Annotated in this window: 59 protein-coding genes and 1 pseudogene (1 of these 60 only partly in view); 30 read left to right on the top strand and 30 right to left on the bottom strand. The window is 68.9% G+C overall.

Annotated elements, in window-relative coordinates; genetic code table 11:
• The 4 genes from ACWCRB_RS22870 to ACWCRB_RS22855 all read right to left on the bottom strand — a co-directional run.
• On the bottom strand, positions 1 to 1,361 hold the 5' portion of the coding sequence (locus ACWCRB_RS22870; protein ID WP_450997799.1) for an aldehyde dehydrogenase family protein. The gene continues 91 nt to the left of window position 1, outside the view; only the first 1,361 of its 1,452 coding nucleotides appear in the window; it begins with the start codon at positions 1,359 to 1,361; the stop codon falls past the left edge of the window.
• Complete coding sequence (locus ACWCRB_RS22865) at positions 1,358 to 3,088, bottom strand: N-acyl-D-amino-acid deacylase family protein (RefSeq protein WP_450997798.1); 1,731 nt, start codon at positions 3,086 to 3,088, stop codon at positions 1,358 to 1,360. The genes ACWCRB_RS22870 and ACWCRB_RS22865 overlap by 4 nt, the downstream gene beginning before the upstream one ends.
• A gap of 97 nt (positions 3,089 to 3,185) precedes the next feature.
• Positions 3,186 to 4,304, bottom strand: coding sequence for an LLM class flavin-dependent oxidoreductase (locus tag ACWCRB_RS22860; protein ID WP_450997797.1), 1,119 nt, complete (start codon positions 4,302 to 4,304; stop codon positions 3,186 to 3,188).
• A 108-nt stretch (positions 4,305 to 4,412) separates the two neighbouring features.
• Positions 4,413 to 5,189 carry an SDR family NAD(P)-dependent oxidoreductase gene (locus ACWCRB_RS22855; protein ID WP_450997796.1) on the bottom strand — a complete coding sequence of 259 codons (777 nt, stop codon included), beginning with the start codon at positions 5,187 to 5,189 and terminating at the stop codon, positions 4,413 to 4,415.
• A 239-nt stretch (positions 5,190 to 5,428) separates the two neighbouring features.
• Here ACWCRB_RS22855 and ACWCRB_RS22850 point away from each other — a divergent pair, with 239 nt between their 5' ends.
• Both ACWCRB_RS22850 and ACWCRB_RS22845 read left to right on the top strand, forming a co-directional pair.
• Positions 5,429 to 6,163, top strand: coding sequence for a hypothetical protein (locus tag ACWCRB_RS22850; protein WP_369032268.1), 735 nt, complete (start codon positions 5,429 to 5,431; stop codon positions 6,161 to 6,163).
• Between the two features lie 122 nt (positions 6,164 to 6,285).
• Positions 6,286 to 7,077, top strand: a complete 792-nt coding sequence (locus ACWCRB_RS22845; RefSeq protein WP_450997795.1) for a hypothetical protein — start codon at positions 6,286 to 6,288, stop codon at positions 7,075 to 7,077.
• Positions 7,078 to 7,126: 49 nt separating this feature from the next.
• Here ACWCRB_RS22845 and ACWCRB_RS22840 read toward each other — a convergent pair whose 3' ends face one another.
• Together ACWCRB_RS22840 and ACWCRB_RS22835 are read right to left on the bottom strand one after the other, a co-directional pair.
• Positions 7,127 to 7,708, bottom strand: a complete 582-nt coding sequence (locus ACWCRB_RS22840) for a response regulator transcription factor (RefSeq protein ID WP_450997807.1) — start codon at positions 7,706 to 7,708, stop codon at positions 7,127 to 7,129.
• Positions 7,709 to 7,948: 240 nt separating this feature from the next.
• A complete protein-coding gene (locus ACWCRB_RS22835; RefSeq protein ID WP_450997794.1) occupies positions 7,949 to 8,899 on the bottom strand; it encodes an LLM class F420-dependent oxidoreductase in 951 nt (316 codons plus the stop codon).
• Between the two features lie 382 nt (positions 8,900 to 9,281).
• Between ACWCRB_RS22835 and ACWCRB_RS22830 the strand changes: the two are divergent.
• A pseudogene (locus ACWCRB_RS22830) lies at positions 9,282 to 9,720 on the top strand (transposase).
• A gap of 136 nt (positions 9,721 to 9,856) precedes the next feature.
• Here the strand turns inward: ACWCRB_RS22830 and ACWCRB_RS22825 are convergent.
• Positions 9,857 to 11,044, bottom strand: coding sequence for a helix-turn-helix domain-containing protein (locus ACWCRB_RS22825; protein ID WP_450997793.1), 1,188 nt, complete (start codon positions 11,042 to 11,044; stop codon positions 9,857 to 9,859).
• Positions 11,045 to 11,185: 141 nt separating this feature from the next.
• On the opposite strand from ACWCRB_RS22825, the gene ACWCRB_RS22820 reads away from it, so the two are divergent.
• The 4 genes from ACWCRB_RS22820 to ACWCRB_RS22805 all read left to right on the top strand — a co-directional run bounded on the left by ACWCRB_RS22820 (position 11,186) and on the right by ACWCRB_RS22805 (position 12,510).
• Positions 11,186 to 11,629, top strand: a complete 444-nt coding sequence (locus ACWCRB_RS22820) for a hypothetical protein (protein ID WP_450997792.1) — start codon at positions 11,186 to 11,188, stop codon at positions 11,627 to 11,629.
• Complete coding sequence (locus ACWCRB_RS22815; RefSeq protein ID WP_450997791.1) at positions 11,626 to 11,820, top strand: hypothetical protein; 195 nt, start codon at positions 11,626 to 11,628, stop codon at positions 11,818 to 11,820. The genes ACWCRB_RS22820 and ACWCRB_RS22815 overlap by 4 nt, the downstream gene beginning before the upstream one ends.
• Positions 11,817 to 12,020 (top strand): hypothetical protein, encoded by a 204-nt coding sequence (locus ACWCRB_RS22810; RefSeq protein ID WP_450997790.1) that lies wholly within the window; start codon positions 11,817 to 11,819, stop codon positions 12,018 to 12,020. Before ACWCRB_RS22815 ends, ACWCRB_RS22810 begins: the two co-directional genes overlap by 4 nt.
• A 184-nt stretch (positions 12,021 to 12,204) precedes the next feature.
• Entirely contained in the window at positions 12,205 to 12,510 is a 306-nt protein-coding gene (locus ACWCRB_RS22805; RefSeq protein WP_450997789.1) for a hypothetical protein, read from the top strand.
• 202 nt (positions 12,511 to 12,712) lie between these two features.
• Here ACWCRB_RS22805 and ACWCRB_RS22800 read toward each other — a convergent pair whose 3' ends face one another.
• From ACWCRB_RS22800 to ACWCRB_RS22790, 3 genes are all read right to left on the bottom strand, one after another.
• Positions 12,713 to 12,976, bottom strand: a complete 264-nt coding sequence (locus tag ACWCRB_RS22800; RefSeq protein ID WP_450997788.1) for a hypothetical protein — start codon at positions 12,974 to 12,976, stop codon at positions 12,713 to 12,715.
• Between the two features lie 249 nt (positions 12,977 to 13,225).
• Positions 13,226 to 13,627, bottom strand: coding sequence for a hypothetical protein (locus ACWCRB_RS22795; RefSeq protein WP_450997787.1), 402 nt, complete (start codon positions 13,625 to 13,627; stop codon positions 13,226 to 13,228).
• 616 nt (positions 13,628 to 14,243) lie between these two features.
• Positions 14,244 to 16,499, bottom strand: coding sequence for a hypothetical protein (locus ACWCRB_RS22790; RefSeq protein WP_450997786.1), 2,256 nt, complete (start codon positions 16,497 to 16,499; stop codon positions 14,244 to 14,246).
• Between the two features lie 156 nt (positions 16,500 to 16,655).
• Here ACWCRB_RS22790 and tnpA point away from each other — a divergent pair, with 156 nt between their 5' ends.
• On the top strand, positions 16,656 to 17,078 hold the full coding sequence (gene tnpA, locus ACWCRB_RS22785; protein WP_450997806.1) for an IS200/IS605 family transposase: 423 nt from the start codon (positions 16,656 to 16,658) through the stop codon (positions 17,076 to 17,078).
• A complete protein-coding gene (locus tag ACWCRB_RS22780) occupies positions 17,075 to 18,283 on the top strand; it encodes an RNA-guided endonuclease InsQ/TnpB family protein (RefSeq protein WP_450997785.1) in 1,209 nt (402 codons plus the stop codon). The genes tnpA and ACWCRB_RS22780 overlap by 4 nt, the downstream gene beginning before the upstream one ends.
• Before the next feature lie 45 nt (positions 18,284 to 18,328).
• Here the strand turns inward: ACWCRB_RS22780 and ACWCRB_RS22775 are convergent, their stop codons facing one another.
• The 3 genes from ACWCRB_RS22775 to ACWCRB_RS22765 form a co-directional block, all read right to left on the bottom strand.
• Positions 18,329 to 19,195 carry a hypothetical protein gene (locus tag ACWCRB_RS22775; RefSeq protein ID WP_450997784.1) on the bottom strand — a complete coding sequence of 289 codons (867 nt, stop codon included), beginning with the start codon at positions 19,193 to 19,195 and terminating at the stop codon, positions 18,329 to 18,331.
• 2 nt (positions 19,196 to 19,197) lie between these two features.
• Positions 19,198 to 20,040: a vWA domain-containing protein gene (locus ACWCRB_RS22770; RefSeq protein ID WP_450997783.1), complete on the bottom strand. Its 843-nt coding sequence runs from the start codon at positions 20,038 to 20,040 to the stop codon at positions 19,198 to 19,200.
• A 191-nt stretch (positions 20,041 to 20,231) separates the two neighbouring features.
• Positions 20,232 to 21,473, bottom strand: a complete 1,242-nt coding sequence (locus tag ACWCRB_RS22765) for an amidohydrolase family protein (protein ID WP_450997782.1) — start codon at positions 21,471 to 21,473, stop codon at positions 20,232 to 20,234.
• A gap of 200 nt (positions 21,474 to 21,673) precedes the next feature.
• On the opposite strand from ACWCRB_RS22765, the gene ACWCRB_RS22760 reads away from it, so the two are divergent.
• The 5 genes from ACWCRB_RS22760 (at position 21,674) to ACWCRB_RS22740 (ending at position 26,290) form a co-directional block, all read left to right on the top strand.
• The gene (locus ACWCRB_RS22760; RefSeq protein ID WP_450997781.1) at positions 21,674 to 24,685 is read left to right on the top strand and encodes an AfsR/SARP family transcriptional regulator; all 3,012 of its coding nucleotides are present in this window, start codon (positions 21,674 to 21,676) and stop codon (positions 24,683 to 24,685) included.
• A 221-nt stretch (positions 24,686 to 24,906) separates the two neighbouring features.
• Complete coding sequence (locus tag ACWCRB_RS22755; RefSeq protein ID WP_450997780.1) at positions 24,907 to 25,104, top strand: hypothetical protein; 198 nt, start codon at positions 24,907 to 24,909, stop codon at positions 25,102 to 25,104.
• A 154-nt stretch (positions 25,105 to 25,258) separates the two neighbouring features.
• The gene (locus ACWCRB_RS22750) at positions 25,259 to 25,486 is read left to right on the top strand and encodes a Scr1 family TA system antitoxin-like transcriptional regulator (protein WP_450997779.1); all 228 of its coding nucleotides are present in this window, start codon (positions 25,259 to 25,261) and stop codon (positions 25,484 to 25,486) included.
• A gap of 27 nt (positions 25,487 to 25,513) precedes the next feature.
• Complete coding sequence (locus tag ACWCRB_RS22745) at positions 25,514 to 25,675, top strand: DUF397 domain-containing protein (protein ID WP_450997778.1); 162 nt, start codon at positions 25,514 to 25,516, stop codon at positions 25,673 to 25,675.
• Positions 25,676 to 25,783: 108 nt separating this feature from the next.
• Complete coding sequence (locus ACWCRB_RS22740) at positions 25,784 to 26,290, top strand: DUF6584 family protein (protein ID WP_450997777.1); 507 nt, start codon at positions 25,784 to 25,786, stop codon at positions 26,288 to 26,290.
• Positions 26,291 to 26,334: 44 nt separating this feature from the next.
• On the opposite strand, the gene ACWCRB_RS22735 is transcribed toward ACWCRB_RS22740, so the two are convergent.
• The 3 genes from ACWCRB_RS22735 to ACWCRB_RS22725 all read right to left on the bottom strand — a co-directional run bounded on the left by ACWCRB_RS22735 (position 26,335) and on the right by ACWCRB_RS22725 (position 27,771).
• Positions 26,335 to 26,718 (bottom strand): hypothetical protein, encoded by a 384-nt coding sequence (locus ACWCRB_RS22735; RefSeq protein WP_450997776.1) that lies wholly within the window; start codon positions 26,716 to 26,718, stop codon positions 26,335 to 26,337.
• 125 nt (positions 26,719 to 26,843) lie between these two features.
• Positions 26,844 to 27,377: a hypothetical protein gene (locus ACWCRB_RS22730; RefSeq protein WP_450997775.1), complete on the bottom strand. Its 534-nt coding sequence runs from the start codon at positions 27,375 to 27,377 to the stop codon at positions 26,844 to 26,846.
• A gap of 13 nt (positions 27,378 to 27,390) precedes the next feature.
• Positions 27,391 to 27,771, bottom strand: a complete 381-nt coding sequence (locus tag ACWCRB_RS22725; protein WP_450997774.1) for a hypothetical protein — start codon at positions 27,769 to 27,771, stop codon at positions 27,391 to 27,393.
• 191 nt (positions 27,772 to 27,962) lie between these two features.
• Here ACWCRB_RS22725 and ACWCRB_RS22720 point away from each other — a divergent pair, with 191 nt between their 5' ends.
• Positions 27,963 to 28,133, top strand: coding sequence for a hypothetical protein (locus ACWCRB_RS22720; RefSeq protein ID WP_450997773.1), 171 nt, complete (start codon positions 27,963 to 27,965; stop codon positions 28,131 to 28,133).
• Between the two features lie 97 nt (positions 28,134 to 28,230).
• Here the strand turns inward: ACWCRB_RS22720 and ACWCRB_RS22715 are convergent, their stop codons facing one another.
• Genes ACWCRB_RS22715 through ACWCRB_RS22705 form a run of 3 tightly spaced genes read right to left on the bottom strand, consistent with a single transcriptional unit; the run spans position 28,231 to position 29,575 of the window.
• Positions 28,231 to 28,602 (bottom strand): fic family toxin-antitoxin system, toxin component, encoded by a 372-nt coding sequence (locus ACWCRB_RS22715; protein WP_450997772.1) that lies wholly within the window; start codon positions 28,600 to 28,602, stop codon positions 28,231 to 28,233.
• On the bottom strand, positions 28,599 to 28,826 hold the full coding sequence (locus ACWCRB_RS22710) for a hypothetical protein (protein WP_450997771.1): 228 nt from the start codon (positions 28,824 to 28,826) through the stop codon (positions 28,599 to 28,601). The genes ACWCRB_RS22715 and ACWCRB_RS22710 overlap by 4 nt, the downstream gene beginning before the upstream one ends.
• Positions 28,827 to 28,873: 47 nt before the next feature.
• Entirely contained in the window at positions 28,874 to 29,575 is a 702-nt protein-coding gene (locus tag ACWCRB_RS22705) for a 2-phosphosulfolactate phosphatase (protein WP_450997805.1), read from the bottom strand.
• A gap of 188 nt (positions 29,576 to 29,763) precedes the next feature.
• On the opposite strand from ACWCRB_RS22705, the gene ACWCRB_RS22700 reads away from it, so the two are divergent.
• The gene (locus ACWCRB_RS22700; protein ID WP_450997770.1) at positions 29,764 to 31,446 is read left to right on the top strand and encodes a hypothetical protein; all 1,683 of its coding nucleotides are present in this window, start codon (positions 29,764 to 29,766) and stop codon (positions 31,444 to 31,446) included.
• A gap of 20 nt (positions 31,447 to 31,466) precedes the next feature.
• Here the strand turns inward: ACWCRB_RS22700 and ACWCRB_RS22695 are convergent, their stop codons facing one another.
• A complete protein-coding gene (locus tag ACWCRB_RS22695; RefSeq protein ID WP_450997769.1) occupies positions 31,467 to 33,050 on the bottom strand; it encodes a FadD3 family acyl-CoA ligase in 1,584 nt (527 codons plus the stop codon).
• Positions 33,051 to 33,165: 115 nt separating this feature from the next.
• Between ACWCRB_RS22695 and ACWCRB_RS22690 the strand changes: the two genes are divergently transcribed.
• The 10 genes from ACWCRB_RS22690 to ACWCRB_RS22645 all read left to right on the top strand — a co-directional run bounded on the left by ACWCRB_RS22690 (position 33,166) and on the right by ACWCRB_RS22645 (position 40,539).
• The gene (locus ACWCRB_RS22690) at positions 33,166 to 34,323 is read left to right on the top strand and encodes a lipid-transfer protein (protein ID WP_450997768.1); all 1,158 of its coding nucleotides are present in this window, start codon (positions 33,166 to 33,168) and stop codon (positions 34,321 to 34,323) included.
• A gap of 23 nt (positions 34,324 to 34,346) precedes the next feature.
• Complete coding sequence (locus tag ACWCRB_RS22685) at positions 34,347 to 34,763, top strand: Zn-ribbon domain-containing OB-fold protein (protein ID WP_450997767.1); 417 nt, start codon at positions 34,347 to 34,349, stop codon at positions 34,761 to 34,763.
• Positions 34,760 to 35,533 (top strand): enoyl-CoA hydratase/isomerase family protein, encoded by a 774-nt coding sequence (locus ACWCRB_RS22680; protein WP_450997766.1) that lies wholly within the window; start codon positions 34,760 to 34,762, stop codon positions 35,531 to 35,533. The genes ACWCRB_RS22685 and ACWCRB_RS22680 overlap by 4 nt, the downstream gene beginning before the upstream one ends.
• Before the next feature lie 53 nt (positions 35,534 to 35,586).
• Positions 35,587 to 36,546: an alpha/beta fold hydrolase gene (locus ACWCRB_RS22675; RefSeq protein ID WP_450997804.1), complete on the top strand. Its 960-nt coding sequence runs from the start codon at positions 35,587 to 35,589 to the stop codon at positions 36,544 to 36,546.
• Positions 36,547 to 36,664: 118 nt separating this feature from the next.
• The gene (locus ACWCRB_RS22670) at positions 36,665 to 37,048 is read left to right on the top strand and encodes a sortase-dependent protein (protein ID WP_450997803.1); all 384 of its coding nucleotides are present in this window, start codon (positions 36,665 to 36,667) and stop codon (positions 37,046 to 37,048) included.
• Positions 37,045 to 37,689, top strand: a complete 645-nt coding sequence (locus tag ACWCRB_RS22665) for a class F sortase (RefSeq protein ID WP_450997765.1) — start codon at positions 37,045 to 37,047, stop codon at positions 37,687 to 37,689. Before ACWCRB_RS22670 ends, ACWCRB_RS22665 begins: the two co-directional genes overlap by 4 nt.
• 152 nt (positions 37,690 to 37,841) lie before the next feature.
• A complete protein-coding gene (locus ACWCRB_RS22660) occupies positions 37,842 to 38,333 on the top strand; it encodes an RNA polymerase sigma factor (protein WP_450997764.1) in 492 nt (163 codons plus the stop codon).
• Positions 38,317 to 38,883: a hypothetical protein gene (locus ACWCRB_RS22655; protein ID WP_450997763.1), complete on the top strand. Its 567-nt coding sequence runs from the start codon at positions 38,317 to 38,319 to the stop codon at positions 38,881 to 38,883. Before ACWCRB_RS22660 ends, ACWCRB_RS22655 begins: the two co-directional genes overlap by 17 nt.
• 85 nt (positions 38,884 to 38,968) lie before the next feature.
• Complete coding sequence (locus ACWCRB_RS22650) at positions 38,969 to 39,973, top strand: AraC-like ligand-binding domain-containing protein (protein WP_450997762.1); 1,005 nt, start codon at positions 38,969 to 38,971, stop codon at positions 39,971 to 39,973.
• Positions 39,970 to 40,539, top strand: coding sequence for a hypothetical protein (locus tag ACWCRB_RS22645; protein WP_450997761.1), 570 nt, complete (start codon positions 39,970 to 39,972; stop codon positions 40,537 to 40,539). The genes ACWCRB_RS22650 and ACWCRB_RS22645 overlap by 4 nt, the downstream gene beginning before the upstream one ends.
• Positions 40,540 to 40,781: 242 nt before the next feature.
• On the opposite strand, the gene ACWCRB_RS22640 is transcribed toward ACWCRB_RS22645, so the two are convergent.
• The 5 genes from ACWCRB_RS22640 to ACWCRB_RS22620 all read right to left on the bottom strand — a co-directional run bounded on the left by ACWCRB_RS22640 (position 40,782) and on the right by ACWCRB_RS22620 (position 43,623).
• Positions 40,782 to 41,912, bottom strand: coding sequence for an NADAR family protein (locus tag ACWCRB_RS22640; protein WP_450997760.1), 1,131 nt, complete (start codon positions 41,910 to 41,912; stop codon positions 40,782 to 40,784).
• Between the two features lie 33 nt (positions 41,913 to 41,945).
• A complete protein-coding gene (locus ACWCRB_RS22635) occupies positions 41,946 to 42,479 on the bottom strand; it encodes an AAA family ATPase (protein WP_450997759.1) in 534 nt (177 codons plus the stop codon).
• A gap of 40 nt (positions 42,480 to 42,519) precedes the next feature.
• A complete protein-coding gene (locus ACWCRB_RS22630; RefSeq protein ID WP_450997758.1) occupies positions 42,520 to 42,771 on the bottom strand; it encodes a hypothetical protein in 252 nt (83 codons plus the stop codon).
• The gene (locus tag ACWCRB_RS22625; protein WP_450997757.1) at positions 42,764 to 43,117 is read right to left on the bottom strand and encodes a hypothetical protein; all 354 of its coding nucleotides are present in this window, start codon (positions 43,115 to 43,117) and stop codon (positions 42,764 to 42,766) included. Before ACWCRB_RS22625 ends, ACWCRB_RS22630 begins: the two co-directional genes overlap by 8 nt.
• Positions 43,118 to 43,179: 62 nt before the next feature.
• On the bottom strand, positions 43,180 to 43,623 hold the full coding sequence (locus ACWCRB_RS22620) for an ATP-binding protein (RefSeq protein WP_450997756.1): 444 nt from the start codon (positions 43,621 to 43,623) through the stop codon (positions 43,180 to 43,182).
• A 134-nt stretch (positions 43,624 to 43,757) separates the two neighbouring features.
• Here ACWCRB_RS22620 and ACWCRB_RS22615 point away from each other — a divergent pair, with 134 nt between their 5' ends.
• A complete protein-coding gene (locus tag ACWCRB_RS22615) occupies positions 43,758 to 44,642 on the top strand; it encodes a helix-turn-helix domain-containing protein (protein WP_450997755.1) in 885 nt (294 codons plus the stop codon).
• Positions 44,643 to 44,645: 3 nt separating this feature from the next.
• On the top strand, positions 44,646 to 44,819 hold the full coding sequence (locus tag ACWCRB_RS22610) for a DUF397 domain-containing protein (protein WP_450997754.1): 174 nt from the start codon (positions 44,646 to 44,648) through the stop codon (positions 44,817 to 44,819).
• Here the strand turns inward: ACWCRB_RS22610 and ACWCRB_RS22605 are convergent.
• Complete coding sequence (locus tag ACWCRB_RS22605) at positions 44,803 to 45,480, bottom strand: TetR/AcrR family transcriptional regulator (protein ID WP_450997753.1); 678 nt, start codon at positions 45,478 to 45,480, stop codon at positions 44,803 to 44,805. The genes ACWCRB_RS22610 and ACWCRB_RS22605 overlap by 17 nt on opposite strands.
• A 129-nt stretch (positions 45,481 to 45,609) precedes the next feature.
• On the opposite strand from ACWCRB_RS22605, the gene ACWCRB_RS22600 reads away from it, so the two are divergent.
• The gene (locus ACWCRB_RS22600; protein WP_450997752.1) at positions 45,610 to 46,752 is read left to right on the top strand and encodes an FAD-dependent oxidoreductase; all 1,143 of its coding nucleotides are present in this window, start codon (positions 45,610 to 45,612) and stop codon (positions 46,750 to 46,752) included.
• A gap of 34 nt (positions 46,753 to 46,786) precedes the next feature.
• Here the strand turns inward: ACWCRB_RS22600 and ACWCRB_RS22595 are convergent, their stop codons facing one another.
• Together ACWCRB_RS22595 and ACWCRB_RS22590 are read right to left on the bottom strand one after the other, a co-directional pair.
• Positions 46,787 to 47,635: a PIG-L family deacetylase gene (locus tag ACWCRB_RS22595; RefSeq protein ID WP_450997751.1), complete on the bottom strand. Its 849-nt coding sequence runs from the start codon at positions 47,633 to 47,635 to the stop codon at positions 46,787 to 46,789.
• Between the two features lie 428 nt (positions 47,636 to 48,063).
• Complete coding sequence (locus tag ACWCRB_RS22590) at positions 48,064 to 49,260, bottom strand: RNA-guided endonuclease InsQ/TnpB family protein (RefSeq protein WP_450997750.1); 1,197 nt, start codon at positions 49,258 to 49,260, stop codon at positions 48,064 to 48,066.
• Positions 49,261 to 49,412: 152 nt separating this feature from the next.
• On the opposite strand from ACWCRB_RS22590, the gene ACWCRB_RS22585 reads away from it, so the two are divergent.
• On the top strand, positions 49,413 to 52,541 hold the full coding sequence (locus ACWCRB_RS22585) for an ATP-binding protein (RefSeq protein ID WP_450997749.1): 3,129 nt from the start codon (positions 49,413 to 49,415) through the stop codon (positions 52,539 to 52,541).
• On the opposite strand, the gene ACWCRB_RS22580 is transcribed toward ACWCRB_RS22585, so the two are convergent.
• Together ACWCRB_RS22580 and ACWCRB_RS22575 are read right to left on the bottom strand one after the other, a co-directional pair.
• Positions 52,522 to 53,316, bottom strand: coding sequence for an ABC transporter permease (locus ACWCRB_RS22580; RefSeq protein ID WP_450997748.1), 795 nt, complete (start codon positions 53,314 to 53,316; stop codon positions 52,522 to 52,524). The two genes, ACWCRB_RS22585 and ACWCRB_RS22580, sit on opposite strands and share 20 nt — an antisense overlap.
• Positions 53,313 to 54,278, bottom strand: coding sequence for an ATP-binding cassette domain-containing protein (locus tag ACWCRB_RS22575; protein ID WP_450997747.1), 966 nt, complete (start codon positions 54,276 to 54,278; stop codon positions 53,313 to 53,315). Before ACWCRB_RS22575 ends, ACWCRB_RS22580 begins: the two co-directional genes overlap by 4 nt.
• Positions 54,279 to 54,468 lie beyond the last annotated feature (190 nt).

Raw genomic sequence — 54,468 nt, 5'->3', positions numbered from 1 at the left:
CCGAACGGCGCCTCCATGTTCCGCCCGACGGTGTTCACGCCCACGCCCCCGGCCCGCAGCCGCCGGGCGACCCGGAAGGCCCGGGCCACATCCCCCGACCAGACGTAGTCGATGAGCCCGTAGTCGCTGTCGTTCGCCAGCGCGACGCCCTCCTCCTCGTCGTCGAAGGGGATGACGGTCACCACCGGCCCGAAGATCTCCTCCCGGGCCACCCGCATGTCGTTCGTGCAGTCGGCCAGCAGCGTCGGGGCGACATAGAACCCCCGGTCGTACGGCGGCCGTTCACCGCCCGCGACGACCACCGCGCCCTCTTTCCGCCCGAGTTCGACGTACGCCTCGACCCGGTCCCGATGCGCCGCCGAGATCACCGGCCCGACCACCGTGCCCGCCGCACGCGGGTCACCCACCTTCAACTGACCGGCGTATGCCGCCAGTTGTTCCACCACCTGCCCGTACACGCCCCGCTGCGCCAGCACCCGTGTCGGCGCCGTGCAGATCTGGCCGCTGTAGAACGAGAACGTCGTGCCGATGCCCGAGACCGCCGAGCGCAGATCCGCGTCGTCGAAGACGAGTGCCGCGCCCTTCCCGCCCAGTTCCATCAACTGGCGTTTCATGCCCCGGCCGCACACCTCGGCGATCCGCTGCCCGACGGCCGTCGACCCGGTGAAGCTGACCATGTCGACGTCCGGCGAGTCCACGACCGCCTCGCCGACCCCAGGGCCCCGCCCGCTGACGACGTTCACGACACCCCGCGGCGCGCCCGCCGCCTCCAGCGCCTCGGCCATCCGGTACACCGACAGCGGGTCCTGCGGCGCGGGCTTCACGACCACCGTGTTGCCCATCGCCAGCGCGGGCGCGATCTTCCCGGCCGGGTTGGCCCAGGGGTTGTTGTACGAGGTGATGCAGGCGACCACGCCCACCGGCTGGCGTACGGCCAGCGCGCCCATCACCGCCGCCTTCCCGAACGGTCCCCCCTCGTTGACCTGCGGCGGAATCGCCCACTCGGCCGGCTCCACCTTCGCGTACCGGCGGAACCGGGCCGCGCCCACGCCCACCTGCATCCCGCGCGCGGTCGCGGTCGTGGCGCCGGTCTCCGCCTGGGCGAGGGCGGCGTACGGCGCCAGGTGGCTCTGGATGATGTCCGCGGCGCGCGCCAGGACAGCGGCACGCTCCTCCGCCGGCATCCGGGACCACGGCTCGAAGGCCTCGCGAGCCGCCGCGGCGGCGGCGTGCGCCTGATCCCGCGAGGCCTCCGGCGCCAACCCGACGACTTCCTCCGTCGCCGGGTCGATCACCTCGTAGTGCCCGTCGGCCGGTTCCACCCACGAGCCGCCGACGAACAGCCGCTGTCCGTCGGTCACTTGGTACTCACCGTGGCCGTGTCCCGCCCGGAGCGGAGCACCTTGCCCGGCACCGCACCCGTGACCGCGTCCCCGCGGATCGCCTCAACTCCGTTGACCCACACCGCGGTTATCCCGATCGCCTTCGAGTCGAGACGCGGACTGTCGCCCGGCAGGTCGTGCACCAGGGTGGCCTTGCCGGCGTCGACGCGCTCCGGGTCGAAGAGGACCAGGTCCGCATGGAAGCCCTCCTCGATACGTCCCCTCTCGCGCAGGCCGAACAGCCGCGCCGGATCGTCGGTCAGCATCTGCACCGCCCGCTCCAGCGGCACGAGTTGGCGTCCCCGCAGACAGTCGCCGAGGAACCGGGTCGTGTACGGGGCCCCGCACATGCGGTCCAGGTGCGCGCCGGCGTCGGAGCCGCCGAGGAGCACGTCCTCGTGCCGCCAGGTCTCGGCGCGCAGCGCCCAGGACGCCGGGTCGTTGTCGGTCGGCATGGGCCACAGGACCGTACGGAGTCCGTCGGCCACACAGATCTCGACGAGGCAGGAGAAGGGGTCCAGGCCGCGTTCGGCGGCGATGTCCTGCACGACCCGGCCGGTCAGGCCCTCGTTCGCCGCGCTGTAGGTGTCCCCGATGACATACCGCCCGAAGTCCGTCAGCCGCCGGAAGACACCGGCCTCCTCGCTCTGCGCCCGCCGGACCATCTCCGCCCGTACGGCGGGATCGCCGAGCCGGGTGATCCGCTCGGGAACCGGGAGCCCCAGCACCGGTCCCCACCCGGGGATCAGGTTCAGCGCGCAGAAGGTGCCGAGGGACATGTTCATCGGCGTGAGGATGGGCATCGTGAGGGCCACGACCCGGCCACCCGCCTTACGGGCACGCTCACTTGCCTCCAGCTGGCGGGGCACGCGGGCCGGTACGGCCGAGTCGATCGTGAGCACGTTCCAGTTCAGCGGACGTCCCGCGACCGCGCTCATCTCGACGAACAGATCGATCTCGTCGTCACTGAACTGGTCGAGGCATCCGGCGACGATCGCCTCGATCTGCGTACCCTCGTGCTCACCAACCGCCCTGGACAGTGCGATGAGTTCGGCGGGCAGCGCATGCCGGGACGCCACCGGCTTGCCGTCCCCGTCGGAGTGCGTGGACGACTGCGTGGTGGAGAACCCCCAGGCCCCGGCATCCATGGCCTCATGGAACAGCCGCACCATATCGGCGAGTTGAGCCTCGGTCGGCTGCCCACCCACGGCATCCGGCCCCATCACATACCGCCGCAGCGCACAATGCCCCACCATGAACCCGGCGTTGACCGCGATCCGCCCTTCGAGAGCATCCAGATACTCCCCGAAACCGCTCCAGCTCCAGGGCGCCCCCTCCTCCAACGCCACCAACGACATCCCCTCGACCTTGGACAACATCCGCCGCGTGTAGTCGGCGTCGTCGGGGCGGCCGGGGTTCAACGGGGCAAGGGTGAAACCACAGTTACCGGCGGCAACGGTCGTGACCCCATGGTTGAGGGAGGGCGTGGCATACGGATCCCAGAAGAGCTGAGCGTCGTAGTGCGTATGCGGATCGACGAACCCGGGAGCAAGGACCAACCCGGATGCGTCCTCAGTAGTCCGGGCGTCCTCGCCCACGGCACCAATGACAGCGATACGCCCATCCCGCAGCCCCACATCAGCGACGTAGGCAGGGCGACCGGTCCCGTCAACGACGGTAACCCCTCGGATCAGATGATCAAGCAAGGCTGCACTCCTCTCTTACCTGCGCTGGACGCGCCCGATAGGGGCGCGGGGAACTGCGCGAACAACCCCCACGCACCCGCACCCGCCAACGAGCCCCTCAAGCCACCCCTCGGAACCGCGAAGTCCGATGCACAGGATCCGTATCAATCTTCGGAATCACGTGCTCCCCGACCAACCGAATCGTCTGCAACGTGTCCTCCTTCGAGATCCCGATAGGCATCCCAAAGCTCAACTGATCCGCCCCCGCCTGCTCCCACCGCTTGCACTGCGTCAGCACCTCATCCGGATCCCCACAGATCAACAACTCCTCGGCGATGAGCAGTTCGATGATCTCCTCGTTGAACTCCGGCAAGGTCTCCGGCCACACAGGGAACCCCTCAGGACGAGGAAACGTGTCGTGGTACCGGAACAGCAGCGACTGCAGATAATGCAGCCCACCCCCAGCCGCGATCCGCACAGCCTCCGCATGCGTGGGCGCACACACCGCCGTGGACGTCACCATCACGTTGTCGTTGACGAACTCCCCGACCGGCTCGGCGTCCACGATCGCCGTCTTGTACTGGTCCAGCACCCACTCCATGTCGGAGACCTTCTGCACGCTGAAGCCGAGCACGCCCAGCCCCTTCCGCGCGGCCATGCCGTACGAGGGCGGCGAGCCGGCGGCGTACCACATCGCGGGGTGCGAGGGCCCGTACGGCTTGGGGAGGATCTTGCGCGGTGGCAGCGCCCAGTGTTTGCCCTGGAAGCCGACGTACTCGTCCTGCATCCACATCTTGGGGAACTCGGCGATCGTCTCCTCCCAGAGTTCCTTCGTGTGGTTCATGTCCGTGATGCCGGGCATGAAGCCGAGGATCTCGTGGGAACCGGCGCCCCGGCCGGTGCCGAACTCGAAGCGGTTGCCGGTGAGATGGTCGAGCATGGCGACCTTCTCGGCCACCTTCACCGGGTGGTTGACCGGGGCGAGCGGGTTGAAGATGCCGGAGCCGAGGTGGATGCGCTCGGTGGCGTGGGCGAGGTAGCCAAGGTAGACGTCGCTGGCGGAGAGGTGCGAGTACTCCTCCAGGAAGTGGTGTTCGGTCACCCAGGCGTACTTGAAGCCCGACTTGTCGGCCTCGATGACGTACTCGGTCTCCTCCAGCAGCGCCTTGTGCTCCGCGAGCGGATCGGTCTCGGCCCGCTTGCCCACGTATCCCTGTACAAAGAGCCCGAATTCCAAGGAGGTTCACCGTCCCCAGTAACCGTTCCTGACGTATCTGACGTAGCGTCAGATTTGTTAGGACGACTGTTCCACCGGCCCCTGTGACCGTCAATAGCTGACGGCCAGTCAGACAACCGAGACGCCCGCAAGCCACCCCCCGTCGATCACGAACGGCTGCCCGGTGATGTACGAGGAGTCCTCCGAGGTGAGGAACAGCGCGAGCCGCGCGACCTCCTCGGGCCGCCCGATCCGCCCCAGCGGCACGAGCTTGCGGTACAGCTTGCCCAGGCCCCGCGAGGCACCCTCGGCGTCCGCAGCCGGGTCCAGTACGGCCGGGTTGGACATCGCGGTGTCGATCGCGCCCGGGCACATGGCGTTGACCCGTATCCTCCGGCGCGCCAGCTCCAGCGCGGCGACCCGGGTGAGCCCGACGATGGCGTGCTTGCTCGCCGCGTACGCCCCGACCGCCGCCATCCCGGTCACTCCGGTGTACGAGGCGGTGTTGACGATCGTGCCGCCGCCGGCGTCGGCGATGTGCGGCGCGACCGTCTTCACGCCGAGGAAGCAGCCGACCTGGTTGACCTGCACGACCTGCATGAACTCGTCGAGGGGGGTGTCGAGAAGGGTGTTGAAGCGGAGGATGCCTGCGTTGTTGACCAGCCCGTCGATCCGGCCGTACGCCTTCTCGGCGGCGGCGACCGCGGCCTGCCAGCCCGCCTCCTCGCGCACGTCGAGATGGACGTACAGCGCGCCCAACTCCTTGGCCAGCGCCTCCCCTTGATCGTCGAGCACGTCCGCCACGACCACCCGCGCGCCCTCCGCGACGAAGAGCCGCGCCTCCTGCTCCCCCTGGCCGCGTGCCGCGCCGGTGACGAGAACGACCCGTCCGTCGAGCTTGCCCATGCGGAACCCCTTCGCAGCGTTCACATCGGTGGAGGTCAGCATCGTACCGCCGGATCTGACGATGCGTCAGACCTGATGAACGCATGGGCCGTGTGTGCCGTGTGTGCGGGAGCACACACCAAGTAACTGGGGAGTAGGGATATTTGACCCTGTCGCGGACTCACAGGTCACGCCAATAATCCTTCACGACCAGGTAAAGCGATCACCAAGTACCTCAAGTAACCCCAGGACGGAGCGGCATGGCCAAGAGGCGACTGAAGAACAAGAAGGTGCGGCTCGTGGCGATCGGGTCGGCGCTCGCGACCGGTGGCGTGATCATCACCCTCCTTCCGTCGGCGAACGCGGCCGAGGAGAAGACTCCCGAGCAGATCATCACGATGTGTGAACGGTCCGCGGTGCTCAACGGCGAACAGCGGTCGGTGGAGGATTTCGGAGGGGCCTTCGCGGACGGTTTCCAGGCCGACAACTGCAATTACGTCGAGACGAACTTCGAGTCGTTCGACGGCCCCACGGAGAAGGCCTCGATCGACTTCCCGAACTGCGAACCGAACGCCACCGAACCGGCCAAGGTCTCCATCACCTGGAAAGCCACCGTGGCCCAGGGCTCGGGCAAGTACACCGCGACCCAACAGGGCGCCGGCGGCGGGCTCTTCGGATTTCTGAGCGGGGCCTGGCTCAAGCACAAGGGGACGACCGACATGACCGTGAAGTCGGTGACCGCCGGCGACACGGAGAACCGGGAGGTTCCGGTCGGCAAGGTCATGCACCTGGAGTTCACGCCGAAAATGCAGCGCATGACCGGCGAATGGCGGGTACGGATCGACGCCGACCCCGGAAGCTTCGCCGTGAACCCCTCCCCGGAGCAGAACTTCGTCGCGTCGGAACTCGTCGAAGGGCCCGTGATCCTGCCGGGCGCCGCCGGGGCGGCGGGCATCGCGGACGGCGTGATCAAGCCGGTCCTGACCGACTGCTGACGACTCCTTCCCATGTCCCGCGCCTCCCCCCACAGCTCCCCCCACCTCACCCGACCCCCCCGACCCCTCCTCCCACCTGCACCGACACCCTCAAATCCCCCTTCCCCGCAAGGAGACGCACGATGACACGCACCGGCCGCAAGGGACATCACCGGAGCAAGAAGAAGCGCATCGTCATGGCCATGGCCCCGCTGGTGGCCGTCGCGGTGGCCGTTCCGCTGATGAACCAGGCGGGTGCCGCCACCCCCTCCGAGGTGACCAAGGACTGCGCGGAGAACTCCAACAAGCTGGACAACTGTGAGTTCGTCGACGTCCAGTTCAAGAACAACAGCCTGGGCCCGAACCTGCGCGTTTCCACGCCCACCGACAACTGCGGTTCCACGAGCGCCCTCTCGAAGAGTTTCAGTGTGTCCGCGTCGGTGACGAGGTCCATCACGCTGGAGGACGGGTTCACCGCTTCCGCCGATTCGAAGCTGGGGAACTCCTTCTTCGAGATCGGTGCCAAGTTCAACACGACGGAACTCACCCTCAAGCGGGACGACACCGGAACCGGATTCGACTTCTCCCGGACCGACACCGTGAAGCCCAACCACATCGGTTTCTTCATGTGGTCGGAGAAACGAACCGACGTGAGCGGATTCCTCAGGGCCACGTACAAGGAGGAGCAGGACGGCCAGAAGGTGTTCTTCTCGCCGAGCGAGGGCGGCACGAGCGTGCACGTCTTCTATCCGCAACTCCTGAAGAACGGCACCCCGGACGGCCGCCTCTGGCTGCGCAACGTCGAGTGCGGAACTCCCCAGGCGAACGGAATCCTGAACTCGGAGAACAGCGTCAGGGCGGAGCCCGGATTCGGCGAGGGCGGCGAGAACGTCACGGACGTCGAAATACCGCTGTCGGAGATTCCGGCGCCGTAGCGGAATTCGCGAGGGAATCGGCCAGTCAGCGGGGCGACCCCGGTTGTTCTCACATGCGAACAGCCGGGGTCGCCCCCAGCCACCTCAGCACCGCGTCCGTACTCCCCCGGGCGTCCAGCTTGGCGTAGATGTTGCTGAGGTTGTTGCGGACGGTCTTCTCGCTCAGCCGTAACCGCAGCCCGATCTCCTGGGCGCCCAGGCCCGTCGACAGCAGCTCCATGATCTGCCGCTCGCGGGGCGAGAGCAGGTTCCGCAGCCGTTCCATCGCGTCCCCGGCGACGGCCGCGACACCGGTCCCGGAGGCCTTCTGGACCCCCTCCCGCAGGGCCGCGCACGCGACCGGCGAGAGGTAGGTGTGTCCGACCGTGGCCGCCATGACCGCCGAGGCGAGCATGCAGGTGCAGTAGTCGCCCTCGACCAGATAACCGGCCCCGCCCCGGAACACCTCGATCACGGTCTCGGTGTCCCGCCGGGGACTGACGACGATCACCGGAACGCTCACGGCCCCCATGGCGCCGAGCAGCACCGGGAACGCGCTCGCCGGCTCCTCGCAGCGCAGGACGACGACGTCCACGGCGCCCGCCTCCCGCAGCTCGCGATAGGGCGGCGACACGTGCAACGCCCGTCCCACGTGCGGGTCTTCGGGGTCCGGCCAGCCCTGGTGCGGCCACTCCCCCTCGGCGCAGGCGAGGGCGACGGACAGCCTGGACGGGGACGAGGGTGATGAGAGCGATGACGGTGACGGGTGGTCGACGAACCGGGAAGTGCGCACCGTGCATGTCCTTCCGCCGGAACCATGACGTACGTACGTGCGTGCGTTCATACGTACGCGGCCCAGCATGGACATGTTCAAAGATTCAAAGAAAACCGGTCAGGCTGTCAGACAGGTGGTCGTCTTCTGGCCACCCACCAGCAGCGGAGCGACCTCGGCCCCGAACTCGCCCATCTGGTCGGTGAGTTCGGCGAGACTCCGACTCCGGAACCGCACCTGGATCTGATGGACGCCCATCGCTCCGTACGCCCGCAGCGACTCGGCGAGTGCCTCCGGCGTCCCGCTGATCGTCCGCCGCCCGACATCCCACCCGGGCTCACCGACGTACAGCGGCTCGGTGATGGCCCCGATGACGAACGGCCCATTGACGCCGGCCTCTTCGCGCATCCGCCGAATCCGGCCGATCTGCTCCCGGAGCCGGTCGCGCGGATCGCCCTGCGGCAGCCAGCCGTCGCCCTTGAGCGCGGCACGCCGTACGGCGGCGGGCGACGACCCGCCGACCCACAGAGGCACGCGCTCCTGAGCCGGCCGCGGCCGCTGCCCGAGCCCCTCGAAGTCGAACAACTTCCCATGATGCTCGGGGTATTCATCCGCCCCCAGCGCGGCCCGCAAGGCATCGATCGTCTCGTCGAGCACGGCACCCCGCCGATCGAAGTCGACCCCCAGCACCTCGAACTCCTCCTGTACGTGGCCTGCCCCGACCCCGAGGATCAGACGCCCGCCGGAGAGGTGGTCGAGGGTGGCGTACTGCTTGGCGGTGAGGAGGGGATGCCGCAGCCCCACGACGGCCACATGACTCAGCAGCCGGACGCGCTCGGTGACGGCGGCGAGGTGGGCGAGGGTGGCGACGGGGTCGTACCAGACGGTGCTCATCGCGGGGGCGAGCCGGCGAGGAATGGCGACGTGGTCACAACTGGCGAGGTAGGCGAAGCCGGAGCTGTCGGCAGTACGGGCGATGTCGAGCAGCTCGGCGGAGCCGGCCGAGGCCTCCCAGGGTTCGGTGTAGAGGGTGGACTGGGACTGGATGGGGAGTTGCATGCCGTAGATCATGGGCGGGCCCCTCTGGCAGAACCTGACGAGTCGTCACATTGCCTTGCTGCGCCCATGGTTACCGCAGACGCCCCACCGGGCAAGGGTTTTCGCCCCCGTTCCCATCCTTCTGGGGGCTGCACCCCCAGACCCCCTTTCGGCCTGAACGGCCTTGTCCTCAATCGCCGGACGGGCTGGAAATACGGGCCGGTGCTGAAGGTGCGGTGCGGGCGTTCCGTGCCAGGAAAGTAGTGCGGCATGATCAGCCCCATGCCAGCGAAAAGACCCACCACCGCACAGGTATACAAAGAGCTCGTAACAGGATCTTGATTGAAGTGCCCTGATCGGACGTGACTGTTGTGACGATCCGACGGTTTGACAGGGTGTGACGACTCGGCCGTGGATCGTGGACGACGACTTGTGGGCGCTGATCGAGCCGCTGCTGCCGCCGTGGCCCGAGCGGTCGCCGGGGCCGAAACCGGTAGCAGACCGGCTGTGTCTGCAGGGCGTCCTGTACGTCCTGCACCAGGACATCGCCTGGCAACTCCTGCCCCTGGAGCTGGGGTTCGGCTCCGGACAGACCTGCGGCCGGCGAGCTGGATTGGTCGCGCGCCTGTGTGGACGGCTCTCACGTCCGCGCGAAAAAGGCCTCTTGTAAGGGCGTTCTGAATATCAAGGGTCTGGGTGGGCTCCGCTACGTAGTTGAGTGGATCTTCGGCCTGCTTCGGAAGTTCAAGGGCCTGGCCGTCTGCAGAGAGAGGCGCTTCGAACTCCACGAAGCCTTGCTCTCGTTGAGCTGCAACCTCATCTGCTGGAGGTGCCTCAAAAAGGCCGGATCGTGATCGCGTTACGAGCTCTAAGCAGGGCGGCATCTTGCTGTCGCCAAAGCGTTGTTGCGCGGACTTCCGGCGAAGCTACAGGGAACGCAGACTTGAATTGAACCGCGATCGGTCTGTGGACTGTCTTGCTGTCGTATCGTCAGATCTCGTATGGATCTTCGTGTATCTCGGCTTCAATGCGGTGTAGCGCGTCCTTCAGGTTCCTCGGGGCGTCAGACATGGCCTTTCCCTTGCCTGCCACCGTCGCCAACAGGTTAAGGCTGATTACAGAAGACATCTCACTGACAACGGGACTCAGCTTCGCTGTCTCCTCTTCTGCCTCTCGCCATGCTCCGACTTCGAGTAGACAGGCCAACAAGCGGACGGCAGCAATGTTTCGGTATCCAACCTGCGTCCCAGCTTCCGGCTGCATCGCGCGTTGAAGTACCGGGATCGCTTCGCGCCATTGGCCGATTTCCTGTAGAGCCCGGCCGTGTTGTCTATCGATTTCTCGTTCAGTCACCCACCACGCCCATGCAGGTTCGTTGTCGGGCACGCTGTCTTGCAGCAACGAGCGGGCACGGTCGAAGATCCGCGCAGCGTCAGAGCTATTCACGCCCCCTGCCAGTGCCAGCCCCTGGGCTTCGCGCCCCCTGAACATGGCTTCAGCGCGCGGTGTCAGGCGCCCCGAGTCAATGACTGATCGCGCGATGGCCAACTCTTCGCGTGGTCTGCCGTTCCATCCGGCGAGAAGCCCCATGTTTTGAAGTGTGATCAGCTCGGTTGACCTGTCGCCCGACAACTTCGCCAGGTACAGCGCTTCCTGGCTGTATCTCCTGGACGCGCTGAACTTGGCTTCGTTGCACAGTGCCCAACCGGCGATCTCGGCCAACTCGGCTGCCGCTGCTTGAATGTCGCGCTCATAGCGGGGGTCGTAGTCACCTTCACCCAGGCGACGGTGAACCTTCTTGAAAGAGTGCGCGGCTGCATCTGCAATGGGCAGGCCGTGCATCTCGTTGTCAAGGGCCACAAGTCGCATTGACGTTTGCCGAATGGTGAGCACGTAGTCGTCTTTCCGCTGTCCGTTCAACGTGGGCAGCGACAGGGGCGAACCAGCGAGACTCTGAGGCGTCTTGAGTTCGCCCACGGTCACGCCCAACGACTCAGCGATAAGCGGCAGCCACTCACGGGGAGTGCGCTTGCCCGTCTCGTACCGGCTGATCTCCTGCCGCCCGATCGGGTCTCCGTTGATCCCCGCCAACCGGCACACTTCGCGCGCTAGCCGTGCCTGACTCCACCCTTGCTCTTCGCGTAGGCGCTTGATGTTGGCCCCGATGACGCTGGTCATACGTCCATTGTGGCCGACAGCGGGCCGACAGTTGGCCGCTATGCCTCTGATCTCCGAGGCGGAAGCGTAGGCAGACGCAAAGACCCCCGCGCCGTGCGACCGGCCGGGGGCATGGCCCACCACTTCAAGGGAGTGATGAACATGGCCGAGCGTAGCGCGGCTGCGCTGCACTGGCTTTGGGTGACCCTGGCTATCTGGGGCCTCACCCGGCTGTTCCCGCCGACCGGTTCCCGCCGGAAGGTGTCGACGGCAATTCGAACCACCGTGACCAGTAAGAACGTAAAGGATCACGCACGCCTGGTACTACGGGTGCCTGCTCAGCGCCGGTCGCCTTACAGCGCCGACCGAGCGGCCTTGGACGGCTCGGCATCCCGCCTGTCACGGCCCTACCTCCCCGCCATCGCCGACATGGTGTCCGGGGCAGCCGTGATTCCGCGTGCGGCCCGTGTGCGCCCGTACCTCACGGCGCGCGAGCGGGTCACGCGGTGGGGCAGGCGTACGACGATGTTGCTGGCCGCGGACTTCGGGGTCGACCTGGACACCCGCAACATTCACGCCGTGCTGGACGGGGTGAGGTCCCGATGACCGACGCGAGGGTCAGAGCATTCGTGAGGCCGGCCGAGGACGCCATGCTGCGCGCCTACCGGCTGTGGCACGAGCACACCCGCACATGCGCCGATGGCTGCAAGGACGCACGCAAGGCACTGGACGGTTGCGAGAGCGGGCGCGAACTGTGGGCGGCCTACCGCCGTGCGTACGCAGGGGGGTCCCGATGACCACTCCACCGCCGACGGACACGGACCGGTGCGGGAAGGCGCGCGCATCTCTCTTCTACGGCGCTCCGATCCTCGGAGAGTTGGGCGCCTGCGTCCTCCCCCACGGGCACGACGGGGACCATCGTGACCCCTGGGGCCGCACGTGGAACGTGATCCCGCTCTACCCCAGGACCAACACCGGCAAGGGGGTGGGCGAGTGAGCAACGCCCTGGATCCGGCTTGGACGCCGGAACCCCCGTACGTGTCCGGACGCTGCGTCATCGGCACCCATGACCGGTGCCGGGACGCGGAGCCCCGCGACAGCGGTGTTCCCGGACTGCGCTACCTGGTCTGCACGTGCTGCTGCCATCGGCTCTCCCTCGCCCTGGCAGAGGGGGCCCGATCATGACCGACACCCCCACAGGGAAAGCGACTTGGTACCGGATCTGCTGGGAGATCACCCGCGACGGACGCGCCTGGGAACTGGGCACGCTCACCGGACGGGACGTACCGAGCATGCTCGTGAGTCTCCGCGACTGCGTTCCTGTGGCCGTCACGGACCCCGAAGCGGTACGTGCTGCGGCCGACACCGACGAGGGGTGGTCGTACGAATCGGACGCGATGAGCGTGCACACGCACCAGACCTCGTCCGAGGGTTCGTGGCTGCCCAGCTTCGGATGCCCGAACCGACGGCAGGGAGAGACGCCGTGATGGCCCACCGCGCCCCCAGGAAGAGACTGGAATCGTGCGGCTGGACTCTCGCCGGGATGGTCGTCTCCGGAGACTGCCTACTCCTTCTGCTGGAGGCCAGCAGATAGCGGACAACGCCTCCGAGCAACCTCTCGTCCGGCCCCCTGCGTAAGGCATCGAGCAGGGGGCCGACTCATACTTGGAAGCCGTCGGGGGCGCTGGGCTACTCGCTCGCGTCCGTCTTGGCCGTCTTGTCGGCAACCCAATTGCGGTATGCCGCGCTGCCGTTCTTCCCAGGGGACAGCTTCAAGATCGCCTTGTCCTGGCTGCTGCCGCTGAGGAACGCCTCAGCGAGGACGTAAGGGGCTCCGTCAACCCGGAAGCGGATCGAGCCGTCTTCGTAGGCCATGACCCGAATCCTTCGGCCGTCGGGCAGAGCGACCCACTCGGAGAACACGTTGTCGGGTGAGTCCGGACTCTTGACCATGCGGTCCCTCCTGTACGCCTTATGCGTTGTCGCATAACGGTAGGAACCTACTGCCGCCTGGCAGTACGCAGGGGACAGGGGCCGTTTCATCTCAAGCCCTGGCCGTCCCACATGCTGGGAACATCCTTGAAGTGCAGCGTTTGCGAAACGGCGAGATGCTACTTCTCTCGGGCCAGTTTCCTCCACGCCAACTCCTCCTTCATTGCGTCCATGTGAGACGGCGTCCACTCGGGTTGGGTGCAGGCGCAGTCACATGCCCGCATGCCTGAGAAAGGTCACCAGGTCCGCGTCGGAGACTCCGCCAACCCCTTGGGGCCGCTGGTTGCTGAGGGCAGATAGCGGGACGGGATCGAGGTTCAGTGCACGCGTCGCTTCGAGGTTCAGTGCGGCGGGAAACTCCCACAGAAACCCGTCAGGGTCGTCCTGGATCTCGTACGGTTCGTCCTCCACTTCGGCCATGGCAGCGACGATGCCAAGGGGCAGCTTGAAGTACACCCAGAGGCGGTCACCGAGCTGGATGTGACGCTTCGCCGTCAGTCCCCAGAACTGCGTGCGCCCCGCCTCAGCGAACTTCAGGTAGCGGTCCGGCCTGGGCGGTTTCCCGTCCCTGTCCGCCGTCTTCGGGTCCACTGGGTACAGCCATTCCCGCATTGTGCCGCCGTCCTCTCCCCGCTTGGTTCTCTGCGCTCATTGAACCGTGCTTGCGGCATGAGAACGCCCCCGACTGCGCGCCTTGCCCACACGGTTGGGGGTTCCGTACTCGTCCCGGACGGGGCGGCCTCACTCTCCGGGGAAGTCCGGATCGTCCTCTGCCGACGGCAGGTCGTTGGTTCCCTGCGACCAGTGGTTCACCCACCCGCAGAGGCCGCAGGCGTACCGGCCGTTCAGGCCCGACACTTCAGCTCCACAGTTGGGACAGGGTGTAGTCGTGATCTCCGCTCTCGCCAAATGGGAGTCGGCGATTACGGGATCAAGCTCTTGGGCCCAACGCCCACTCATGCCGGGGAACGTACCCGCGGGCCGGCACATTCACCGGCTACGGGCGAACCCGAGCGGCGACGGGGCATAGCCGGACTGCCATGCCAGTGGCGGTACGTCCGCCGGTTTCACAGTGTGCCCTGCGCGTACAAGGCTTCAGGCACCTGTATGCAGAGGACGAGCGCGCTCATGAAAGCGCAAGGCTGACCAGCACCTAGAAAAATGAACCGGGCGCAGCTCCCAGGGATGGGACGGGTAGGGGCGGCGGGGGCGAAGAAAAACCGCCCACTCACCGCCCCGTCACCAGGAACCGCACATACCTCCCCGCCCCCAACACCCCCCGAGCCTCCTTCCGAGCCACCGCCAACTCACCCACCACCCGCGCCCATTCCACCTCCGACCCCGCCAACTGCTTCTGGCGTTGCAGGAGTTCCGCCCGCTTGCGCTGCGTGTCCATGGCGCGCTGCTGACGTTGGGCGGTGAGGCGGGCTCGTTCGTCGGTGATGCGGCGTTGCAACGCGGACTTTTTCTGCTGGGACTCCGCCTCGGCCTGTTTGATCTCCGCCTTGTGGGTCCGTCGGAGTGTGGCGATGTCCGACTTGATCTGGGCCTTCGTCGTCGCGGGGACCGTCGTCGGCGCGGTCGCCCGTGCCCGGCGTTCCAGGCCCTGACGCCAGTCGCTCAGCGCCGTGGCCCGGGCCTCGCCGATGCCGGGCACCCGTACCCGCTGGCCACCGGGACGCACCAGGAACACCACGGACGGGTTGTGCGAGAAGTCCACGCCGATGAAGTCGGCGGCGGACCGGATACCCGCGTCCTGGAGCGCCCGGACCATCTTGGCGCCCATGTTGCTGAGCGACAGCGCCTCCTGGATCGGCGTCCGACGCAGCCTGTCCTGGATGTGCGCCCTGATCGCGGGCTCCAGCGCCTTGTCGAGCAGCCGCCGCTCCTTCGCCGCCAGCCCGGCCAGCTGCTGCTGCGCCTGGTCCGTACGCCGGTTCAGGTCCATGGTGATACGGGACTGGCCGTCGCGCAGCTCGATCTGCAGGGCCTGGATGCGCTGGTCGGAGGCCGTGTTGTCCTTGGCGAGGGCCTCGTCGAGGACCCGGATCTCCTTCTCCAGGCGCTCGTACGCGCTCGCCGGGTCGGCCAGCTCACGGGAGCGCCGCTTCAGCTCGCGCACGCGCTTCCGCGCAGCCCGGTATTCGGGGCGCCGGCGTCGGCCGAGCCCCACCATCGCGGCGGAGGTGAGCAGGGCCACGCCCTGTGCCGCGGGCAGGACGTCCACGGGCTGGGCGGCGGCGAGGACCAGCGCACCCGGGGTGGAGGTGCTGAGCAGCGCGCCGACGGCCGCGAACAGGTCACCGGCGCCGCGCCCGGCGAAGCCGGCCCGTCCCCCGGCTCCGGCGGCGGGCTGCTGGGCCGGCGCCTGCGCAGCAGGCACGCGGCCCACCATCCACGCCGGTACCCCGGAAGCGGGCGTCGGCGTCGCGGACGCAGGCGGCGTCCAGGACGTGACCGTGGGGCGGCCGACGCTCAGCCCGGCCCCGTAGCCGTTCGCACTCGCCCCCGACCCCTTCCGCTGGCCCGGTATCCGCACCGCGTCCGGCGTCAGCGGGGGCAGGGCCGACGCCGACCTGCCGAGGAAGCTCTTCACCCGGCTCGCCATGTCCCGTACCCGCTTGTCCGGGTGGGTCAGCAGGACCGGCCAGGCCAGCGACGTCGCCGGTTCCTTGAAGTCCGCCTCGGAGAGGATCAGGAACTCGCCGTGTCTGTCGTGGAGTTGGGTCCACAGGCCGGGGTCGGTGGCCACGGCGAGCAGGGCCAGTTCGATGGTCCAGGCGGAGAAGCGGTCCATGGCGGGGCCGAAGTCGGCGGCCGTACGGGTGGGTGACTGGTAGTTGCGGTGGCCGTTCTCGGTCGCCTGTTCGCCGCGCAGGGCGGGGACGTACATGCCGTCGTAGTCGACGAGGCGGAAGCTGCCGTCGGCGGCCACGAGGAGGTTGCCGTGCTGGAGGTCGCCATGGGCGATGCCGTGCTTCTCGAGGTCGGCGGTCATGGCGAGGAAGTTGTCGGCGAGTGTGTGCAGGGCAGCCGGGTCGCCGAGGTTGCGTTCGATCCAGGTGATCAGGCCGGTGCCCTGTATCCAGGTCATCTTGACCGCCGGGTACCACTCCCGCCCGACCAGGACGCCCTGTTCGAGGAAGTCGAAGCCGACCGGCCACGGCTGGGACAGACCGCCCGCGCCGAGTCCGCCGAGCGCCGCGCTGATGGCGGCGTAGCGCTTGCCGAGCGTCGGGCTGTCCCGGGTGAAGCACTTGAGCGCGTACCGCTGTCCGTTCCTCGCGGTGACGGAGAAGACGCTGGCGAAGTTCCCGGAGATCGCCTTCGGGCCCAGTACCGGGCTCTGTTGGACCGTGCCGTGCTTCAAGTCCGGGTCACTGAAGCACAGTTCGGGGTGTTGCAGGGCCTCCGCGTAGTTCGCCCCCGTCGGGAACTTCCTGACCGCGCCGGGACCGGAGTCGCCACCGAGGGACACCCCCATCAGGACCCAGCCAGGGGGCGCCCCGCTTTGGCGGGGTGGGGAATGGCTTCTCTGGGCTGTTCTGACCTCAACTGTGTGCACGGATCTGCACTGTTCACCCGAACACACCTTTCTGGTGCACTAGACATGCGGCGCTTGTATAGTGATCGTGTGACTGTGACCAGGAAGGTTCGCCGGTTCTCCGGCGGCGTGTATGACCTCGGGCTCAACGTGGTGTGGTGCCCGAAGTACCGCCGTCCGGTCCTCGGCGGCAGGGTCGCGGAACGCCTGGACGAACTGATCCGGCAGAAGGCGGAGGAACGCGGCTGGGAGATCATCTCCCTTGAGGTGATGCCCGACCACGTCCGCCTCTTTGTGAAGCACGACCCGAAGTCGTCGGCCTCGTACGTGGCCAACCAGTTCAAGGGTTTCACCTCACACGTCCTGCGCGAGGAGTTCCCGCACCTGAAGTCGCGGATGCCCACGCTGTGGTCGTCGTCGTACTTCGCGGCATCGGTCGGTGCGGTATCGGCGGCGACGGTCGAGAAGTACATCAACACCCAGTGGGAACGCCCGGGGAAGAAGGGGGACGGCTCGTGATCCGCGCGTACAAGTTCCTCCTGCGCCCCACGGCCCGTCAGACGACCGCACTGGGCGAGATGCTGCGGGACCACTGCTCGCTGTACAACGGCGCCCTCGAGGAACGCCGCGACGCCTACCGGCACACCTCGAAGACGAGCATCAGGTACGGGGAGCAGTCCGCGCAGCTCAAGGAGATCCGCGCGTTCGATCCCGAGCGTCAGGGACGCTGGTCGTTCTCCTCCCAGCAGGCCACCCTGCGCCGCCTCGACAAGGCATTCCAGGCGTTCTTCCGCCGCGTCAAGGCCGGACAGACGCCGGGCTACCCCAGGTTCAAGGGCGTCGGTCACTTCGACACCGTCACCTTCCCGAAGGACGGTGACGGCTGCCGATGGGATTCCACCCCCCACGACCCCGTGACCCGCGTCCGCCTCCAGGGCGTCGGGCATGTCCGCGTGCACCAGCACCGGCCTGTCCAGGGCCGTGTCAAGACGATCAGCGTGAAGCGTGAAGGCAGCCGCTGGTACGTCGTCCTGACCTGCGACGAGGTGCCCGCCGAGCCGCTGCCGTCCACCGGGACGGTCGTCGGTATCGACATGGGCGTCGCCCACTTCCTGACCGCCTCGGACGGCGAACACGTCGCCAACCCGCGCTTCCTCCACGCGATGGCCGGCGAACTGGCCGCAGCGCAGCGGCACCTCGCGACGTTCCCCAAACGGACCCGGCAGCGCACCAAGGCACATCGGGCCGCCGCCCGGAAGGTCGCCAAGCTGCACGGCAAGATCCGGCGTCAGCGCGCCGACTTCCACCACAAGACCGCTCGCATCCTCGTCACCGGCCACGACGTGATCGCGCACGAGCGGCTCAACGCAGCGGGCATGACCAAGAGCCCCGCCCCCAAGGCCGACCCCGAGCAGCCCGGCAGCTTCCTGCCGAACGGCGCTGCCGCGAAGGCCGGACTCAACCGCAGCATCCTCGACGCGGGTTGGGCGCAGTTCCTCGGAATCCTGGCGAACAAGGCTGAGAGTGCCGGTCGCCTCATGATCCCGGTGGACCCGCGCAACACCTCCCGCACGTGCCCCGCATGCGGGCACGTCGCGAAGGAGAACCGCACCACCCAAGCGAAGTTCCAGTGCACGGCGTGCGGGTTCGCGGCGAACGCGGACCACGTCGGCGCGACGAACGTCCTCAACAGGGCCGGGCTGGTCCTCTGCGCGGCGGCTTAGCCACCGACACAGGAAACCCGCGCGTTTGCGCGTGGGTGGAGTCACCTACGCCTCCGCTTCCACCCTCGCGCGGACGAGCGTCACGTCGTCGTTGCGCATCCGGGCGCGCGCCCGCTGGTCGTCCACCCACTCGGCGAAGTCCTGCTGGTCGAACCGCGCGAAGGCCGGGAGGGGAGGAACGTCCGGAAGGTCCGGGAGCGCCTTGGGTGCGCTCGCCAGCAGCCAGGCCGCCAACGCGTCCGTCGCGAGCAGGAGTTCGTCGCCGGGCAGCAGCTCGCCCCAGGCCACCCGCATCCGTTCCGCGACCAGTTCCACGTCGTGGTTGCGGCTGCCCAGCAACTGAGGAGTGATCCCGAACTCCTCGACCGTGCTCAGCGGGAAGGACTCCAGAAGGCGTCCGTCCCGCAGGTGGAACAGACAGCTGTCGCCGAGCGCGAACGCGTACCAGAACCAGCGGGTCGTGCCGTCCTCCAGGACCGTGGCCCGGATCTCGGCGCCCAACACCGTGGCGAACGCGCCCTTCTCCAGGCCGGGTTGCTCGTACCAGGCGATGGGCCTGCCCTGGGCGGCGCGCTCGGCCTGGTAGCGGGCGAGGAAGGCGTCCCAGTGCAGTGCGGAGCGGTCCATCAAGTCCCGTACGAACGTGGGCAGTTCCTGCCACCAGTCACCGGCGAGCCGCATCGACTCGACGGTGTCCTGGACCAGGAGCCCGGCCCAGTCGCGGGCCAGCAGGCTCTCCGAGGCGCCGTCGGACACCGAGGCGTACAACGACGCGACGGCCCGTCCGGCGCTGTCGACACCCGGCTCGCCGGACTGCCAGCAGTACGCGGCGTCCTCGTACTCCTGGGCGCTGCTGCCCGACTTCTGCGTCCACCACCACTGCGCCCGTGGCAGCGCCGGGATGTCCCCCATGGTCAGCGCAGCTCCGTCGCACGGGTGCCGATGTCGAGGAACTCCACGATCGAGACGATGTCGGCGTTGTAGACGAAGCCCCGTGTGGTCTCGCCGACGCGGTGGCCCTGCGAGGCGGCGTACGAACGCATGTGGCTGGGCAGGACGCTGGACATCTGGAAGAGCAACTTCGCGTACGTGTCCGGCAGTTGCTCCTCGTTGTCCGGGAAGGTGATGGGGGCGCCGCCGGTGCCGGAGACATGCAGGTTGAAGAGGAGTACCGGGCCGTCGGCGGTGGCGTGCGAGGCGAGGCCGATGGCCGCGCTGGTCGGGTCGCCGTCGGTGGACTCGCCGTCGGTGAGGTTGAGGACGATGGGCGGGAAGCCGCTGGGGTGGGTGTCGACCCAGTGCGCGACGAGGGTGTCCGCGTAGCCGAGGGCACGGGTCATGGGCGTACCGCCGTTGGTGACCGGGTCCATCCACACCGGGAACTGCACGGACGTCTCGACCAGCCCGCCGGCGCCGTCCGGCACCTTCTTGGTACGGCTCTCCACCCGCGCCGGGTTGTTGGCGACCTCGCTCAGCGGAACGAGGTCGCGCCCTGCGAGGACGCCCTGGTAGGCGGAGCCGACGTGGTTGTGGCCGTAGCCGATGACGGCGACGTGGAAGTAGTCGCGTACGCCTTCCTCCTTGGCGCACTTGACCGACAGTTCCGTCAGCAGCCGGTTGATGGCATTGGCCACCACCTCGGCCCGTGGCTGTGTCGTCTCACCGCTCTCCATCGGGTCGCTCATGGAGGCGGACTGGTCCACCAGGAAGATGAAGCAGCCCGGGTTCGTCCGGCTGATCTCTGCGGTGTACGGCAACGGACGCCCCCGTTTTCCCTGTGCGGAATGCTGCGGATTGTCTCTGCGGACGGACAACACAACAGGGGGACGACCACGATCGGCGACGCGTCTTTACACAATGACCACTTGGCCCCCCAAGGGAGTTCACGGTACCGGATGACCAGCCGTCCCACGTGGGAAGGTTGGGAAGATTGCGTGGACGTGGAAGGTTATGCGGGTTTCCACAGCCCGTCCGGCGTCAGCCCGAGCAGGTCGATCGCGTTGCCTCGTACGATCCGTTCGACGACCTCGGGGTCCAGATGCCCCATCTGCCGCTCGCCGACCTCCCTGGAGCCGGGCCAAGTCGAGTCGGAGTGGGGGTAGTCGGTCTCGTAGAGGACGTTGCCGACGCCGATCGAGTCGAGGTTCTTCAGCCCGAAGGCGTCGTCGAAGAAGCAGCCGAAGACGTGCTCGGCGAACAGTTCGGACGGCGGCCGGTGGACCTTGTCTGCGACTCCGCCCCAGCCCCGGTTCTCCTCCCAGACCACGTCCGCGCGCTCCAGGATGTACGGGATCCAGCCGATCTGGCCCTCCGCGTACATGATCTTCAGCTGCGGGAAGCGTTCGAACTTGCCGCTCATCAGCCAGTCGACCATCGAGAAGCAGCAGTTGGCGAAGGTGATGGTGGAGCCGACGGCGGGCGGGGCGTCGGCGGACGTGGACGGCATCCGGCTCGACGAGCCGATGTGCATCGCGATGACCGTGCCCGTCTCGGCGCAGGCCGCGAGGAAGGGGTCCCATTCGTCGCCGTGGATCGAGGGCAGCCCGAGGTGCGGCGGGATTTCGGAGAAGGCGACCGCGCGGACGCCCCGGGCGGCGTTGCGCCGGACCTCGGCCGCCGCCAACTCGGCGTCCCACAGCGGGATGAGGGTGAGAGGGATGAGACGACCCTGGGCAGCCGGCCCGCACCACTCCTCCACCATCCAGTCGTTGTACGCCCGTACGCCGAGCAGTCCGAGTTCGTGGTCCTTGGCCTCGGTGAAGGTCTGGCCGCAGAAGCGCGGGAAGGTGGGGAAGCAGACGGCGGACTGGACGTGGTTGATGTCCATGTCGGCCAGTCGCTGCGGGACGTCGTACGAACCGGGACGCATCTGCTCGTACGTGATGACTTCGAGCTTGATCTCGTCGCGGTCGTAGCCGACGGCGGTGTCGAGGCGGGTGAGGGGGCGGTGCAGGTTCTCGTAGATCCACCAGTCGCCGATCGGCCCGTCGTCGCCGGGCCGGCCCATGACGGGCTTGAACCGGCCGCCCAGGAAGGACATTTCCTTCAGGGGCGCGCGGACTATGCGCGGGCCGATGTCCAGGTACTTCTTCGGGAGCCGGTCCTGCCAGACGCCCGGGGGCTCCACGGTGTGGTCGTCCACCGAGATGATCTTCGGAAAGGTGCTCGTCGTCTCCGCAGTCGTCTTCATACCAGGCACGGTAGCGCCGATCTGACGAACCGTCAGCTAACTGGCCACCCGTCCCTTTCTGTTGGACCCTGTGCGAAGACAGTGTGAGAACTCTGTGGTACCTCGTGCGCCGAGCTGTGATCGCTGTCTCGACAGCTGACGCATACGCCAGGGACAAGGCAAACTGCTGTCCTGGTCATGAAGTTCGGCAGGGAGCGGCGATGGGTGACGTACCGGCTGTACCGCGGGTGCCGGCACAGCGGGATCCCAGGGACACTCCGGTGAACCCCTCGGCGGGTTCCCCAACGGCACTGCGCTTCAGCGTGCTGGGGCCGGTACGGGCCTGGCGCGACGAGGAACAGCTGCCCACCGGATCCCCGCAGCAACGGGCGCTGCTGGCCGCGCTGCTGCTGCGCGAGGGCCGGACGGCCACGGCGGCCGAGCTGATCGACGCCCTGTGGGGCGAGGAGTCGCCGTCGCAGGCGCTGGCGGCGGTACGGACGTACGCCTCGCGGCTGCGGAAGATCCTGGGCTCCGGCGTCCTGCTGAGCGAGTCCACCGGATACGCCATCCGTTCGCTGCCCGAGGGCGCGCTCGATCTGGCGGTGGCGCAGGACCTGGCCACGGAGGCGGAGAAGGCGAAGAACTCCGGGGACCTGTGCCACGCCCGGGACGTCCTGAACAAGGTCCTCGACCTGTGGGACGGCGAGCCGCTGGCGGGCGTACCGGGCCCCTACGCGGACGCGCAGCGCGTGCGGTTGGAGGAGTGGCGGCTCCAACTCCTCGAATCCCGCCTCGACATGGACCTGGAACAGGGCTGCCACGCCGAGTCCATCAGCGAGTTGACCGCTCTGACGGCGGCCCATCCCCTCCGTGAGCGGCTGCGCGAACTGCTGATGCTGGCCCTGTACCGCAGCGGCCGGCAGGCCGAGGCGCTGGCGGTGTACGCGGACACGCGCAGGCTCCTCGCGGACGAGCTGGGCGTCGATCCCCGCCCCGGCCTCAAGGAGTTGCAGCGGCGCATCCTCAAGGCGGACCCGAGTCTCGCCGAACCCTCCGCCCCGCTCGCGCCCGAGCCCGCCCCGGCCCCCGTACGCCCCGCCCAACTCCCGGCGACGGTCTCGGACTTCACGGGCCGCGCCGCGTTCGTCTCCGAGCTGAGCAAGGTCCTGGCGTCCGCGTCCTCCGCGTCGCCGACGCAGGGCCGGGTGATGGCGGTGTCGGCGCTGGCCGGTATCGGCGGCGTGGGCAAGACGACGCTGGCGGTGCATGTGGCGCACCAGGCCCGTGCCGCCTTCCCCGACGGGCAGTTGTACATCGACCTCCAGGGTGCCGGAACGCAGGCGGCGGAACCGGAGACAGTCCTGGGCGCCTTCCTGCGCGCCCTGGGCACGGCGGACTCGGCGATGCCGGACTCGCTGGAGGAGCGCGCGGCCCTGTACCGCTCGCTGCTGGACGGCCGCCGGGTCCTGGTCCTGCTGGACAACGCCCGCGACGCCGCCCAGGTACGTCCGCTGCTGCCGGGCACGGAGGGCTGCGCGGCCCTGGTCACCTCCCGGGTACGGATGGTGGACCTGGCCGGCGCCCATCTCGTCGACCTGGACGTCATGTCCCCCGAGGAAGCCCTGCAGTTGTTCACGCGGATCGTGGGCGAGGAGCGGGTCGCGGCCGAGCGCAAGGCCGCCCTGGACGTGGTCGCGGCCTGCGGATTCCTGCCGCTGGCGATCAGGATCGCGGCGTCCCGGCTGGCGGCGCGCCGGACCTGGACGGTGTCGGTCCTGGCGGAGAAGCTGGCGGACGAACGCCGCCGCCTGGACGAACTCCAGGCCGGCGACCTCGCCGTGAAGGCGACCTTCGAGCTGGGCTACGGCGCCCTGGACCGCCAACAGGCCCGCGCCTTCCGCCTGTTGGGCCTGGCCGACGGCCCCGACATCTCGCTGGCGGCGGCAGCGGCCGTACTGGGCCTGCCCGTCGAGGAGGCCGAGGAGATCCTGGAGTCCCTGGTCGACACCTCGCTCCTGGAGTCGGCGGCGCCGGGCCGCTACCGCTACCACGACCTCGTACGCCTCTACGCGCGTGCCTGCGCCGAACGCGACGAACACCCGCCGGGCGAACAGGAGTCGGCGATGTCGCGGCTCCTCGACTTCTACCTGGCGACGGTGGCGGCGACGTACCGCATCCAACGCCCCGAGGACAAACTGGTCGACCACCTGGAGCACGCGGAGTACCCGGGCCTGACGTTCGCCGACCGGCACGCGGCGCAGGACTGGGTGCACGCGGAGGCGGTGTGCGTGCTGGCCTGCGTACGGCAGTCCGCGAGCCGGCCGCACGCGCTGCGCCGCGCCGCCGATGTCCTTTGGGCGGCGGTGGAGTTGGCCGAGTCGGGCACCAACTCCCGTGAGTACGAGGCGGTGGCGGCGATCGTGCGGGACGCGGCCCGGGCGGCGGACTCCCCGCGCACCGAGGCGCGCGCCCTCACCACCCTGGCCTTCGTGCACCACGTCTCCGGGAGCGACTTCGACTCGGCCGTCCAGGAGTCGGAGCGGGCAACGGAGTTGGCGCTCGCGGCGGACGACCAGTACACGGCGTGCTGGTCGTCCAACATCAGCGGCATCGTCGCGCTCTACCAGAGCCGGCACGACGCGGGCGAGGCCCACTTCACCCGCGCCATCGAGAACTACCGCGCCTGCGCGGACCGCCCCGGCGAGGCCAGCGCCCTGTGCAACCTGTCCCGCATCCACCTCGCCACCGGCCGCACCGACAGCGCGGTCGCCCTGGCCGAGCGGGGCACGGCGATGTACGACGCGATGGGCCACACGGTACGAGGCGCCAACGGCCGCTACGCACTGGGCCTGGCGCTGACCCAGAGCGGCCGGTTGACGGAGGCCGCCGACCATCTCGACGAAGCCCTACGAGTCTTCCGGGACAGCCGCCAGCGCCTGTGGGAGGGCATGACCCTGTTCCGCCTGGCCGAGGTGGATCTCGCGGCGGCCCGTTCGGCGCATGCGGCGACCAACGCCGAACAGGCGCTGACAGTACTGCGCGGCATAGGCGGCGAATGGCGCCGCGGAAACGTCCTCACGGTCCTGGGCCGCGCCCTGCACGGCATAGGCCAGCTGGACCGCGCGCAGGTGTGCTGGAAGGACGCGCTCGGCATCTTCGAGTCGCTGGGAGCACCGGAGGGGGACGCGGTACGGGAGCTGCTGGGGCGCCCGACGCGTACGAACCGCTGAAGGTTGCCTGGACATACCCGAAGGTGAGCGGCGTTCATCGTTCGTTTATCGCGGTCGGGCAGTCTCGTCCCTGTCGAGCCGTCGCGTCGGGGGGCAGGCGGAACGACAGGGGGGCCGGACCTCTTAAGGTGAACCGGCCCCGGGCCCGTCCCACGATCCACGGGGGAATCGAGGGGCGGGCCCGTCCAGTCCACCGGTCACCATTCAGGGGAGAGAGCAAGATGAGCGACGAGAACACGACGGACGACGTCCACGCGACGACGGAGCCGGCGACCGTGACGACGCTGGGCGACGTCCACGCGACGACGGAACCGGCCAAGGCGAAGACCGCGGCCACGATCCTGGGCGACGTCCACGCCACGACGGAACCGGCCACGGCCACGACGGACGACGTCCACGCGACGGACGAGACGGCCTGACCCGCGGGGCTCCGACGGGGCTCCGACGGGGCTCCAACAGACGTACACCTGCACGGGGAACGACCGCGGCGGCGCGGAGGGGGAGCCGCCGCGGTCGTGGTGTTTGCGGGGCGGTCACCAGTCCGGCCGCGGCCGGGTTCTCCCCGACGAGGGGATGGCCGAACTCCTGGAGCACATCGCGGAGGTGATCAGGACGACGCACTCCATTGCACAGATCGTTCCGGAAACCGCCGCCGCCCACCCGTTCATGATGGGCATGACCAGGACGATGGTCTTCCCGGACGCCCCACCCGTCGTCTACACCGAGAGCCTGCACAGCGGGCAACTCATCGACTACCCGGCGCTCGTGAAGCGGTACCGGGAGTCGTACGATCTGCCATGATCGAGACTGCGGCAGAGGACTACCGAAATGGCAGGCACCGAGCTTGACTTGAGCACCGCGGTCTGGCGCAAGAGCAGCTACAGCACCGGCGGCGAGTGCGTCGAGGTGTCCTCCGCCCCCGGCGTCGTCCCCGTACTCCTCTTCCGGGCCGGGACCTGGGCAGCCTTCCTCACTGAAGTGAAGGGCTGACGTCGGGCGGCCCTCTCAGTGAGGTTCAGCCGATGCCGTTGAGAGCGAGTGAGCGCTGAGCGAAAAACCAGGTCGACGGAGGTCGGTGCGGTACCCGATCATGCGTTCATGCCCCTGAGAGACACCCTTGCCCGAGTCGACGCAGACCTGGCCGCCGGCCGGGTTCCCGTCGCGCGCCAACGCCTGCGCGGGCTGGTGTCGTCCTTTCCGAACGACCTGATGGTTCGCCGACGCCTGGCCGAGGCGTACCGCCTGTACGGAGAGCCTGCAGAAGCGGGCCGCTGGATGTACCTCGAACAGGACAGGGACGCAGCTGAGACCTCCGCCTTCGAGGCGAGGTACCACACAGCTCCGCAGCGCATGCGGGCACTTGCCTGGCAGGGCCGTGAGTCGCTTGCCCGAACAGCCTTTGCCCGAGAGCAATTGGCAGCAGTACGAACAGCTTGCTCCGATGCCATGGGGCGCCCCGTCGACTGGGACACGGTGCCATCCGGCAAGAAGGAGGACACCGGGGGAAGCGCCCTCGCCGACTTTCTGGCAGGGGCTGGATGCCTGGTTGCAGTCCTTCTGTTCCTTGCGATCTGGGTAAATGGCCTCGTCGCCTTGTTCGACTGACTCAGGCCACCGGGGCATGTCACCGGGTGGAGGAGCGGACGGGACTAGAGGACGAAGACCGTCACCCAGAGCCCCCACATTCCCACCGAGAGGACGAGAACAGCGCCCGGGCTGAGCCAGCGGCCGATCCAGACGATGGTGTTCCGTCCAGCCGACCCGGCTCCGAGAGCACGCCGAGTCAGCACATGGCTGATCTGCCGTGACGCGAACAACGCACTGGGCAGGACAGGTACCAGGGACATCACGACCCGCACGTACCACTCCGCGTCCGAACGGCTCGGACCCAGCAGGAGACTTCCGACCGCCAACAGGGCTGCGATCACGAACCACAGCCATGACCTGGCGGCCAGTACGTCCGAAGCAGGGAACCACACGTTGTTCGCGTTCTTCTTGCTGATCTTTCCGGGGCGGGCCCTCAGGAGATCCACGACTGCCTGGTCGCCGTCAGCGACTGCGCTCGCGGATTCCTTCCGGTCCCCCTTGGTCAGGGCAAGGAACACCATCTCGGACAGGCCTGTCTCGCAAGAACGCAGGATCCGGCCCCAGTGTCCGGTCACCACTTCTTGATTTGCGTGATGACGCCAGCGATCTGCCGTCTACGCTGCCACGGAAGTAGTGGTTGTACCGTGCCGAGTCGGACCAGAAGCTTTTCAGCAGCAGCTGAGCCACCCAGTAGGGACAACATTCCCTGGGAGCTGAGCTCTTCGAAGAAGATTTTCACATTCTTCCGGTTCCATTTACCAGCCGAGCCCGGGGGAGGTACACCAAAGGACCAGGAGACCATTTTCCCTGACTTGAGCGAAATGGATATCACTGAATCCCTGGCCATCACCGAGCCCTCTGACGCAACGCCCAGATTCAACAGACTTGCAGCAAATTCAAAGGCCCTCGCACCCCGCACCGCAGAAAATCCTGCATCGATACGGAAAATGTCACTCCAAGCAATAGCAAAGGAGTCTCCTTTTTCCACCCCAACACTGGTAAACCTGATGATGAAATCACCCTCACCGACCCCCATGCATGCCACGCCATCGGTCAGACACAGAGGACCGTAAACTGCTCGCTGCATTTTTCGTCCGATCGACATGGAAGCCCGTCAGTCATTTGGTTCGGGGTCGCCTGAGCAGGAAGTCGAGCAGGGACTGCACCCTTTCCCTCCTGCGTCGACTTTTATGCCATTGGCTGCGAATGTCGAATATTTCTATCTCGATTCTCGCGTCTTCTGACTCCTCGACCCACTCGACCCCCATCTCTTCAAGGAGGCGTGGCATGGCTTCCTCAATGGCGAAGTAGTCGTCCGCTCTCAGGGAGTCTTCTTTATGGATCCGCAGATCGTCGCTGATGTAAAAGCCCCAGAGGCCGTCGACTTCCGGCGCAAGCAGCAGATAAGCTCCCTCGAACTCGCCCTTTGTAATGCGACCGACCCTGCCGTCACGCGGCCAGGTCGCACGGTTTACTAGCACCGCCCCCACCTCCGCCATGGCACGTGATTGATGTGGAAGTTGAAGTAGTTGTGATGCCCCCTTGCACCCCAGGTCAGGTCAGGTCAGAGGACCAGCCAAATCTTCCTTTTCGCCTTGCCGCCCTGTAGGCATATCTACCTTTCGACCACATTCTAGCTCCGTTGTCAGCAAGCTTGCTGCGGTGAGGGCGATGTCCCACTCGTGTTTCCATGCCCACCTGCCCGCACCTCGCGCCAGCTTCCGCCAACTCCATTTCCCTGGTCACCCTCGACGGCTCATGGACGGACGCGGACACCGACGGCCACTGGGAAGAGGCCAACCGCTATCTCGACGACCTCGACGCCGAGACCGTCATCGTCAACGTGCTGTGCCACTGCTGACCTCGACCCGACCGAGAAGTGGGAGCCGGGGAAGGCGAGTCCGATACGTGTTCTCGTGACGACAGTCGGATCGCGCGGCGTCCGCTCGCGAAGGCCGTCACAGGGCCCAGGACTTGAGCAACTCGGCCACACTGCGGACTGTGCAGCTCTCCCTCTTCAACTCGTTCGCGAGTGCGGAGACCCGCTGCTGATCGAGCTTGGCCGGAACACCGGAGGCGACGAGGTACGCGTGGGCAGCCGCGACGGCCACCTTGAGGTTCGATCGCTCCAACCAGCGCATACGGCCCAGGGTGTGCGCGAGGGCCGCCGCCTTGGCGTACGGCCCCTGATAGACCTCCTGTCCGACGAGCACAGCTCGTTGCCGCTCGACGGCCGCGAGGGGAACGCCGTAGTCGTCGACTGCTGGATCACCCTGCCCCGCCCGATGCGCAACCTGCAGAATCCACGCGAGGTCGACATTGAGATTCACGTACGGGTCTCCCCCTGCTCCCCCTCGATCTCGTCCAGGAGATCGCCGTACTCATCCAGCACTTCCTGTGCGGCCGCCATAAAGACAGCACGCAAATGCTCATTGTCGTTCCGAATGAGCTGCTCGACGTACTCGTTGACCGGTATACGCCTCGTCTCCGCCGCCTGCCGGGCCATCTCGGCGGTGTCGTCGTCCATCCGGATATTGATCTGCGTCTTGGCCATACAGGGAAGATACCACCTGATACCAATCGCGCCCGCTTCGCCGGCGATCAGATCGAGGCGCCATCGGTCAACGAAGCCACGGCCCACGGCCGCAGGACCATGAGCGACTCCTCCAAGGCCGCCACCATGGCGAAGGGAAACCGGTCGAGCTCAAGACAGAGGGCGACGTCGTCAGGATGGACGCCTTGGCGCACCCCCTCCGCCAACTCGGCTGCGGCGCGCGAGTCGGCGGCGCGGCGAAGGAACCCGGCAGCATCTGTCCCAACCCCGTTGGCCCTGCCGGCGACGTACTGAGCGCACGCCAGATCTTCCTCGGCCTGCCCGTCCTCGCCGGTGACCACGAACGTGACGCTGTCGCACCCGCGTTCCTTCAGGAGCCGGGCCGTCGCCTCCGCCACCACGAAGCTCGCGCACAGCACCAGCGACGCGTCCTTGACCGCGAGGGCACCGACCGTCCCCGCCGTGGTCTTCTGCACGACGGTCCGCCCGGTCAGGTCGGCAGACCGCAGCAGGCCCGGCGAGTTGACCATCTCGAAACCGGGCGCGGGCGGCCCGTCCTTGAGCGCCACCCAGTCCGGATGACGACCCTTGAGCGCCAGGGCGTCGTCCAGCGACTCGGCAAGAACGATCTTTTCCGCCCCTCGGGCAAAGGCCCAGGCAGCCACGGTGAAAGCACGCATGACGTCGACCACGACGGCCACGGAGGGGACTTCGGTCAGTTCGGCGATGCCGAGGAAGTGAGCGTCCATTCCGACCATGATCGCGGATGCCCCATCCGCAGCACCCCGCGAGCGACGAATACCCTTTGCCATTTCCATGGCAAATGCCTGATTCAGCTTGGTATTTCGTGTGTAGCTTCTGTACCGAAGTGAACATCGTCGCCGCGGCAATCCGGGCTCCAGGCGCATTCGTACGCATCGCCGGATGAGGAACCCTCATGAGACGCAGCACCTTCCTGGCCGCAGCCACGGCAGCCACCGCCACCGCCCTGTCCGCCTCCCTCTTCACCGGCCTCCCCCCGGCCCAGGCCGACAGCGCCGACGGCGGTCCCGTCCTGTCCTATGCCGAGGGCTGGTTCAGCGCCCCGGGGATGTTCTTCGTCACCGCGCACTCCGACAGCCCCCTCACCCGCATCACGGCCCACTTCTATCCGCTCGACGCACCGGCCGGGGACCCGGAGGCCGGGGAGACCGAGGACTTCACCCAGTACTCCGGGCAGGACGCGAGCTCCGGCGTCTGGCGGGCGCCGGTCCACCTGGCCGATCTCGGCGACTACCGGGTGACCGTCGATCTGCTGGACGCATCCGGCGCCACCCTGACCGGCGCCCCTGCCCGGTACCCCCTGCGGTACGAGACCACCCTCACGATCCCCGACCTGACCGCCACCCCCACCGTGCCGGACTACCTCCACCAGCGGGTCTCCGTCAGCGGCACCGTGCTCGCCACGGATCCCCGCCACCCCGAGGACTCCGTCCCCGCCGCCGCCGGCGTACCCGTCGGCATCGGGTTCGGGCACGGTGGCCGGGTGACCGCGACCACCGCGTCCGACGGACGCTTCACCGGCTCCTTCGTCCCCACCCAGCAGTCCATCGAGCTGACCGCCGCACCCGAGGCCACCGATTCCTACCCGGGCGCGACCGGCTTGCTGACGCCCGAGCAGGACCTGCACACCGTCCAGGCACCGGTCCGTTTCTCGGCCAGCACCCACGCCCTGAACCTGAAGCAGGGCACCACAGGCACCGTCACCGGCCGCGCGGAGATCCGTACCACCTCAGGCTGGCAGCCGCTGCCCCACACCGACATCAGGGTCTTCGGACGCGACCCGGATCTCGTGGCCGGCCAGACCACCACCGACAGCCGGGGCCTCTACACACTGCGCGTCCCCTCCGACAGCCCCGCACCGACCGCCGAACTCGTCGCCGGCACCGACTACATGCCCTTCCAGCAGGTCGCCACCGAACCCTTCAGCCTCCACGTCGCCTACACCACCCACATCGAGATGGACGCGTCCCTCGACGACGACTCCGCCCTCCATGTCTCCGGCTACCTCTACTACGAGGACTTTCGCGCCCACTGGCCCGCCAAGCCCACCGTCACCCTTCAGTACTCCAAGGACGGCAGGAGCGGCTGGAAGAACGCCGCCACCCTCCCCATCAAGGTCCGTTACGACAAGCCCCTGTTCGAGGAGGACTTCGCCCGGACCTTCACCACTCCGATCAACAACGCCTACTGGCGCGCCCGCTTCAACGGCAATCCCGACCTGGCCACCACCACCAGCAAGCCCGTACACCGCTACCGCTACGCCACCCGCATCATCGGCTTCCACGCCTCCCCCGACCCGGTCCGCAAGGGGTATCCGATCCGTTTCACCGGCACCCTCCAGTACAAGGACGGCACCACGTGGAAGCCGTTCGACGGCGGCTCACCCGCCCTCTACTTCCGGCCCCGCGGCTCCTCCGCCTACCGCCTCGTCAGCGACCTCGGCACAGACAGGCACGGTCACCTCGACGGCATGGCGCTCGCCAAGCAGGACGGCACCTGGGCCGTCGCCTTCGACCGCCAGACCTGGGACCACTACTTGAAGAGCGCCCGGGTCACCGACTACGTCGACGTCCGATAGCCCTCCTCTCAACTCCCCCCTCAACTCCCGCCTCTCAACTCCCCCTTGACCACCTTCCCACTGGCATTCCGAGGCAGCCCGCTCACGAACTCCACCACCCTCGGCACCTTGTAGTTCGCCATCTCCCGCCGGGCCCAGGCGATCAGGTCGTCCCCCGTCAGGCTCACCCCCGGCCGCCGCACCACGTACGCCTTCCCGACCTCCCCCAACCGCCCGTCCGGTACGCCGATCACCGCCACGTCCGCCACATCCGGGTGCAGGCCGAGGAGTTGCTCGATCTCCGCCGGGTACGCGTTGAAGCCGCCGACGATGAACATGTCCTTGAGGCGGTCGGTGATCCGCAGGTTGCCGTCGGCGTCCAGGACGCCCACGTCGCCCGTCCTCAACCACCCGTCCCCCGTGACCACTTCGGCCGTGCTCTCCGCGTCCTCGAAGTACCCGCGCATGACATTGAAGCCCCGCACCAGCACCTCCCCGGGCTCCCCGACCGGCGCCTCCACCAGCACCTCGGCCCCCGGCACGGCCCGCCCGGACGTCGACGCGATCACCTCGGCCTCGTCCCCCCGGCGGCACATCGTGACGATCCCGCTCGCCTCCGAAAGCCCGTACGCCGTCAGGACGGTGGCCACTCCCAGCTCCGTACGCAACCGTTCCACCAGCCGCAACGGCACCACCGCCGCCCCCGTCACCACCAGCCGCAGGGAAGAAAGGTCGTAGGAGTCACGCGACGGGTGGTCCAGGAGCGACTGGAGCAGAGTGGGTGGGCCGGGGAGGACCGACACCCGCTCCGCCGCGACGTTCGCCAGGACCGTGTCCACGTTGAACACCGGCTGCGGAATCACCGTCGCGCCCCGCATCAGACACGCCAACACCCCTGCCTTGTAGCCGAAGGTGTGGAAGAACGGGTTCACGACGAGATAGCGGTCCCCCTCCCGCAGGCCCGCCAACTCGCTCCAGATCTCGTACGCCCGCAGCGACTGCGCATGCGTGATCACGGCCCCCTTCGGCCGCCCCGTCGTCCCCGACGTGAAGACGATGTCCGAGGGATCCGAACCCCGCACACCCTCCGCCCGCGCCCGGACGGCCTCCGCCCCCACCCCGTCCCCGCCCGCCAAGAAGTCCTTCCACGTACGGAATTCAGCGGGCGCGTCCTCCCCCAGCACCACCACGTCCGTTAGCTCCGGAAGCCCGGGCAACGGGCCCCGGCCGTCACCCTGCCCCGCCGCCCTCCGCAGCGACGCCACGTACGACGTGCCCAGGAACGTCCCCGTCACGAACAGCAACTTCGCCCGGCTGCGCGCCAGTACGTACGCCGCCTCCGTCCCCTTGAAGCGGGTGTTCAGCGGTACGAGCACCCCGCCCGCCGAGACCGCGCCCAGCGCGGACACCATCCAGTCCAGGGAGTTGGGCGCCCAGATAGCCACCCGGTCACCGGCCTCCATCCCGCCCGCGATGCACGCCGCCGCCGCGTGCTCCACCCGCGCGCCCAACTCCGCGTACGAGACCCGCGTACGTCCGTCCACGACCGCCTCGGCGTCGCCGTACCGCTCCGCCGCCGCCCGGACCAGCCCCGGAATGCTGCCCCACTCCAAGTCACCGCGCACCGTCGGCCTCCCCACAACATCCCGCACACAAGAGCTGACTGACCGTCAGATTAGCTGTAACCTGACGCTCTGTCAGCAGCCAGCCGGGCACTCGCGCGGAGGTGCATGCACAGCCATGGCAATTACCGCCGGGATCAAGGACGCCACCGCCATCGCCGGGATCGGACAGACCCCCTTCGCCCGCCAACTCCCCGAAAACGAGCGGACGTTGGCGTGCCGTGCGATCCTCGCCGCGCTCGACGACGCGGGCATCGCCCCCGCCGAGGTCGACGCCCTCGCCTCCTACACCATGGAGGAGACCGACGAGGTCGAGGTCGCCAAGGCGCTCGGTCTCGGTGACCTCACCTTCTTCTCCAAGGTGGGCTACGGCGGCGGCGGTTCCTGCGCCACCGTCGCCCATCTCGCCGCCGCCATCGCCTCCGGCCAGGCCACGGTCGGTGTGGCGTGGAGGTCCCGGAAGAGGGGTTCCGGCCCTCGTCCCTGGCGGAACACCACCGCCCAACTGCCCACGCCCGCCCAGTGGACGCGCCCCTTCGGACTCCTCCGGCCCTCCGACGAGATCGCCATGCTCACCCGCCGTCACATGCACGAGTACGGCACGACCCGCGACCACCTCTTCAACGTCGCCCTCGCCTGCCGCAACCGGGCCAACCAGAACCCGGCCGCGATCATGTACGACCGTCCGCTCACCCGCGAGATGTACATGACCTCCCGCTGGATCAGCGAACCCCTCTGCCTCTTCGACAACTGCCTTGAGACCGACGGGGCGTTGGCCGTCGTGATCGTCTCCGCCGAGCGGGCTCGCGACTGCCGACGCGCCCCCGTCTACATCCACTCCGCCGCCCAGGGGCTGCCCGCCCAGCACCACGGGATGGTCAACTACTGGAACGACGACCCGTTGACCGGCCCGGCCTGGACAGCCGCCCGACACCTCTGGAAACACGCCGACTTCACCCCGGACGACGTCCAAGTCGCCCAGATCTACGACGCGTTCACCGCCCTCATCCCGCTCTCCCTGGAGGGCTACGGCTTCTGCGGACGCGGCGAGGGCGGCGCCTTCACCGAGGGCGGCGCCCTGGAGATCGGCGGCCGGCTGCCGATGAACACCGGCGGGGGCGGCCTCAGCGAGGCGTACGTCCATGGCTTCAACCTCATCACCGAGGGCGTACGGCAGCTGCGCGGCACGAGTACCGCCCAGGTCCCGGGGGCCTCCACCTGCCTGGTCACGGCGGGGGAGGGCGTACCGACTTCGGCCCTGTTGCTGAGGAAATGACGTTGCGGAAATAAGGAGTTGAGATGCTGACCCCTGTCGTCGACGAAGACGGCGCCCCCTTCTGGGAGTACGCCGCCCAGGGCGAACTCCGCGTCCAGACCTGCGCCGACTGCGCCGAACCCCGCTTCCCGCCCCGCCCGTGCTGCCCCCACTGCCAGTCCTTCGCGAGCGAGTGGCGCCAGGTCAGCGGACGCGGACGGATCTGGTCGTACGTCGTCCCGCATCCGCCGCTCCTCCCGGACTACGCCGAGCTGGCCCCGTACAACGTGATCGTGGTCGAGTTGGCGGACGCACCGCGTATCCGGCTCGTCGGCAATCTGGTCACGGGCCCCGACGCACCCCTCAACTCCCTTTCCCTCGACCGGATTCGCATCGGGGCGCGGGTGCAGGTCGTCTTCTCCTCGACCGGGCTTCCACAGTGGATCCTGGAGCGCCCGTGAGCGGCCTGAACCTGTCGACCGACAAGGACACCGGGGTCGCCGTCCTCACCCTCGACCGGCCGCGCAAGCTCAATGCCATCGACCTCGCCACTGCCACCGAACTGGCCGCCACCTGGCGGGAGTTGCGCTTCGACGACACCGTACGGGCGGTGGTCCTGACGGGCGCAGGCCCGCGCGCCTTCTGCACCGGGCTCGACCGCACCGCGACCGTCCCGCAGCCCAACTCCCCCTACATGGTGGACGATCCGCTGGAGAGGATCGGGCCGAAGGCCAACGACCTCTGGAAGCCGGTGATCGCGGCGGTGAACGGTATGGCGTGCGGCGGTGCCTTCTATCTGCTCGCGGAGTCGGAGTTCGTCGTCGCCGACCCCACCGCGACCTTCTTCGACCCGCACACCACGTACGGCATGGTCAGCGCGTACGAGACGATGGGTATGGCGCAGCGGATGCCGTACGGGGAGATCGCACGGATGGCGCTGATGGGGACGGCGGAGCGGGTGTCGGCGGCGCGGGCGTACGAGATCGGCCTGGTCAGCGAAGTCACGGCGCCCGGTGGGGTGTTGGAGGCCGCGGTGGAGTGTGCCCGGGTCATCGCGTCGTATCCGCCGGAGGGGGTGCAGGGCACGGTTCGTGCGGTGTGGGCGGCGAAGGAGGCGGCCCGTGCACACGCCCTCGCCTATGCCCCGCACCTGGTGCGACTGGGCAACCTCCCGGGGGACCGGCAGGCGGAACTCTTCGCCGCCAGGACCCCGGATTTCCGGTTGCGATAGCAACGCATACCCTTTGCTTCATGGGTGGAGACAGCACAGTGGTTGAGCACCGCATGGTGGACGTGAACGGCATCCAGCTGCACATCGCGGAGGCCGGCGAGGGCCCGCTGGTCGTCCTGCTGCACGGTTTCCCCGAGTCCTGGCACTCCTGGCGCCACCAGTTCGGCCCGCTGGCCGCCGCCGGTTTCCGGGTCGTCGCCCCCGACCAGCGCGGATACGGCGGCAGCGACCGCCCCGAGGACGTGTCGTCGTACAGCATCCTGCACCTGGTCGGGGACGTGGTCGGGCTGATCCACGCGCTCGGCGAGGAGACGGCGTACGTCGTCGGGCACGACTGGGGCGCGCCGGTGGCCTGGCACACCGCGCTGCTGCGGCCGGACGTCGTGCGCGGGGTGGCGGGCCTGAGCGTGCCGCCGCCGTTCCGGGGCGACCGACGGCCCCTGGGCGTGATGGAGGCGATGTTCGGCGGCCGTTTCTACTGGAACTACATCAACCGCCCCGGGGTCGCCGACGCCGAACTGGCCCGCGACCCGCGCACCACCCTCCGCAAGACCCTGTACGCCTTCTCCGGCGACAGCCCCGACTCGGGCACCGGCCAGCAGCCGCTGATCGAGCCCGGCCAGGGCTGGCTGGACACGATGCCCGACCCGGAGCGACTCCCGGCCTGGCTCACGGAGAAGGACCTCGACCACCTCACCGACAGCTTCGCGGGCACCTTCACCGGCGCCCTCAACTGGTACCGCAACATCGACCGCAACTGGGAACTGACAGCGGCCTGGCACGAGGCGGTGGTCACCACGCCCGCGCTGTACGTGTACGGCGACAAGGACCTGGTACCGGCGTTCCCGGGCACACCCCAACTCATCGAGCAGCTCCCGGAGTTGATGCCGAACCTGCGGCGCCCGCCGGTGGTCCTCGATGGCTGCGGCCACTGGACGCAGCAGGAACGGCCGGAGGAGGTCAACGCGCAACTGATCCCGTTCCTCAGGGAGTTGAGGGACGCGGCCGGGTAGACACCCTTCGGTGACTTTGCCATCTCTTTACAACCCGCCCCACCGCCGACTCGTCTCTCTGCGCGATCCGTCACTTCCCGGCGGACCGACGAAAGAGAGCGAACCCATGCGCCGTACCGTGCGCCGTACTGTCCTCAGCGCCGTGGCACTCGCGGCCTCCGCCGTACTCGCGGGCACCGCGCCCGCGTTCGCCGACGACACCGCGACCCCGGTCCCCAGCACCGCGCCGACCGAGGCCACCCCGGCCCCCAGCGCCGAGCCGACCCAGGTACCGGCCGACGAAGCCAGCCCGGTGCCCAGCACGGCGCCCACCACCGACCCCAACCAGGAGCCGGCCCAGGTCGCCGAGGTGCCGCAGGGTGCCCCCGACACCGGCGTGACGCCGGCCTCGTCGGACTCCGGCACGCCGGGCACGCTGATCGGCGGGGGCGTCGCCGCCGCGTTCGCCCTGGGTGGCGCGGCCGTGTTCGTCGTACGCCGTCGGCAGGCGACCGGGGCGTGACCGTGCTCTCCAGGCGTGCCTTCGGAACAGCGGCCACGGCGGTCGCGGCCACGCTGCTCGTGGGCTGTTCCTCCGACGGCGAGGGCGTACGGACCACCGGGACCGCGCAACCCGGTACCGCCACGCCGCCGTCGGCCTCGCCCTCCACGAACACCTCCGCCAAGTCGGCGCGGGCCGTGGGCCGTTCGGCCCCGGTCCGGCTGCGGATCCCCGCCATCGGGGTCGACACCCCGGTCATGCGGCTGGGGCTGGCCCCGGACCGCACCGTGCAGGTGCCTCCGGTCACCGAGCACGACCAGGCGGGCTGGTACGAGCAGTCGCCGACGCCGGGTCAGACCGGCCCGTCGGTGCTCCTCGGGCATGTCACGGTCGGCTCGTACGGGGACGGTGTCTTCCACGACCTCGGGCGGCTGCGCCGGGGCGAGAAGATCGTGGCGCGCCTGGAGAACGGCACGGAGACGGAGTTCACGGTGACCTCCCTGCGGACGGTCGCCAAGGCGAACTTCCCGGCGGACGACGTCTACGGGAACGTGGACCGCCCCGAACTCCGGCTCATCACTTGCGGCGGCCCGCGGGACGAGAACGGCTACCTCGACAACGTGATCGTCTTCGCCGCGCTGACGTCGTCGACGAGCCCGTGACCGTATCCACGCAGAAAACAGGACGGCGGGCCGGCGGAACGTACGCCGCCGAACCGCCGTCCTCCCCCACGAGAGCCACGAGCGCCACGAGCGTGACGAGTGCGACGAGTGCGACGCCGGTGGCAACAGGTCTGACAGCACCATGGAGAGCGTTGAAACGGTCACGCGACAAGGCAGCGTCCGAGCTGTTCGCCGCCCTCTACCCGCGCCTGGCCGGCTGGGTCCGCCGGCTCGTCGACGACGACGAGACGGCCCACGAGATCGCCTCGGAGGCGTTCACGCGCCTGTGGGCACGCTGGACGTCGGTGGAGGAGCCGCGCGGCTTCCTCTATGTGACGGCGGCCAACATCGTCCGGGACCACTGGCGCAGGATGGAACGCGAGCGCAAGGCGATGCGCCACGTGACCACGGAAGCCGCCCTGCTCACGCACACCGACCCGGCGGACCCGTCCATCCGCATGCTGGTCCAGTCGCTGCCGGAACGACTCCGCGTCCCGATCCTCCTGCACTACTACGCTGACATGCCGATCCGGGACGTGTCCGCGCTGACCGGACGCAAGGAAGGAACCATCAAGGCCGACCTCCACGCGGCCCGAGAACTGCTCCGCGCCCACCTGAGGAAAAGCCTTGACCACACGCTTTGACGACGAAGAAGACCCGGAATTCGGACCGTTCGACCCGACCAGCCCCGAGCACGCCCCGGACGACCCCCTCCTGGTCCTCCTCGGCCCCACCCCCGCCTACCTGGGCGCGCCGCCGGGCCGCTTCGAGGAGATCCGCCGCACCGCGACCCGGCGCCGCAGGACCCGTACGGCGGCCGCGGTGGGCGCGGCCTGCGCCCTCGCCGCACTGATCGCGCTCCCCCTCAACCTGACGACGGGGGAGTCCCCCCGCTCCCCCACGGTCCCCATGGCCCCACCCATCTCGACCACCCCGGCACCACCCCCCACCACCGACGCCACGACCGCCCCGACGCCGACGCCGGCGCCCTCCACCTCGAATACCCCCGAATCCGCCACGCCCGTCCCCTCCGGCAAGCCCACCGACGACCCCTCCGAGGCATCCCTCGCCCCGCCCGAGCAGGCGCCGACGACGACTCCGGACGCCGCGACAGAGGCGAGCCCGGCGGACGACGCGACGACGTCGAGCGAGGCCGGGGCCGTCCCCGTACCGAGCGCCACGGTGGAGCCGTAGCCCTCAGGGAGTCGCCAGTTCGGCCGTCAAGGGGTGAGGATGACGGCGGAAGTACCCGGCGAGGGGCTTGGGTTGGGGGGACGGAATGATCGGGACGGTGTTCCGCAGTGAGGACGTGCCTGCGGCGGACAGATTCGACTACTGGCGGGAACTGATCGCCCGTACGCGCTCGAACGATTTCATCAGCACCCACTCCGCCGAATTCTGGGGAGAGTTACGGCTGTTGGAGCTGGGCCCGGCGACGGTGATGAAGGTGTCGTTCCTGCCGACAAGGTTCCGGCGAAGCACGCGCATGGTGCGCCAGGGCGACCAGGAGCTGTACCACCTGACGCTGATGCTGGACGAAGGAATGGCCCTCGACCACGCGGACCGGACCACAGGGTTCGCCCCCGGCGACCTGCACATCGTCGACAGCTCACGCCCGTACGACTTCCGCCCGGCGGACGACCGCGAACGCAGGGTCGTCAGAGGCATAGGCCTGGACATCCCGAAAGCCCTGCTGCCCCTCCCTCCGCACCGGGTACGGGAGTTGCTGAACCGGCGCCTGTCGGGCCACGAGGGAATCGGTGCTCTGCTCTCCGACCACCTCACCGGCCTGCACCGCCAGGCCGACACCCTCCAGCCCGCCGACGCGCCCCGCCTGGGCAGGGTCGTACAGGACCTCCTGGCCGCCTGGCTCGCCCAACTCCTGGACGCAGAGGCCGCCTTGCCCCCGGAGACCCGCCAACAGGCCCTGACGGAACGTATCCGCGCGTTCGTCCAACAGAACCTGCACGACCCGGAGTTGACCCCGACCGCGATAGCGGCGGCCCACAACATCTCGCTGAGCTATCTGCACCGCGTCTTCCGGCAACAGCAGACACAGGGCGAAACGGTAGCGGCGTGGATACGCGGCCAGCGCTTGGAGGGCGTACGCCGGGACCTGTCCAACCCGGCCCTCCGCACCACTCCGATCCACGTCATCGCGGCCCGCTGGAACTTCCCCCGCCCGGCCGACTTCACCCGAGCGTTCCGCACGGCGTACGGCGTCTCACCGAAGGAATACCGGCTCAGGGCGCTGTCACAATTTCAACCACAGGAGTCGGCGTGACACCTCGCAAGCCAACCAACTGGTTCGTCACTCCCCTGCTGACGGCCGCGTTGACGACCGGAGCACTCACCGGCTGCCAGACCCTGTCGGACGCCGTGTCCGCCTCGGCCTGCGAGGGCACCGAGAGCAGGGTCGACGAGCTGAAGTCGTACGGGGTTCTCGACTCGCTCCCCCAAGGGGCAGTCGTCCCCCAGGGCTTCGAGGATCCCGAGTCCGGCTGCTGGGAGGACAGCGGCCAGGCCTGGCTGTACGCCGACCGGACCTACGTCTTCCCCGGCGACGGCGACAGGGCCGACGTGACCCGGCACTACCGGGCGGCAGCGGAACGCGAGGGCTGGAAACCGTCCCTGTCGACCCGCCGGTCCGCGAGGACGGACCGCCCGACGAGCCTGTGCTTCACGCTCGGCGAGGCGGACGACACGAAGATGCTGGACGTCTACTTCCTGACCGAGGAGATCCTCGACGCGGAGGAGACCGAGACCGGTCCCGAATTCGACTCCGGGGCCGGCTACCGCGTCGCCATCACTGCCACGGCGGACGGTTCCGCGACGAGCTGCTCGGAGTGAGGTCGGTCGGCTGGGCGGGAGGCGCTGCCACCGGGGGCGGCAGCGGACGACCGCGCCGTGCCATGTCCGCGTAGGGCGAAAGCTCCGACTCCAGGTCGCGGCCATTCTCACTCGTCCTCGGTCGTGGCCGCCTCATAGGCCCGCAGAGTTCCCGCGGGACGCTCAGGCGTCGGCGGCGAAGTCGATCCGCCACCGGCCGGCTGAGCTGACCGGGCGCGACAGCGCTGGCGGCATCGGAACCGTCACCCGGCGAGGGACCGCTGCGCGACGAGTTCGGACCGGGTCAACTCCAGCAGCCGGCCCGTCCAGTTCCGTCCGCGATGGTCCGGGGCGTCTCGCCAGAAGGGGGAGTCCGACAGCCCGGTGTAGCTGATGGTGGCGTCGCCGGTGGAGATGAGGATCTCGGCGAGTTCGGCGTGCTGGGTGAACTTCGCCCTCAGCAGACCGGTCATGACGACGAGCCGCACACGGGACCAGTCCGCTCGCCGAGGTGCCCGTCCTCCCAGGTCATGCGCCTCCCGGGCCGTCGGCGCATCCGCTATCCGCCTTCGATCGGAGGCGTCGGCCGCAGACAGGGACCAGTACCCGTGGAGCACAGAGGAATAGGTCTCACCGGCGAATTCGACGGACACCGGGAACTCGTTGCGCAGGACGAACAGCCCCAGCTCTTCGGGCCAGCCGCGCGGATAAACGGTCTCGTACGAGATGACAGCGACCCCCGTGCCCCCGACCGGATCGTCCGCGTACCGCACGGCACGTTTCTCCCGCTCCCGGGCAACTCCCGCGTCCCTGCGGTCGAAGTGGTCCACGGCGGACCGATGCATGTCCTCCGTCACCACGGGCCCGTCCCCGTCGACCGGCTCACCGATATCGGTGAGCAGAATCCGCAGGGGACGGTCCTGGCGATCCATGTCGCCCAGAACATAGATGCGACGGTGTGGCGGCACTGCCAGATACGCGTCCCTCAGCAGGGCTCGGTGATGTTCGGTCGGACTGAGCTGATACCGCCGGACAGCCTCCCAACAACGTTCTCCGGCGGTTGGACGGCCACTCAACTCCTCGATGAGGTCAGCGACTTCCCCGAGGAACCCTTCAGGAGTCAGCGGTTCACCACGCCGGGAGAGCCACTTGGACGGTTCAGCGGCGACCGGCGAGGCCTCAGGCTTGGTCGGCGAGAGCGTTCCGGATGTCAGCAGCTTCTCCAACCCGGCCAGGTCGGTCCGCCCGCCGCACTCGATCGCACCGTCGGCAAAGACGACCAGATCGTCCACGAACCAGGGAGCCTCCTGCCGATGCCGCCGCCAGACATGACACCAAGCCCCGTCGATCCGCTCCTTGTCCACCGTCCGATACGTCGGTCGCCGCCACGTCATGAACGCACGCTACCTCTTGCCCCAGCAAAGGAATCAGAGCGCTGAACCACCCAACATCGCGGACTGGATGACCTCTTGGCCCTCGCCCACAGGAGGTTCGAACCGGGCGAAAAAGTCCTCCAGCGCACCGGGGGTGACCAACAATGCGTTGCCGTCCGCGCGCCGGTTGCGCTCCTCAAGGCGCCGCAGCAGCTCATCCCGATCAACAGGGAAATACAGCAGACGCCACCGGCCACCCGCCTCTTCGGCGAGTTTCTTCCACTCCTGGCGGGCTGATCGCAGCCAGAGTCCGTGGTCCAGCACGACGTCCCGGCCAGCGGCAACCAGCTCCACGAGGCGTTCACGGACCTCGGCGACCACCGGGGCCTCCAAGGAGAAGTAGTCCCGTTCCGGATAGTCCACGCCGTACCGGCCGTGTCGGGCGTGCACCAACTCGTCCACCGAAAGCCGCACGGCGCCACCGGGCTCCAGCCACCGCTTCGCGTAGGTGGTCTTCCCCGATCCGGTCAGCCCGGCCAGCAGCCAGACCAACGGCTCCGCGCCGGACACCACCGCTGCCACGTCCATCGCCTCGATCCGCTCGGTCCTCGCCCCTGCCGGCCTGGCATCAACCGAACCAGCCCACCTGCACGACCACGATCCGCTCACCACGGATGTCCGTCAGGTACGTGAGCATGAGCAGCCCCCGGCTCTCGGTCCGCATGCCGGGCCCCGGACCGGTGTATGCCGCCCCCTCCAGAAAGACCATGGACTCGCGTACGGCGATCTCGTTGGCCAGCCGGTCCGTCTCGGCGCGTGCCACCTCCGGGAGTCCGTCCAGCAGGTCGTCCTGGAACAGCTCCCAGTGCCAGTCAGCCACCGGCGACCTCACGGTGAGCCGCCTGTACGATCTCGCCGGCCTCCTGGATCGCCCGCTCCCGTACGTCAGGGTCGGCGCTGCTGATCGCCTGCTCGGCGGCGTGCAGTCGGCGCGCGGTCTCGGGGTGTCTCTCGATCTCCACGACGACGCCCCACTGCCGGTAGAACATGCGGATCGGTACGACGCTGTCCTCATCCCCGGCGCGTACGAAGGCCTTCTGCAAGTCCTCGAAGAACTCTGGCAACCGGGAGGGAGCGACGGTGGCCACGGCCTGCCGCAGGTCGGGCAGCGTCAGCTCGGGCCGGGGGATGAGCGGACCGTCCCCGTCCGCGTACGGCATGGTCATCGGCCGCCCCTTCCACTCGTCGAGCCGCGTTCCGGCACGTGCCCACGCTAACGCCATTCCCGTCACTTCTCGGCTCCGATGAGCGGAACCGCATCACACGGGGTGCCGACGAGCCCCCACTCCGCCCACACCGTCTTCCCCACCCCCTCCCGCGGCCCCACCCCCCACCGCTCCGCCAACGCCCCCACCAGCAACAACCCCCGCCCGAACTGGTCCTCCCCGCTCACCTCACGAGGACACGGCACCCGCTCGGCACGCGGATCACTCACCTCGACGCGCAGGGCGGCGCCGGTGAGGGTCAGTCGTACGCGGATGAGGCGTCCCCGGAGGCTGCCGTGGAGCAGCGCGTTGGTCATCAACTCGCTGACGACGAGGGCGACATCACCGGCCAGCCCCGGGTGCCCCCACTCGACGACGAGTCGCGCGGTACGGGTGCGGGCGAGGGGGACGCTGCGGGGGACGGGGGTGTAGTCGAGGCGGTCTTCGTGGAGGAAGGGGTCGGACATGGGGGTACCTCCGAGTGCGTGGGGTGAGCGGTTGAGTACCGAAGGTAGGGAGTGCAGAGTCTCGGATGCAAGGTACTCGGAGAAAATTGTCTCCATCGAGTGACGGGAAGGCTTCCACACGCAACACTTGATCCGTGACTCGTACCTCAGAACTGGGCAATCGCACCTCAACTGTCCTGGGCCGCAAGCTCGGTGCCGAACTCCTGCGACTGCGCGATGCCTCGGGAAAGACCCAGCAGCAGGCCGCCGAGGTCATCAACGCGACCAACTCGAAGATCGTGAAGATGGAACGCGGCTGGGTGCCGATGCGGGACCCCGACATCCGCGTGCTGTGCGAGTCGTACGGCTTGAGCGACCCCAAAGCCCTGGCGCGGCTGCTGAACCTGGCCCGGCTGGACCGCGAGCGCCGCAAAGCCAAGGGATGGTGGCAGGAATCGCCCCACCCGGGCTCCCTCTCCGAGTACATCGCGCTGGAGGACGCGGCGAGCCGCGTACGGACTTGGCAACTCTCCCTGGTTCCCGGCCTGTTCCAGACTGCCGAGTACGCGCGCTCAGTGACCGTCACCGAAGGTGTGGGGGTGTGGGAGGACCCGGACGAGATCGAGCGCCTGGTCGACATCCGGATGCGCCGCCAGGCCCGCCTGCACGACGAACGCCCACTTCAGCTGTACGCCGTCATCTGGGAAGCGGCGCTGCGACAGCTGATCGGCGGGCCCGACACCATGCGCGCTCAGCTGGAACGCCTGCTGGAGGTCGCCGAGCTGCCCAACGTACGCGTACAGGTACTGCCCTTCCGCGCGGGCGGACACCCTTGCATTTCAGGCCCGTTCACCATCATCTCGTTCGCCGAGACCGAGGCCGTGGACGTGGTCCACGCCGATGCCATCGCCTCTACTGTGTGGGTGGAAAACGAGACCGAGAGCACCGCGTACAGCGGGTTCTTCGAACGTACGGCGCGACTGAGCCTCGCACCGCGCGACTCGGTCCAACTGATCGACACCATCCGCCAGGAGATCTGACCCATGCCCGAGTTCGACTTCGTCAAGTCCAGCTACAGCAACGCCGGAGGCGAATGCGTCGAAGTCGCCCACAACCACCCCGGAGTCGTCGCCGTCCGGGATTCCAAGACCCCGTCCGACGCTCCCATACTCCACCTCTCTCCCACCGCCTGGCGGGAGTTCACGACCGCGCAGTGATCCCCGCCACGATCAGATCGATCCCCGCCACGAACTCCTCCCGGTCGTCGTGATCCCGTAGTTGTTCCGCGACGTTCCGGGTGAACGCGTACTCCTCGGAGTCCAGGTTCGCCCACGTCGCCGAGACCCCCGCCAGGAACTCCTCGCGGGTCGTGCCCGGCTGGTGGTCGCGGGCGTTGGCCGCGTTCTGGCCGCCCACACCGAGGACGTAGTTCAGCAGCGTGGACGCGGCCGTGAACTGGGCCGCGTGGGGCACCCCGAGCGCCTGGACCTGGCGCCCGAGGTGCTCGAAGACCCGCAGCAGCGGTGTCTGCGCCGGGGCGCGGGCGAGTTGCGTGCCGATCCACGGGTGGGCGTCGATCGCGTCGAACACGCCGAGCGCGAGGGCACGTACCGCCTCCTGCGGGGTCGCACCGGCGGTGACGACGGCGGCCATGGTGTCGGTGACGACCGCGTCGGTGGCGGCACCCAGCAACTCGTCCCTGCCCGTGACGTGCCAGTAGATCGCACCCGGCCCCGTGGAGAGCCGCCGGGCCAGTGCGCGGAACGTGAGTCCGGCCTCGCCCTCCGCGTCGAGAAGCTCGATCGCCGCCTCGACGATGCGCTCCCGGGAGAGCGGCTCCCTCCGCCGCTCCGAACGACGCGTCCTGCTCTCAGCCATGTGGCCATCCTGACACACCCATGGAACGGCGTTCCAGCTTGACATCTCTGGAACGGCGTTCCAGGCTGGTGTCAATCCATGGAACGCCGTTCCATAGATTCCGCGCCCACCCCGCCATCAGGAGCCACCATGACCACCACCACAACCCCCACCCCCCACGTCACGATCATCGGCGCCGGACTCGGCGGCCTGACCCTCGCCCGCGTCCTCCACGTCAACGGCATACCTGCCACCGTCTACGAGGCCGAGGCGTCCCCGACCGCCCGCGCTCAGGGTGGGCTGCTCGACATCCACGAGCACGACGGGCAGCTCGCCCTCAAGGCCGCCGGGCTGTTCGACGGGTTCCGCGGGCTCATCCTGGAGGGCCGCCAGGCCTCACGGATCCTCGGCCGGGACGGGACCATCCTGTTCGAGGACGCCGACGACGGTACGGGTGGCCGTCCCGAGGTGCAGCGCGGCGAGCTGCGGCAGCTGCTGCTCGACTCGCTCCCGGCCGGCACCGTCCGGTGGGGGCACAAGGTCAGCGGTGCCCAGACCCTGCCCGACGGCCGCCACCAGGTGACCTTCGCCGACGGGACCACCCTCGACACCGCCCTGCTCGTCGGCGCGGACGGCGCCTGGTCCCGGGTCCGGCCGCTGCTCTCCGACGTGGCACCCTCGTACCTCGGGATGTCGTACGTCGAGACCTACCTGTTCGACGCCGACACCCGGCACCCCGCCGGCGCGAAGGCGGTCGGCGGCGGATCACTGTTCGCGCCCGTGCCGGGGCAGGGCATCGGGGCCCACCGCGAGCGCGGCGGGACCATCCACTCGTACGTGATGCTCTCCAGGCCGCAGGAGTGGTTCGCCGGGATCGACTTCACCGACCCCGCCGCCGCGCGGGCCCGGATCGCACAGGAGTTCGATGGCTGGGCGCCGGAACTCACCGCGCTGATCACCGACGGCGAGACCGCACCGGTCTGGCGCCCCCTCAACGTCCTGCCCGTCGGACACCGCTGGGACCGGGTGCCGGGTGTGACCCTGCTCGGCGACGCCGCCCACGTCTCGATCCCGGCCGGCGAGGGCGCCAACCTGGCCATGTACGACGGCGCCGAACTCGGCAAGCTCATCGCCGCCCACCCCGACGACATCGAGACCGCCCTCGCCGAGTACGAGCAGGCCATGTTCCCCCGCAGCGCCGAAGCCGCCACCGAAGGCACCCGGATCCACGAGGTGCTCTACGGCGACAACGCTCCCCACAGCCTGGTCGGCCTGTTCAGCGGACACGCGTAGCCGTAGTCGCCGCACACGGGCACGCCTCGGCCGATCAGCGCAGTCCGGCGAAGAGGTCGTTCTCGGGTATCGCCGAGCCAGTGGTGTCCTGGACCCGTACGAAGGTCTCCACGCCCATCAACTCGCCGAACCTCTCCTTGCCCATCTTGAGGAAGAAGATGTTCTCGCCCTGGCTGGCGTGCGCGGCCAGCGCGTCGAACTTCTGACCGCTGAACGCGACGGTGTCCACCCAGGTGGTGATCTCGTCGTCGGGGAGGCCGATCTCGGCCATCGCGGCGGCCTCGGCGGGGTCCGGCTCCGGCATGTCCTCGTCGAACTCGCGCATGACCTCGCCGAACCGCTGCATCAGCGAGCGGGGCATCGTCGTCCAGTACACCTTCGGCGTCAGCGGGGTCTTCTCCAGTGCGGTCATCTCCAGCGCCGCCATCGTGATGCGGTGGGCCTGGATGTGGTCGGGGTGGCCGTAGAAGCCGTTCTCGTCGTAGGTGACGACCACATCGGGCCGGTAGTGCCGCATGAGTTCCGCGAGCCGGGCCGCGCCTTCCGCCACGGGCGTCTGCCAGAAGGATCCGGGGGCGTCGTTGCTCGGCCAGCCCATCATCCCGGAGTCGGCATAGCCCAGCAGCTCCAGATCGCTGATCTTCAGGACGTCACGGCTCGCCTCGAGTTCCTGGCGGCGCAACAAGGCGATCGCCGCCGGATCATGCCCGGGGTCACCTGGCTTGACGCCGCCCGGTCCGTCACCGCAACCGCCGTCGGTACAGGTCACGAGAACCGTGCGGATGCCTTCCGCCGCGTACCGCGCGAGGACCCCTCCGGTTCCGGTGGCCTCGTCGTCGGGGTGGGCGTGCACTGCCATGAGCGTCAAGGGCCGGTCAGTCATGAAAACAGTCCTCCTGCAGAAGTACGTCCGTCCCGGTGCAAGGAGCGCGGCGGGCGTACCGCGATCCCGGGGGCCGGATCCGGGTGGGGCGGACGACCTTACGGTCTCCGCGCCCCCGCCCCCTATGGCGCCGGCCCCTCGGTCGGTGCAACCGCATCGACCGGACCGCCTGTTCCCGGCGCGACCGCGGACTCGGGCGAGGGCGGCGCCCAGCAGGGAGAAGGCGGCGCCGAAGAGCGGGGCCGGCGACATGGAACCTGGGCCGACCAGCCGAGCCGGGCCACACAGAACCCGGGCCGACGAGCCGGCCGCACGGGACGCGACTGCCGCCCCCGCAACGGGAGTTCGGCCCTCAGGAGGAGTCCCCGCGCCCGCCCCCTTGGCTAATCTGCACGGTTGACGCTCCCCCTCGTAAACGAGGGGGATTCTTACGGCTCGCGCCGTGAGACTTCCTGTTTCGTCGCCGACTGCCCGCCCGGAGTTCTCCGTTGAGGTCTTACACCAGCTCCGCAGGCTGCAACGGCCCGTCCGGCCGCCAGAAGGTTCATCGCCGCGTTCACGTCCCGGTCGTGGGTGGTCCCACAGTTGCCACACGTCCAGGTGCGGACACCGAGCGGCATCTTGTCCCGCAAGGCGCCGCAGCGGGAGCAGAGTCTGGACGAGGGGAAGAAGCGATCCACCGCGATCACTTCCCGCCCGTACCACTGGGCTTTGTACTCCAGCATGGAACGGAACTCCGACCACGCCGCGTCGCTGATGGCGCGGGCGAGTTTCCGGTTCCTGACCATGTTGCGGACGGTCAGATCCTCGATCACGAGCGTTTGGTTCTCACGCACGAGTCGGGTGGTCAGCTTGTCGAGACCGTCGCGGCGACGGTCTGCGATGCGGGCGTGGATCTTGGCGACCTTGCGCCGGGCTTTGGCCTGGTTCGCGGAGCCCTTGGCCTTCTTGGCAAGGTTTCGCTGGGCCTTCGCCAGCCGGGCTCGGTCCTTTCGCTCATGCCGGGGGTTGGCGATCTTCTCTCCGGTGGAGAGGGTCAGAAGGTGCTCCAGGCCCACGTCGATACCGACGGCTGTATCGGTTTGGGGGAGCGGCTTGACGGACGCGTCCTCACACAGCATCGAGACGAACCAGCGTCCCGCCGCATCCTGGGAGACGGTCACCGTGGAGGGCTTCGCTCCCTCGGGGAGCGGCCGGGACCACACAATGTCAAGCGGTTCGGTCATCTTCGCCAGGGTCAGCCTGTCGTCACGGAAGCGGAAACCGCTGGTGGTGTACTCCGCCGACTTCCGCGACTTCTTCCGCGACTTGAAGCGCGGGTACTTCGACCGCTTGCCGAAGAAGTTGGTGAACGCGGTCTGCAAGTGCCGCAGCGTCTGCTGCAAGGGCACCGACGACACGTCGTTGAGGAACGCCAGTTCCTCGGTTTTCTTCCACACCGTCAGCATGGCGGAGGTGGCGTTGTAGTTGATCCGCTCCTGTCGCGCCCATGCCTCCGTACGGGCGGCGAGCGCCAGGTTGTAGACCTTGCGGACGCAGCCGAACGTGCGCGACAGCTCGGCTGCCTGCGCATCGGTCGGATAGAAGCGGTACTTGAACGCCCGCCTCACCTGGTTCGTGGCCATGCTCACAAACTAGCTAGTTGCTGTGTAAAGATCAAATCTGCTGGTCGGGGCACCGGGATCCGCCCTGACGGCGAATCCCAGCCCGTTGCCCTGCTCCGCAAGAGTCCGTTTCCTCTCCGCCCTGAAGGGCGGAGTATCCACGGAGGAACCCGATGAGCACCGCCCTGACCCTGCTCCCGCGCGTCGCCTATCGCGGGCAGGAGGTCACCGCGCCCCGGCTGCGCGCCCTGCTCGCCCTTCTCGCGGGCGACCCGCGCACCGGCTGCAGCACCGAGCGGCTGGTCGCGGGGCTGTGGCCGGACGAGCTGCCGGAGCGGCCCGGCAAGGCGCTCCAGGTGCTCGTGTCCCGCGCGCGGGCCCAGCTCGGCGCCGACCTCCTCGCCAGCACGCCGACCGGATACCGGCTCGCCCTCGCCGAGGAACAGGTCGACAGCTCCGCCCTGCTCCTGCACGCCGCCGCCAGTGCGGACCGGGCCCGGGCCGGGGACCACGCCGGATCCCTGGCCGCCGCCGAGGCCGGGCTCGCCCTGTGGGAGGGCACCCCTGATCCCGATCACGGGGACGACGACCCCGTGGCCGCCCTGCGCGCCGAGCGCGCCCCCGTCCACCGCGCCCTCGTCCGCGCCCGGGCCCTCGCGCTCGGCCGACTCGGGCGGCACTCGGAGGCCGCCGGGCCGCTGGCCGCCGTAACCGCCGGGCATCCGCACGACGAGGAGGTGCTCGCCGAGCTGCTGCGCGGCGAGGCCGCGACGGCCGGGCCGTCCGCCGCGCTGACCCGGTACGAGGCGTACCGCCGCGAGTTGCGCGACACGCTCGGTACGGATCCGGGGGACCGAATCAAGGCCGTACAGCGGGAGTTGTTGCGGGGTGAGGCGCCCGTGGTCCGGCACGGGGTGCCGCACGAGCCCAATCCGCTCCTCGGGCGGGACGACGACATCGCCGAGGTGGAGCGGCTGCTGCGCGACTCGCGAGCCGTCACCGTCGCCGGGCCAGGTGGCCTCGGCAAGACCCGGCTCGCGCACGCCGTCAGCCGCCGGGCCGAGCACCGGGTCGTCCACTTCGTGGCGCTCGCCGGTGTCACCACCGACGAGGAAGTGGGCGCGGAGGTGGCCTCCGCGCTCGGCGCGGGTGAGAAGCGGCCCGGCGCCATGGGCGGCCACGACCCGGTACCCGGCATCCTCGGCGTGCTCGGCACCGGGCCCGCCCTGCTGGTCCTCGACAACTGCGAGCAGGTCGTCGCCGGTGCCGCGAGCCTCGTACACGCCCTCGTTTCGTCCTCCCGCGAGCTGCGGGTGCTCGTCACCAGCCGCGCGCCCCTCGGGCTGACGTCCGAGGCCGTGTACGCGCTGCCCGAACTCCAACTCGCCACCTCCGTCGAACTGTTCACCCAGCGCGCGCGGGCCGCCCGGCCCGGTGTGGAGCTGCCGCCGGACGCGGTGGCCGGGCTCTGCCGGCACCTCGACGGGCTGCCGCTCGCCGTGGAGCTGGCCGCCGCGCGCGTACGGGTGCTGTCGGTGCCGGAGATAGCCCGCCGCCTCGGCGACCGGTTCGCGCTGCTGCGCGGCGGGGCCAGGGACGCGCCGGAGCGCCACCGCACGCTGCACGCGGTCGTGGACTGGAGCTGGAACCTCCTCGACGAGGAGGCCAGGGCGGCTCTTCGTACCCTGTCCGTCTTTCCCGGCGGCTTCTCCGGCGAGGCGGCCGAGCACGTCCTCGGCGACGACGCGCTGCCGCTGCTGGAGCAACTGGCCGGTCAGTCGCTGCTCACCGTCGCCGAGACCCCGGCCGGTGTGCGCTTCCGAATGCTGGAGACCGTACGGGAGTTCAGCGCGGCCCGGCGCACGGAGGCGGGCGAGGACGCGGCCGCCGTCGGCCAATTCCTCGCCTGGGCACGGGACTTCGGGGTCACGTACCACGACTGGTTCTTCGGCTCGGGGCCCCTGACCGCCTGGGAGCAGGTCAGGGCCGAGCAGGACAACCTCGTGGCGGCCCTGCGGCACGCCCTGGCCCGTACGGACGGCGCCGCCATCGCCGCCCTCACCGCGGTCCTCGCCGCGCTGTGGTCCACGGGTTCCAACTACCCCCGCCTCACCGCCCTCGCCGCGGACACCGGCCCGCCACTGTCGCACTACCGCCCCGAGCCCGAGTACGTCGAAGTCGCCCGCGCCGCCGCCGTGTTGTGCACGGCGAGCCTGTTCATGGGCTACGGCCCGCGCGCCGAACGCCACCTCGTCACCCTCCGGCGGCTGCCCCCGGCCCCGCCGGACACCCTGGTGCGCGCCATCGCGATCGTGCTGGGCGCGGTCCCCGACATGCGGCCTCCGGACTACGACGTACTGCGCGGGCTCTGCGCCAGCGAGCAGCCGCTGCTGGCGGGCATCGCCGAGTGCGTCGCCACGTACGTCTGGGAGTCGGAGCACGACATCGACCGCGCGCTCGCCTCGGCCCGCCGGATCATCGCCGCACTGGCACCGGCCGACAATCCGTTCCTCCAGGTCCTGGGCCATGCCCGGCTGGGCGAGCTGTGCCTGAAGACGGAGCAGGGCGAGGCCGCGTACGAGCATCTCAAGGCGGCGCTCGACGCACTGCCGCGGCTCGGCGACGAGCAGGACTCCATCGGCGTCCGCAGCGGCCTCGTCCTCGCCTGTCTGCAGCGCGGCGACCCCGACGAGGCCGAGTACTGGCTGCGGCTGACGGAGGGTCACCAGCCCCCGCAGCAGGACGACTTCCACAGTCCGGGCCTCGGCGGGCGCGCCGAGATCGCGCTCGCCCGCGGGCTGACGGAGGTCGGGCTCGGCCTGTGGCGCAGCGCCGTGGAGGGCATGGCCGAGGCAGGTCCGCTGTACGACGGCGATCCCTTCCTCGACCGGTGGGTGCTGCAGATCCAGTCGGCGGCGGTGACGGCGCACGCGCACGTCGGCCGCCTCGAACCCGTCGCGGAACTGGTCCACCGGCTGCGACAGGGCCTGCGGACACTGCTCTCCGGCCCGTCCCCCGCACCCATGGAACTGCCCCTGTACGGAACGGTGTTGCACGCCCTCGGCATGGCGGATCTCGCGTACGGCGACCCCTCCGCCGTACGGATGATCGCGCTGGCCGAACGGCTGGGGGTGCTGCGCGACTACCAGCCGACGATGTCGGCGGACCGGGCCCGGCGGGCGGCCGAGAACGCCGACGGGGCGGCGTACGCCGACGCGGTGTCGGAGTACGCCGCCCTGGGGCGGGACGAGTTGCGGGAGGCTGCCCGCGCTGTCATGACGGTTACTTCGGGTCGCGGTTGAACTGTGCCGTCGACCAGCGGTAGCCGAGGACGGACAGGCCGACGCACCAGGCGATCGCGAGCCAGCCGTTGTTGCCGATCTCGGTGCCGAGGAGCAGACCGCGCAGGGTCTCGATGGCCGGGGTGAAGGGCTGGTACTCGGCGATCGGCTGGAACCAGCCCGGCATGGTGTCGGACGGGATGAAGGCGCTGGAGATCAGCGGGAGGAGGATCAGCGGCATCGCCATGTTGCTGGCCGCCTCGGGGTTCGGGCTGGCCATGCCCATGCCGACCGCGATCCAGGTGAGGGCGAGGGAGAACAGGGCGAGCAGTCCCACCGCCGCGATCCATTCCAGGAGCGTGGCGTCCGTGGAGCGGAACCCCATGGCCACGGCGACGGCACTGACCAGGACCAGGCTGGCCATGATCTGCAGCACGCTGCCCACGACGTGCCCGACGAGCAGAGAGCCCCGGTAGATGGCCATCGTGCGGAAGCGGGCGATGAGGCCCTGGGTCATGTCCATGGAGACGGCGATCGCGGCCCCGATCACGGTGGAGCCGATGGTCATCATCAGCAGGCCCGGGACGATGTAGGCGATGTAGTCGGAACGGTCGGCGCCGCTGCCGCCGATGCCCGCGCTCATCACGTCGCCGAAGACGTAGACGAAGAGCAGGAGCAGCATGATCGGCGTGAGCAGCAGGTTCAGGGTCATCGACGGGTAGCGGAGGGCGTGCAGCAGGTTGCGGCGCAGCATCGTGTTCGAGTCGCGCACGGCGAGGGCGAAGGCACTGCTCATCGGACGTTCTCCTTGGTGGAGTGGGCGGTGGGACCGGTCAGGGCGAAGAACACGTCGTCCAGGTCCGGGGTGTGCACGGTCAGTTCGTCCGCCTCGACCCCGGCGGTGTCGAGCCAGTCGAGGATGGAGCGCAGCTCGCGCTGGCTGCCGTCGCTCGGGATCTGGAGGGCGAGTGCCTCGTCGTCGCGGGTGACTTCGCGCAGGGCGGCTGCGGCGGAGCGGTAGGCGTCGGGGTCGGTGAAGCGGAGGCGGACATGCCCGCCGGGGATGAGCCGCTTCAGTTCCTCCGCGGTGCCCTCTGCGGCGATCTTGCCGTCGTTCAACACGGCGATGCGGTCGGCGAGTTCGTCGGCTTCTTCGAGGTACTGGGTGGTGAGGAAGACGGTGACGCCGTCGGCGACCAGTCCGCGGATGATCTGCCACATGTTGTGGCGGGAGCGGGGGTCGAGGCCGGTGGTGGGTTCGTCGAGGAAGATGATCCGGGGGTTGCCGACGAGGGTCATGGCGAGGTCGAGGCGGCGCTTCATGCCGCCGGAGTAGGTGGAGGCGGGCTTGGCCGCGGCCTCCGTCAGATCGAAGCGCTCCAGCAGTTCGGCGGCGGCCTTCCGGCCCTCCTGCTTGGGCAGGTGGTGCAGGTCGGCCATGAGGAGCATGTTCTCCTCGCCGGTGATCAGGCCGTCCACGGCGGAGAACTGTCCGGTGACGCCGATCGCGGCGCGGACCGCGTGTGGGTGGGTGGCGAGGTCGTGGCCGCCGACGTGCAGGTCGCCGGCGTCGGCGGTGATGAGGGTGGAGAGGATCTTTACGGCGGTGGTCTTGCCTGCGCCGTTCGGGCCGAGCAGGGAGAAGACGGTGCCGGCGGGCACGGACAGGTCGATGCCGTCGAGGACGGTCTTGTCCCCGTAGGCCTTGCGCAGCCCCTGGGCCGCGATGGCGGGTGAGTGCGATGTCGTCGAGGTCATGCCGAGGAGATTGCGGCAGGGCGCATTCAGCTCGGTTTCACTGTGGTTTCAGTGCGCTGGAACCCGGGTGCGGGTCAGGTTTCTCGCCCCCGCCGCCCCTACCCATACCCATCCCTGGGGGCTGCGCCCCCAGACCCCCGCTGTCGGCCTGAACGGCCTCGTCCTCAAACGCCGGACGGGCTAGAAGATC

It is taken from the genome of Streptomyces sp. NPDC002156 (assembly GCF_053593675.1).
This window is presented reverse-complemented; position numbering and strand designations above follow the sequence as displayed.

Coding starts and splice junctions, on each gene's coding strand:
- ACWCRB_RS22745 (WP_450997778.1), top strand. CDS start 25,514: ATGGCAGGCACCGAGCTTGACTTGAGCACCGCGGTCTGGCGCAAGAGC.
- ACWCRB_RS22675 (WP_450997804.1), top strand. CDS start 35,587: ATGGTGGACGTGAACGGCATCCAGCTGCACATCGCGGAGGCCGGCGAG.
- ACWCRB_RS22590 (WP_450997750.1), bottom strand. CDS start 49,260: ATGGCCACGAACCAGGTGAGGCGGGCGTTCAAGTACCGCTTCTATCCG.
- ACWCRB_RS22625 (WP_450997757.1), bottom strand. CDS start 43,117: ATGACCATGCCGTACGCGGACGGGGACGGTCCGCTCATCCCCCGGCCC.
- ACWCRB_RS22595 (WP_450997751.1), bottom strand. CDS start 47,635: ATGACTGACCGGCCCTTGACGCTCATGGCAGTGCACGCCCACCCCGAC.
- ACWCRB_RS22760 (WP_450997781.1), top strand. CDS start 21,674: ATGGGTGACGTACCGGCTGTACCGCGGGTGCCGGCACAGCGGGATCCC.
- ACWCRB_RS22775 (WP_450997784.1), bottom strand. CDS start 19,195: ATGGGGGACATCCCGGCGCTGCCACGGGCGCAGTGGTGGTGGACGCAG.
- ACWCRB_RS22650 (WP_450997762.1), top strand. CDS start 38,969: ATGATCGGGACGGTGTTCCGCAGTGAGGACGTGCCTGCGGCGGACAGA.
- ACWCRB_RS22725 (WP_450997774.1), bottom strand. CDS start 27,771: ATGGCGGAGGTGGGGGCGGTGCTAGTAAACCGTGCGACCTGGCCGCGT.
- ACWCRB_RS22755 (WP_450997780.1), top strand. CDS start 24,907: ATGAGCGACGAGAACACGACGGACGACGTCCACGCGACGACGGAGCCG.
- ACWCRB_RS22690 (WP_450997768.1), top strand. CDS start 33,166: ATGGCAATTACCGCCGGGATCAAGGACGCCACCGCCATCGCCGGGATC.
- ACWCRB_RS22845 (WP_450997795.1), top strand. CDS start 6,286: ATGACACGCACCGGCCGCAAGGGACATCACCGGAGCAAGAAGAAGCGC.
- ACWCRB_RS22605 (WP_450997753.1), bottom strand. CDS start 45,480: ATGGCTGAGAGCAGGACGCGTCGTTCGGAGCGGCGGAGGGAGCCGCTC.
- ACWCRB_RS22705 (WP_450997805.1), bottom strand. CDS start 29,575: ATGGACGCTCACTTCCTCGGCATCGCCGAACTGACCGAAGTCCCCTCC.
- ACWCRB_RS22820 (WP_450997792.1), top strand. CDS start 11,186: ATGGCCGAGCGTAGCGCGGCTGCGCTGCACTGGCTTTGGGTGACCCTG.
- ACWCRB_RS22750 (WP_450997779.1), top strand. CDS start 25,259: ATGGCCGAACTCCTGGAGCACATCGCGGAGGTGATCAGGACGACGCAC.
- ACWCRB_RS22710 (WP_450997771.1), bottom strand. CDS start 28,826: ATGGCCAAGACGCAGATCAATATCCGGATGGACGACGACACCGCCGAG.
- ACWCRB_RS22730 (WP_450997775.1), bottom strand. CDS start 27,377: ATGTCGATCGGACGAAAAATGCAGCGAGCAGTTTACGGTCCTCTGTGT.
- ACWCRB_RS22640 (WP_450997760.1), bottom strand. CDS start 41,912: ATGACGTGGCGGCGACCGACGTATCGGACGGTGGACAAGGAGCGGATC.
- ACWCRB_RS22855 (WP_450997796.1), bottom strand. CDS start 5,189: ATGGGCAAGCTCGACGGACGGGTCGTTCTCGTCACCGGCGCGGCACGC.
- ACWCRB_RS22805 (WP_450997789.1), top strand. CDS start 12,205: ATGACCGACACCCCCACAGGGAAAGCGACTTGGTACCGGATCTGCTGG.
- ACWCRB_RS22765 (WP_450997782.1), bottom strand. CDS start 21,473: ATGAAGACGACTGCGGAGACGACGAGCACCTTTCCGAAGATCATCTCG.
- ACWCRB_RS22720 (WP_450997773.1), top strand. CDS start 27,963: ATGCCCACCTGCCCGCACCTCGCGCCAGCTTCCGCCAACTCCATTTCC.
- ACWCRB_RS22825 (WP_450997793.1), bottom strand. CDS start 11,044: ATGACCAGCGTCATCGGGGCCAACATCAAGCGCCTACGCGAAGAGCAA.
- ACWCRB_RS22585 (WP_450997749.1), top strand. CDS start 49,413: ATGAGCACCGCCCTGACCCTGCTCCCGCGCGTCGCCTATCGCGGGCAG.
- ACWCRB_RS22795 (WP_450997787.1), bottom strand. CDS start 13,627: ATGCGGGAATGGCTGTACCCAGTGGACCCGAAGACGGCGGACAGGGAC.
- ACWCRB_RS22740 (WP_450997777.1), top strand. CDS start 25,784: ATGCCCCTGAGAGACACCCTTGCCCGAGTCGACGCAGACCTGGCCGCC.
- ACWCRB_RS22635 (WP_450997759.1), bottom strand. CDS start 42,479: ATGGACGTGGCAGCGGTGGTGTCCGGCGCGGAGCCGTTGGTCTGGCTG.
- ACWCRB_RS22620 (WP_450997756.1), bottom strand. CDS start 43,623: ATGTCCGACCCCTTCCTCCACGAAGACCGCCTCGACTACACCCCCGTC.
- ACWCRB_RS22580 (WP_450997748.1), bottom strand. CDS start 53,316: ATGAGCAGTGCCTTCGCCCTCGCCGTGCGCGACTCGAACACGATGCTG.
- ACWCRB_RS22685 (WP_450997767.1), top strand. CDS start 34,347: ATGCTGACCCCTGTCGTCGACGAAGACGGCGCCCCCTTCTGGGAGTAC.
- ACWCRB_RS22700 (WP_450997770.1), top strand. CDS start 29,764: ATGAGACGCAGCACCTTCCTGGCCGCAGCCACGGCAGCCACCGCCACC.
- ACWCRB_RS22850 (WP_369032268.1), top strand. CDS start 5,429: ATGGCCAAGAGGCGACTGAAGAACAAGAAGGTGCGGCTCGTGGCGATC.
- ACWCRB_RS22790 (WP_450997786.1), bottom strand. CDS start 16,499: ATGGGGGTGTCCCTCGGTGGCGACTCCGGTCCCGGCGCGGTCAGGAAG.
- ACWCRB_RS22575 (WP_450997747.1), bottom strand. CDS start 54,278: ATGACCTCGACGACATCGCACTCACCCGCCATCGCGGCCCAGGGGCTG.
- ACWCRB_RS22835 (WP_450997794.1), bottom strand. CDS start 8,899: ATGATCTACGGCATGCAACTCCCCATCCAGTCCCAGTCCACCCTCTAC.
- ACWCRB_RS22810 (WP_450997790.1), top strand. CDS start 11,817: ATGACCACTCCACCGCCGACGGACACGGACCGGTGCGGGAAGGCGCGC.
- ACWCRB_RS22600 (WP_450997752.1), top strand. CDS start 45,610: ATGACCACCACCACAACCCCCACCCCCCACGTCACGATCATCGGCGCC.
- ACWCRB_RS22815 (WP_450997791.1), top strand. CDS start 11,626: ATGACCGACGCGAGGGTCAGAGCATTCGTGAGGCCGGCCGAGGACGCC.
- ACWCRB_RS22610 (WP_450997754.1), top strand. CDS start 44,646: ATGCCCGAGTTCGACTTCGTCAAGTCCAGCTACAGCAACGCCGGAGGC.
- ACWCRB_RS22800 (WP_450997788.1), bottom strand. CDS start 12,976: ATGGTCAAGAGTCCGGACTCACCCGACAACGTGTTCTCCGAGTGGGTC.